The organism is Selenomonas sp. oral taxon 920 (assembly GCF_001717585.1).
Taxonomy (GTDB): domain Bacteria; phylum Bacillota; class Negativicutes; order Selenomonadales; family Selenomonadaceae; genus Centipeda.
Genome location: NZ_CP017042.1, coordinates 115,343 through 172,423, shown reverse-complemented (window position 1 = coordinate 172,423; position 57,081 = coordinate 115,343). Strand labels below are relative to the sequence as shown.

General features: G+C 57.5%; 53 protein-coding genes, 1 tRNA gene and 1 pseudogene (1 of these 55 running past the window's edge). 31 read left to right on the top strand and 24 right to left on the bottom strand.

What is annotated here, in order from left to right; translation table 11 throughout:
* Positions 1-329 precede the first annotated feature (329 nt).
* On the bottom strand, positions 330-845 hold the full coding sequence (locus BCS37_RS00750) for an SMI1/KNR4 family protein (protein WP_069179687.1): 516 nt from the start codon (positions 843-845) through the stop codon (positions 330-332).
* A 520-nt stretch (positions 846-1,365) separates the two neighbouring features.
* On the opposite strand from BCS37_RS00750, the gene BCS37_RS00745 reads away from it, so the two are divergent.
* From BCS37_RS00745 to BCS37_RS00700, 10 genes are all read left to right on the top strand, one after another.
* Complete coding sequence (locus BCS37_RS00745) at positions 1,366-2,397, top strand: FecCD family ABC transporter permease (protein ID WP_173862583.1); 1,032 nt, start codon at positions 1,366-1,368, stop codon at positions 2,395-2,397.
* The gene (locus BCS37_RS00740; RefSeq protein WP_069179686.1) at positions 2,394-3,167 is read left to right on the top strand and encodes an ABC transporter ATP-binding protein; all 774 of its coding nucleotides are present in this window, start codon (positions 2,394-2,396) and stop codon (positions 3,165-3,167) included. The genes BCS37_RS00745 and BCS37_RS00740 overlap by 4 nt, the downstream gene beginning before the upstream one ends.
* Entirely contained in the window at positions 3,164-4,198 is a 1,035-nt protein-coding gene (locus tag BCS37_RS00735; RefSeq protein WP_069179685.1) for an ABC transporter substrate-binding protein, read from the top strand. The genes BCS37_RS00740 and BCS37_RS00735 overlap by 4 nt, the downstream gene beginning before the upstream one ends.
* Before the next feature lie 14 nt (positions 4,199-4,212).
* Positions 4,213-6,132, top strand: a complete 1,920-nt coding sequence (locus BCS37_RS00730; RefSeq protein WP_069179684.1) for a TonB-dependent receptor plug domain-containing protein — start codon at positions 4,213-4,215, stop codon at positions 6,130-6,132.
* A gap of 333 nt (positions 6,133-6,465) precedes the next feature.
* Positions 6,466-7,122: a hypothetical protein gene (locus tag BCS37_RS00725; RefSeq protein WP_069179683.1), complete on the top strand. Its 657-nt coding sequence runs from the start codon at positions 6,466-6,468 to the stop codon at positions 7,120-7,122.
* A gap of 113 nt (positions 7,123-7,235) precedes the next feature.
* Entirely contained in the window at positions 7,236-7,970 is a 735-nt protein-coding gene (locus BCS37_RS00720; protein WP_069179682.1) for an NAD-dependent protein deacylase, read from the top strand.
* Between the two features lie 61 nt (positions 7,971-8,031).
* On the top strand, positions 8,032-9,213 hold the full coding sequence (locus BCS37_RS00715; RefSeq protein WP_069179681.1) for a hypothetical protein: 1,182 nt from the start codon (positions 8,032-8,034) through the stop codon (positions 9,211-9,213).
* A gap of 187 nt (positions 9,214-9,400) precedes the next feature.
* Positions 9,401-10,057, top strand: coding sequence for a hypothetical protein (locus BCS37_RS00710; RefSeq protein WP_069179680.1), 657 nt, complete (start codon positions 9,401-9,403; stop codon positions 10,055-10,057).
* 62 nt (positions 10,058-10,119) lie between these two features.
* Positions 10,120-10,752 (top strand): hypothetical protein, encoded by a 633-nt coding sequence (locus BCS37_RS00705; RefSeq protein WP_069179679.1) that lies wholly within the window; start codon positions 10,120-10,122, stop codon positions 10,750-10,752.
* A gap of 330 nt (positions 10,753-11,082) precedes the next feature.
* Positions 11,083-11,808, top strand: coding sequence for a hypothetical protein (locus BCS37_RS00700; protein ID WP_237142718.1), 726 nt, complete (start codon positions 11,083-11,085; stop codon positions 11,806-11,808).
* Here the strand turns inward: BCS37_RS00700 and BCS37_RS00695 are convergent.
* The 3 genes from BCS37_RS00695 to BCS37_RS00685 form a co-directional block, all read right to left on the bottom strand.
* Positions 11,768-12,643 (bottom strand): DMT family transporter, encoded by an 876-nt coding sequence (locus tag BCS37_RS00695; protein ID WP_069179678.1) that lies wholly within the window; start codon positions 12,641-12,643, stop codon positions 11,768-11,770. The genes BCS37_RS00700 and BCS37_RS00695 overlap by 41 nt on opposite strands.
* Positions 12,644-12,765: 122 nt before the next feature.
* Positions 12,766-12,841 (bottom strand) — tRNA-Thr (locus tag BCS37_RS00690).
* Between the two features lie 119 nt (positions 12,842-12,960).
* On the bottom strand, positions 12,961-13,485 hold the full coding sequence (locus BCS37_RS00685) for a hypothetical protein (protein WP_069179677.1): 525 nt from the start codon (positions 13,483-13,485) through the stop codon (positions 12,961-12,963).
* Between the two features lie 153 nt (positions 13,486-13,638).
* Between BCS37_RS00685 and BCS37_RS00680 the strand changes: the two genes are divergently transcribed.
* The 6 genes from BCS37_RS00680 (at position 13,639) to BCS37_RS00655 (ending at position 19,915) form a co-directional block, all read left to right on the top strand.
* Positions 13,639-14,610, top strand: a complete 972-nt coding sequence (locus BCS37_RS00680) for a hypothetical protein (protein WP_069179676.1) — start codon at positions 13,639-13,641, stop codon at positions 14,608-14,610.
* Positions 14,611-14,628: 18 nt separating this feature from the next.
* A complete protein-coding gene (locus tag BCS37_RS00675) occupies positions 14,629-15,621 on the top strand; it encodes a hypothetical protein (protein ID WP_173862582.1) in 993 nt (330 codons plus the stop codon).
* Positions 15,622-15,739: 118 nt separating this feature from the next.
* Entirely contained in the window at positions 15,740-16,663 is a 924-nt protein-coding gene (locus BCS37_RS00670; RefSeq protein ID WP_069179675.1) for a DUF3829 domain-containing protein, read from the top strand.
* Between the two features lie 160 nt (positions 16,664-16,823).
* A complete protein-coding gene (locus BCS37_RS00665; protein WP_069179674.1) occupies positions 16,824-17,948 on the top strand; it encodes a hypothetical protein in 1,125 nt (374 codons plus the stop codon).
* Positions 17,949-18,283: 335 nt separating this feature from the next.
* Positions 18,284-18,955 (top strand): CsgG/HfaB family protein, encoded by a 672-nt coding sequence (locus BCS37_RS00660; protein ID WP_069179673.1) that lies wholly within the window; start codon positions 18,284-18,286, stop codon positions 18,953-18,955.
* A 57-nt stretch (positions 18,956-19,012) separates the two neighbouring features.
* Positions 19,013-19,915 (top strand): LPP20 family lipoprotein, encoded by a 903-nt coding sequence (locus BCS37_RS00655; protein WP_069179672.1) that lies wholly within the window; start codon positions 19,013-19,015, stop codon positions 19,913-19,915.
* A 99-nt stretch (positions 19,916-20,014) separates the two neighbouring features.
* On the opposite strand, the gene BCS37_RS00650 is transcribed toward BCS37_RS00655, so the two are convergent.
* The 3 genes from BCS37_RS00650 to BCS37_RS00640 form a co-directional block, all read right to left on the bottom strand.
* Entirely contained in the window at positions 20,015-21,493 is a 1,479-nt protein-coding gene (locus BCS37_RS00650) for a restriction endonuclease subunit S (protein ID WP_069179671.1), read from the bottom strand.
* Positions 21,487-23,508 carry an N-6 DNA methylase gene (locus BCS37_RS00645; protein WP_069179670.1) on the bottom strand — a complete coding sequence of 674 codons (2,022 nt, stop codon included), beginning with the start codon at positions 23,506-23,508 and terminating at the stop codon, positions 21,487-21,489. Before BCS37_RS00645 ends, BCS37_RS00650 begins: the two co-directional genes overlap by 7 nt.
* A 334-nt stretch (positions 23,509-23,842) precedes the next feature.
* A complete protein-coding gene (locus tag BCS37_RS00640) occupies positions 23,843-24,991 on the bottom strand; it encodes a Fic family protein (protein ID WP_069179669.1) in 1,149 nt (382 codons plus the stop codon).
* Between the two features lie 187 nt (positions 24,992-25,178).
* Here BCS37_RS00640 and BCS37_RS12170 point away from each other — a divergent pair, with 187 nt between their 5' ends.
* From BCS37_RS12170 to BCS37_RS12160, 3 genes and pseudogenes are all read left to right on the top strand, one after another.
* Positions 25,179-25,442 (top strand): hypothetical protein, encoded by a 264-nt coding sequence (locus BCS37_RS12170; RefSeq protein ID WP_237142717.1) that lies wholly within the window; start codon positions 25,179-25,181, stop codon positions 25,440-25,442.
* 261 nt (positions 25,443-25,703) lie between these two features.
* Positions 25,704-26,000, top strand: a pseudogene (locus BCS37_RS12165) (ImmA/IrrE family metallo-endopeptidase); the annotation flags it as partial.
* A gap of 148 nt (positions 26,001-26,148) precedes the next feature.
* On the top strand, positions 26,149-26,580 hold the full coding sequence (locus BCS37_RS12160; protein ID WP_335678815.1) for a DUF4411 family protein: 432 nt from the start codon (positions 26,149-26,151) through the stop codon (positions 26,578-26,580).
* On the opposite strand, the gene BCS37_RS00630 is transcribed toward BCS37_RS12160, so the two are convergent.
* Both BCS37_RS00630 and dpaL read right to left on the bottom strand, forming a co-directional pair.
* The gene (locus tag BCS37_RS00630; RefSeq protein WP_069179668.1) at positions 26,537-27,109 is read right to left on the bottom strand and encodes a hypothetical protein; all 573 of its coding nucleotides are present in this window, start codon (positions 27,107-27,109) and stop codon (positions 26,537-26,539) included. The genes BCS37_RS12160 and BCS37_RS00630 overlap by 44 nt on opposite strands.
* Before the next feature lie 81 nt (positions 27,110-27,190).
* On the bottom strand, positions 27,191-28,390 hold the full coding sequence (gene dpaL, locus BCS37_RS00625; protein WP_069179667.1) for a diaminopropionate ammonia-lyase: 1,200 nt from the start codon (positions 28,388-28,390) through the stop codon (positions 27,191-27,193).
* Positions 28,391-28,693: 303 nt separating this feature from the next.
* Between dpaL and BCS37_RS00620 the strand changes: the two genes are divergently transcribed.
* The gene (locus BCS37_RS00620; protein ID WP_069179666.1) at positions 28,694-30,019 is read left to right on the top strand and encodes an S-layer homology domain-containing protein; all 1,326 of its coding nucleotides are present in this window, start codon (positions 28,694-28,696) and stop codon (positions 30,017-30,019) included.
* 70 nt (positions 30,020-30,089) lie between these two features.
* On the opposite strand, the gene BCS37_RS00615 is transcribed toward BCS37_RS00620, so the two are convergent.
* Complete coding sequence (locus BCS37_RS00615) at positions 30,090-31,718, bottom strand: malolactic enzyme (RefSeq protein ID WP_069179665.1); 1,629 nt, start codon at positions 31,716-31,718, stop codon at positions 30,090-30,092.
* A 150-nt stretch (positions 31,719-31,868) separates the two neighbouring features.
* Between BCS37_RS00615 and BCS37_RS00610 the strand changes: the two genes are divergently transcribed.
* On the top strand, positions 31,869-32,144 hold the full coding sequence (locus BCS37_RS00610; RefSeq protein WP_069179664.1) for a GNAT family N-acetyltransferase: 276 nt from the start codon (positions 31,869-31,871) through the stop codon (positions 32,142-32,144).
* Between the two features lie 75 nt (positions 32,145-32,219).
* On the opposite strand, the gene BCS37_RS00605 is transcribed toward BCS37_RS00610, so the two are convergent.
* Positions 32,220-32,654: a flavodoxin gene (locus BCS37_RS00605; protein WP_069179663.1), complete on the bottom strand. Its 435-nt coding sequence runs from the start codon at positions 32,652-32,654 to the stop codon at positions 32,220-32,222.
* Between the two features lie 159 nt (positions 32,655-32,813).
* Here BCS37_RS00605 and BCS37_RS00600 point away from each other — a divergent pair, with 159 nt between their 5' ends.
* From BCS37_RS00600 to BCS37_RS00585, 4 genes are all read left to right on the top strand, one after another.
* The gene (locus BCS37_RS00600) at positions 32,814-35,453 is read left to right on the top strand and encodes a heavy metal translocating P-type ATPase (protein ID WP_069179662.1); all 2,640 of its coding nucleotides are present in this window, start codon (positions 32,814-32,816) and stop codon (positions 35,451-35,453) included.
* Positions 35,454-35,595: 142 nt separating this feature from the next.
* Positions 35,596-36,120 carry a hypothetical protein gene (locus tag BCS37_RS00595; protein WP_069179661.1) on the top strand — a complete coding sequence of 175 codons (525 nt, stop codon included), beginning with the start codon at positions 35,596-35,598 and terminating at the stop codon, positions 36,118-36,120.
* A gap of 143 nt (positions 36,121-36,263) precedes the next feature.
* Positions 36,264-37,004, top strand: coding sequence for an AzlC family ABC transporter permease (locus tag BCS37_RS00590; RefSeq protein ID WP_069179660.1), 741 nt, complete (start codon positions 36,264-36,266; stop codon positions 37,002-37,004).
* Complete coding sequence (locus tag BCS37_RS00585; RefSeq protein ID WP_069179659.1) at positions 36,997-37,308, top strand: AzlD domain-containing protein; 312 nt, start codon at positions 36,997-36,999, stop codon at positions 37,306-37,308. Before BCS37_RS00590 ends, BCS37_RS00585 begins: the two co-directional genes overlap by 8 nt.
* A 68-nt stretch (positions 37,309-37,376) precedes the next feature.
* Here the strand turns inward: BCS37_RS00585 and BCS37_RS00580 are convergent, their stop codons facing one another.
* From BCS37_RS00580 to BCS37_RS00560, 5 genes are read right to left on the bottom strand one after another with little or no spacing between them, the layout of a single operon-like run.
* Positions 37,377-38,087 (bottom strand): CsgG/HfaB family protein, encoded by a 711-nt coding sequence (locus tag BCS37_RS00580; protein ID WP_083205746.1) that lies wholly within the window; start codon positions 38,085-38,087, stop codon positions 37,377-37,379.
* A complete protein-coding gene (locus BCS37_RS00575; RefSeq protein WP_069179657.1) occupies positions 38,084-38,932 on the bottom strand; it encodes a hypothetical protein in 849 nt (282 codons plus the stop codon). Before BCS37_RS00575 ends, BCS37_RS00580 begins: the two co-directional genes overlap by 4 nt.
* Positions 38,933-39,712 carry a hypothetical protein gene (locus tag BCS37_RS00570; RefSeq protein WP_069179656.1) on the bottom strand — a complete coding sequence of 260 codons (780 nt, stop codon included), beginning with the start codon at positions 39,710-39,712 and terminating at the stop codon, positions 38,933-38,935.
* Entirely contained in the window at positions 39,702-40,562 is an 861-nt protein-coding gene (locus tag BCS37_RS00565; RefSeq protein WP_069179655.1) for a hypothetical protein, read from the bottom strand. Before BCS37_RS00565 ends, BCS37_RS00570 begins: the two co-directional genes overlap by 11 nt.
* On the bottom strand, positions 40,559-41,236 hold the full coding sequence (locus BCS37_RS00560; RefSeq protein WP_069179654.1) for a CsgG/HfaB family protein: 678 nt from the start codon (positions 41,234-41,236) through the stop codon (positions 40,559-40,561). Before BCS37_RS00560 ends, BCS37_RS00565 begins: the two co-directional genes overlap by 4 nt.
* A gap of 193 nt (positions 41,237-41,429) precedes the next feature.
* Between BCS37_RS00560 and BCS37_RS00555 the strand changes: the two genes are divergently transcribed.
* Genes BCS37_RS00555 through BCS37_RS00540 form a run of 4 tightly spaced genes read left to right on the top strand, consistent with a single transcriptional unit; the run spans position 41,430 to position 44,866 of the window.
* Positions 41,430-42,536, top strand: coding sequence for a DUF4178 domain-containing protein (locus BCS37_RS00555; protein WP_069179653.1), 1,107 nt, complete (start codon positions 41,430-41,432; stop codon positions 42,534-42,536).
* Between the two features lie 16 nt (positions 42,537-42,552).
* Positions 42,553-42,984, top strand: a complete 432-nt coding sequence (locus BCS37_RS00550; protein ID WP_069179652.1) for a DUF350 domain-containing protein — start codon at positions 42,553-42,555, stop codon at positions 42,982-42,984.
* Between the two features lie 11 nt (positions 42,985-42,995).
* A complete protein-coding gene (locus BCS37_RS00545) occupies positions 42,996-43,559 on the top strand; it encodes a hypothetical protein (RefSeq protein ID WP_069179651.1) in 564 nt (187 codons plus the stop codon).
* A gap of 11 nt (positions 43,560-43,570) precedes the next feature.
* Positions 43,571-44,866, top strand: coding sequence for a glutathionylspermidine synthase family protein (locus BCS37_RS00540; RefSeq protein WP_069181506.1), 1,296 nt, complete (start codon positions 43,571-43,573; stop codon positions 44,864-44,866).
* Positions 44,867-45,194: 328 nt separating this feature from the next.
* On the opposite strand, the gene panF is transcribed toward BCS37_RS00540, so the two are convergent.
* Both panF and BCS37_RS00530 read right to left on the bottom strand, forming a co-directional pair.
* A complete protein-coding gene (gene panF, locus BCS37_RS00535; RefSeq protein WP_069179650.1) occupies positions 45,195-46,643 on the bottom strand; it encodes a sodium/pantothenate symporter in 1,449 nt (482 codons plus the stop codon).
* On the bottom strand, positions 46,640-46,900 hold the full coding sequence (locus BCS37_RS00530; protein WP_069179649.1) for a DUF997 family protein: 261 nt from the start codon (positions 46,898-46,900) through the stop codon (positions 46,640-46,642). Before BCS37_RS00530 ends, panF begins: the two co-directional genes overlap by 4 nt.
* 271 nt (positions 46,901-47,171) lie before the next feature.
* Here BCS37_RS00530 and BCS37_RS00525 point away from each other — a divergent pair, with 271 nt between their 5' ends.
* Both BCS37_RS00525 and BCS37_RS00520 read left to right on the top strand, forming a co-directional pair.
* Positions 47,172-49,148 carry a methyl-accepting chemotaxis protein gene (locus tag BCS37_RS00525; protein WP_069179648.1) on the top strand — a complete coding sequence of 659 codons (1,977 nt, stop codon included), beginning with the start codon at positions 47,172-47,174 and terminating at the stop codon, positions 49,146-49,148.
* A 58-nt stretch (positions 49,149-49,206) separates the two neighbouring features.
* Entirely contained in the window at positions 49,207-49,959 is a 753-nt protein-coding gene (locus tag BCS37_RS00520) for a phosphatase (RefSeq protein ID WP_069179647.1), read from the top strand.
* A 115-nt stretch (positions 49,960-50,074) separates the two neighbouring features.
* On the opposite strand, the gene BCS37_RS00515 is transcribed toward BCS37_RS00520, so the two are convergent.
* The 6 genes from BCS37_RS00515 to BCS37_RS00490 all read right to left on the bottom strand — a co-directional run.
* Positions 50,075-52,282, bottom strand: a complete 2,208-nt coding sequence (locus BCS37_RS00515) for a TonB-dependent receptor domain-containing protein (RefSeq protein ID WP_237142716.1) — start codon at positions 52,280-52,282, stop codon at positions 50,075-50,077.
* Between the two features lie 57 nt (positions 52,283-52,339).
* The gene (locus tag BCS37_RS00510) at positions 52,340-53,110 is read right to left on the bottom strand and encodes a class I SAM-dependent methyltransferase (protein WP_069179646.1); all 771 of its coding nucleotides are present in this window, start codon (positions 53,108-53,110) and stop codon (positions 52,340-52,342) included.
* A gap of 202 nt (positions 53,111-53,312) precedes the next feature.
* Entirely contained in the window at positions 53,313-53,537 is a 225-nt protein-coding gene (locus BCS37_RS00505; protein ID WP_069179645.1) for a type II toxin-antitoxin system RelB/DinJ family antitoxin, read from the bottom strand.
* Positions 53,538-53,571: 34 nt separating this feature from the next.
* Entirely contained in the window at positions 53,572-54,228 is a 657-nt protein-coding gene (locus BCS37_RS00500; RefSeq protein WP_069179644.1) for a sigma-70 family RNA polymerase sigma factor, read from the bottom strand.
* 215 nt (positions 54,229-54,443) lie between these two features.
* The gene (locus BCS37_RS00495) at positions 54,444-56,627 is read right to left on the bottom strand and encodes a putative bifunctional diguanylate cyclase/phosphodiesterase (RefSeq protein ID WP_069179643.1); all 2,184 of its coding nucleotides are present in this window, start codon (positions 56,625-56,627) and stop codon (positions 54,444-54,446) included.
* A 160-nt stretch (positions 56,628-56,787) separates the two neighbouring features.
* A protein-coding gene (locus BCS37_RS00490; protein ID WP_069179642.1) for a hypothetical protein crosses the window boundary here: on the bottom strand, positions 56,788-57,081 show its 3' portion. 459 nt of this gene lie beyond the right edge of the window; 294 of the gene's 753 nt are visible here — the last part of the coding sequence; its start codon lies off the right edge, out of view; its stop codon occupies positions 56,788-56,790.

The following is a 57,081-nucleotide window of genomic DNA, read 5'->3' as shown; positions in this document are numbered from 1 at the left end:
GACCGGTGAATGTCGGTTTACTCCCTTTGTGGGGGGGATGTGCGTGACGCTTTCCGAAAAGCTATCGCTCCTGATTGCGGCGGCAACGCTCGCATTCAACATCATATTTCTGATCTCTAAGTAGGCAGAAAGAAGAGCCGTACGTGCGGCTCACGTCGGCTCCTCTTTCAAGAAATCTAATTTCGCAGGAGTGACCGACGTAACCACACACCGGTCGTCCTTTTATGCTGTTATTATAGAAAAATATTCTACAAATGTCAAGCACGGCGCATGTTTGCGAACATATATCCCTCATGTGCGTTCGTCTGCAGGACCGTTGTTCAGATGATTTATTTCAGGGAAAACGGATACTTCTCCGGAAGCTCTTTATCCAATTTTCTCATCTCGTCCCATATGAGCTCCTCCTGCCTTGACGTATCCTGTGCATCCGTATTCAAAAAGCACTCCCATTGGGCAATCAAATCTGCGAGTTGAACGAATTTCTTAAAATCAATGTGCAGCTCTGTCAGAGGATGTTCCCATTCTCCATGGTCAAAGAAGCACATCTCCCCATTTTGCAGGTTCATCAGCCAAAGATCCCCCTGACCATCATCGGCAATCGCTATATACTGTTCCGCGAGTTCAGGGAACTCCATATAGAGTTCCTGTCCGTTGTCGCTGAAAAACAGAGCCTCTGCCGAGATTTGACAGCCTGTAAGCCGCTGTAGCGCATCGGAAACATAGGGCATGTCATTTTGTTTGTATAAGGATAGCTTCTTTTGCGCATAAAGGGACAATGTCGTGGGCTTATGCCCCCATAGACCCAGAATTTCATTCGGCCGGCGGATAAAAAACAACGGCTCCATGCACAAAACTCCCATCCGCTTATCTTCGTGCTTTCTATCGCAGGAATTATATGCTATACTCACAGCAAGCGACCGGTGAATGTCGGTTTACTCCCTTTGTGGGGGTGATGTGCGTGACGCTTTACGAAAAGCTATCGCTCCTGATTGCGGCGGCAACGCTCGCATTCAACATCATATTTCTGATTACTAGGTAAACAGAAAAAAGAACCGTACGCGCGGTTCACGTCGGCTCCTTCTTCAAGAACATAAAATTCTGTGGAGAGACCGGCGCTACCACACACCGGTCGTCCTTTTATGCTGTTATTATAGAAAAATATTCTACAAATGTCAAGCACGGCACATCCCGCTCGATGAGATGTGTCGTTTTCTTATGCCATCCTTCTCCCTAATCTGCGTGAATATATCTATTCTATAAACTGCGACAGATTTTCATTGACAGTAACCATAAAATACCGTATTCTCAACATGAATATTATTCGCGTTTAAGAACATATCGGCGTATTCACAGAAAGGATTTTCCTTGCGCATCAAAACTTTGCTCGCATCGCCGTTCGCACTCTCCATCCTGCTCGCCCTCATCGCTGTCTGTGCGGTATCGGCGGGCAGCGTCTCGGTCCCTGCGGGCGATACGCTTGCCATCATCACGGCGAAACTGACGGGCAATGTCCCCGCCGTCGATCCCGCCGTCACAGACATCATCTGGTCGCTGCGCGTGCCGCGCGTCCTGCTCGCGATGACCGCAGGGGCGGGACTTGCGCTTGCAGGTGTCGTCATGCAGGCGAGCGTACAGAACCCGCTCGCGGAGCCGTTCATCCTCGGCATCGCCTCGGGCGCGTCCGTCGGCGCAACGCTTGCCATTCTCATTGGGTCGGCAGCGATCCCGTTCGGCGTGCCCGGCTGCGCCTTCCTCGGCGCGATTCTCGCGACACTCGCCGTGCTCATGCTCGCGGGGATTCATCGGCGCGTCTCAACGGTAAAGCTTGTGCTCGCGGGCGCAGCGATCAGCGCTCTGTGCGTCGCGGCGACGAACTTCATCGTCTACATGGCGGCGGATGCGGAGGGCATGCAGTCCGCCGCGTTCTGGACGATGGGCAGCCTTGCCGACGCGAAGTGGCACAGCCTTTTCCTGCCCGTCCTCATTGTCACCGCGCTCGCCGTCTACTTTCTCTCCCAGCTGCGCACGCTCGACGTGCTGCTCCTCGGTGAGGAGCTTGCCGTAACGCTCGGCATCGACGCAAGTGCAAAGCGCCGCCTCTACATGGGACTCCTCGCACTGCTGACGGGTGTCCTTGTCGCGACCTGCGGCATCATCGGCTTCGTCGGTCTTGTCGTCCCACATCTCGTACGCGCGTTTACGGGCGCATCCCATCGACGGCTGCTGCCCGCCGCCCTTCTCGTCGGTGCGATCTTCCTCGTCGTCGCGGATCTCCTCGCGCGCACGCTGCTCCCTGCGGGCGATCTGCCCATCGGCATCATCACGGCACTCATCGGTGCACCGCTCTTCATGAAGCTGCTCTTTGGCAGCGGCGGAAATTTCGGAGGCGGGAAATGAAAAACATCCATATCGAACATCTGAAATTCCGCATCGGTGCAAAGGAGATCCTGCACGGCATTACCGCCGATCTCCCCGCCGACCGCTTCGTCGCCCTGCTCGGGCCGAACGGCTGCGGAAAGTCCACCCTGCTCAAGCATCTCTACCGCGTCCATCGCGTACAGGAGGGGCAGGTCACAATGGACGGCACGCCGATCGCAGAGATTCCCCTGCGTGCCGCGGCACAGGAGATCGGCGTCATGGGGCAGTTCCACGCCGTTGACTTCGACTTCACGGTCGAGGAGATTGCCCTCATGGGGCGTGCTCCGTACAAGGAGAGCTTCGAGGAGGACACAGAGGAGGATCTCGCGCTTGTCCGCGCGGCACTGGAACGCGTCGGCATGGCGGACGCGGCACAGCGCAGCTTCAACGAGCTCTCGGGCGGCGAGCAGCAGCGCGTCATGCTCGCGCGCTGTCTCGTACAGGAGCCGCAGCTGCTCATCCTCGACGAGCCGACGAATCATCTCGACATCAAATATCAGCTGCATATACTTGAACTGGTCAAGGGACTCGGCATCGGCGTCATTGCCGCCCTCCACGATCTGAACCTCGCTGCAATGTACGCCGATCTCCTCGTCGTGATGAAGGCGGGACGCATCGAGCGCATCGGAACGCCGCGCGAGATCATCACGGAGGAGATGCTCGCTGCGATCTACGGCGTGCGCGCAAATGTCAGCTATGATGCGGCGGGACTGCCGCTCGTCGACTACCGCACGGAGCAGACGCTATGAAGGGCACGCAGACAAAGGGCAGAATGCTTCGCCGCATCTCTCATATGCTGAGTCTCCTCCCCCTGCTCGCACTCTCCGCCCTCATCCTCTTGCTCTCCGCGACGGACGGTCGCGGCTCACACGCACCATCGGAGCAGCCCGTGGACGGCATCACCTACACGACCGCGGACAGCGAGGGACGCCCCGCCACGTTCACGCTCGCCCATCCGCCGGAGCGCGTGCTTATCTCCTATCCCGGCGCGACGGAGCTGCTGATCGACCTCAGTCTTGAGAGCCGCATTATCGGCACGATCGCGCCCTACGGCGCGGAGCCGCCCTCGTATGCGGACGCCTACACTGCGCTCCCCATTCTAGCCGCGCCCTATGTGCCGAGCCGCGAAGAGGTCGTGGCACTCCGTCCCGATCTCATCATCGGGTGGTCGCACCACTTTACCCCCGAGGCACTTGGCGATGTGTATTCATACTTTGACCGCAGCGTGGGTGCGTACATCGTACCCGCCACCGTGCGCAAGGGGCGTCCGACATTGGAGGAAACCGTCTATCCGTTTATCGCCGATATGGGACATCTCTTCGGCACGGAGGAGCGCGCAGCCGAATATACAAGAGGTTTACAAGAGCGCGTTGCCGCCGTGGAAAAACGGTCGACCGCACGCAAACGACGATACTCTGCCATGATATTGCAGTCGCATGGCAGCAGTCTCTACAGTATGTACGGCCCCGCCTACATCATCGACGACATCGCGCGCAAGGCGGGCGCGGACAACATCATCGACCGTCAGATGCGTTCGGTCGGTCCCGAGCGCGTCCTTGGCTTTGCGCCCGAGGTCATCATCTATGTGAATGCGAAGGATCGCACGGAGGAGGAGGCACGCGCAGAGCTGCGCGGCGACCCAAACCTCCAAAATATGAAAGCCGTACGGGAAAACCGCATCATCATCGTGAATTTTTCCGACGTCAACAACGGGAACGGGCGCTGTATCACGGCGCTTGAGGATATATCCGCGGGGCTGGATGCCCTCAGGGATGAATAGAAAGGACAAAAAGGATGAAGAAAAGTGTATTGAGCGGTCTCATTGCAGGGGCGCTCACCGTTGGGATGGGCTATCCCGCACATGCCGCAGAGGCAGCAGACGACAGCACGCAGACCTATGAGACCGAGGCGATCGTGGTCACGGCAAGCCGCAGCGATACCGCGATCAGCGATGTGCCGGCGGATGTCACGCTAATCTCGGAGGAGCAGATCGAGCGCGGCAACTACAAGAGCGTCTCCGATGCACTGAAGGGCGCGAATATCAACGTCGTGCAGAAGGGCTTTGCCGCCTATCCCGTGATCAACGGTGACTCACGCGTCCTCGTCATGGTAGACGGCAAGAAGGTCAACTGGGATCATCTCGTCGTCAGCGGTGACACGAACGCCGTCAACGTCGATCAGATCGCTATCGGCGATGTGGAGCGCATCGAGATCGTGCGCGGGCCGAACTCCTCTCTATACGGTGAGCGCGCCGTCTCGGGCGTCATCAACATCATCACGAAGCGTCCGACGGCAGGGAAACCGTCCGGCAGTTTCAACATGCAGCTTGGCTCGTGGGGCGAAAAGCGTGCGGGGGTGAACGTCAGCGGCGGCGATGAAAAGAACACCATCAAGGTCGGCATCGCGCATGAGCGCCGCAGGGACTTCCAATATAAGAACGCCTATGGCGAAAAGCGCACCTTTGAGAACAGTGACATCAACCGCACGGACTACAACGTCGGATTTGACCGCATCCTTGGCAATGACCGCCTGCGCCTCGAGTTCAGCCGCCACGAGGCGGACGACGGCTACGGCGTTCTTTTGAGCAATCCGCGAACCGGTGCATCCATGTATCAAGGACGCACAGACATCGTCGATACGGGCTACGGCATCACTTATATGTTCGGCTCGGAGAAGGAGGGCGAGGGCACCTTCCTGCGTTTCTATCGAAATGAAGCAACTGCGATCGGCGGATTCAATTCGCAGTACGATCACCACCTGCGCCGCAACGCCTTTGAGGGGCAAAAGCTGTGGATGCTGAACGATAAAAATATGCTCATCGGCGGCTTCCTCTGGTCGCAGGAGAAAATTCATGAGATGAGCGGCAATGTCCCGATGGATGTATCCGCCGTCACAAAGGCGCTCTTTCTCGAAGATGACTGGCAGCTCGGGCGCGGTTACTCGCTGAAGCTCGGCTCGCGCCTCGAACATCACAACGACTTCGGCACGGATGTCACCTCGCACATCAGCCTCAACAAGAAGTTCGACCGCAAAACGCACGCCTATATCTCATGGGGGCAGGCGGTCAACAATCCGTCCCTCAAGATGCGCTATGCAAGAACGCCCTTCTGGATTGGGAATCCTGATCTCAAACAGGAGAAATCCCACACCTTCACCATTGGCGCGGACAGTCAAATCACGCGCAAGTGGAACGTCTCTGCCAGCATCTACTGGAGCAAGCTAAAGAATGCGCTCAACTGGGTGAACGGAACGGGCGGTAATCCGGGTCACTACGAGAACGTCGATACGGAATACCGCCGCGGACTCGAACTCAGCACGCGCTATCGCGCCGACGATCACTGGACAATCCGCACGGCATACAGCTATGCGCATGTCGATTCCACCGATCCCGCCAAGGACTTCCTTCGGACGAATACACGCCCGAACGGCTACAATCTCGGTGTCTCCTACACGCAGGGAAAATGGGATGCGGATCTCGACCTCAACTATGTGACAGGACGCAGCACGGTACACTATACCGACTCTCGCTATCTGACGCTTGATCTCGGCGTAAATTATCATGTGACGAAGGATTTCAAGATCTACTTGAAGGGCGTCAACCTCACCGATGAATCGTATGAATCCATGGGTGCAACACCGTCTATTTGGTCGCCCCTGGGCGGCTATGCGGCACCGAGTCGCCACTTCATCCTCGGCGGGACGTATAACTTCTAACCATACGCAGCAATAAAAGAAGAGCAGACAAAATCTGTCTGCTCTTCTTTTGTGCTTCCAAGCAGCAAAAGTATGTACTATAATATTACCCAGCGGCTGATGAATGTTGGGGGGGCTCCCTTTAGGGAGGTGATGCACGTGACGCTTTTTGAAAGGCTGTCACTTTTGATTGCGGCAATAATGCTCGTAGGAACAGCGTGTCTCATCGTGGAGATGCGCCGTTTTTGATTCTGCTGCATGAGCGCATTGCATTTCGCCCCTACTTTCGGTAGAATGTATATGGTAAGGGTGCAGGAAAATAACACACATGGAAGTGTATCAGAGGAGGATTTCATGTCCATCAAAAAGATTCTCATGTCAGCCATATGCACGGTTTCCCTTCTGGTATCGACAGCATCGGCAGAAAACAAAGAGAACACAGAGCCCTGGACAGCACCGCTGGAGGCGGCAATACTTGAAGGGTTCGGCACACGATTCACAATATTACTGCCGCCGATCGAAGCCTATCGCATTGGCGTATTTTCGCCGTCCCCCGGTGACGGGTTTGGATTTATCGGGAACACATTCCCCGCCTCAGACAGCACAAGAGAACTCTACCTCGGCATCACAAGCGAGAATTTCCCAGCATCGTCTGCACATAAAACTGCCGTCGACCGTCTCAATGAAAATGTGGACCGCTTTATTGCCAACATGCCTATGCTCAAATCAAAATCCTCTCATATCTCCCAAGATATATCCCTGTCACAGGACGGACACCCTGCACGACTGATTCGAATCACACATGAAAACGAAGCCATTCGACGCGACCTTCTCTTTGTTGCTGCCGACAACAGGGAGTGGCGCATTGACATCCTCTATTATATCCTGGAACCACAACAGAGTACACGTATCGATACGATATTCTCCTCCATAAAAATTGATCGTTCAAATGCAACAGAGCCCGTGATCCACTTCGACGGATTCCAGCCGACAAAATCTTTCGAGGAATAATTCGCCCATCGCCCCCCGCGCGCATCGGATGAAAAAGCCGCCATGCGCTTTGAGGGATTTCATCCCATCAAGGATTTTGAACCATAATTCTGCAAAATAAAAGGAGGCCTCCCATGGACAAGATCGCAAGACTCAAAGAAATCCTAGAGAACAGCCGCCACGCGGTCTTTTTCGGCGGGGCGGGCATGTCAACCGAGTCGGGCATTCCCGACTTTCGCAGCGCGGGCGGAATATACAGCGAGACGCTGCATCAGGAGTTCAGTCCCGAGCAGATGGCGTCGCACAGCTTTCTCATGGCGCATCCGGAGGAGTTCTTCGACTTCTACCGGCGGCGCTTTGTCTACCTCGCAGCGGATCCGAATCCGGGGCACTATGCGCTCGCTGAGTTGGAGCGGCGCGGCATTCTCGCGGCGGTGGTGACACAGAACATCGACGGACTCCATCAGGCGGCGGGCTCACAGACGGTCTACGAGCTGCACGGCTCGATCCGCCGTGCTCACTGCATGGACTGCGGAGCACATTACGAGCTCGACTACATCCTCCACCATCGCCCCATCCCGCACTGCAGCTGCGGGGGCATGGTTCGTCCCGATGTGGTCTTATACGAGGAGAGTCTCGACAATGACACCATCGAGGGCGCGGTCACGGCGATCCGCGCGGCGGACACGCTCATCATCGGCGGCACGTCCCTCATTGTCTATCCCGCAGCGGGGCTGATCGACTACTTCCGCGGCGAACATCTCATCCTCATCAACAAGAGCGAGACGCGTGCAGACAGCCGTGCCGAGCTCGTCATCCGCGAGCCGATCGGTGATGTGCTGCATGCGGCGCTGCCGGAGGTACACTGATTCGAACACCAAGCGTACGGCGCGCGCACAGCATCATCAGACACAAAACAAGGTGGTTTCCATGTCCATCAGAAAGATTCTCGCAGTGACCGTCTGCGCTCTTCTCCTCGCTGCGGCAACGGTCTCGGCACAGGAAAAGACAGAGACCACCCCGGGGGCAGCATCTCTGCAGGCAACGACACTGGAGGGATTCGGCACATGCCTCACAATCGAGCTGCCGCCGCTCGAATACTGCCAGCTGGGACGTTTTTCGACGAAATCGGAGGGAAACGATTTTGGATTTGTCGGAAACACATTCTCGTCAGGGGATGCCCGTGATGCCCTCTACATTGGAATCTCCTGCGAAGCAAATTCCGCCTTTTCCAAGGACGGCGATACGATAAATCAGCTCTCCGACTATGCGCATAATTTTATTTCCACCATCCCCGCGTCCAATTCCGCCCCCCGCATCATCCGTGAATATTTGCTCCCACAGGACAAACATCCTGCATGGATGATCAGCCTCTCCTATAACGGGGGTGCTGCGCGGCGTGACTTTCTCTTCATTGCCGACGAGGGGAGGATCTGGCGCATCAGTATATTGTGCCACGCCCCGAGCGCACAGCAGGAAAGGCGTATCGACACAATACTGACCTCTGTCAAACTCAGCTCTGCCGAGGCGACAGTGCCTCGCGTTCACATGGACGGCATACAGCCCGTCGAGTTCACAAAGAGAGCCGCTGAGAACGGCGATGTATCTTCCCCCGCGCTCAGTACGACAACACTCCGCGACCGCGGCAGCACTCTCACAATGCAGCTGCCAAGCTCTGGGGTGCCGTTTTCCGTCGACACCTCGCGCACGGAGGGCACATTCTTCACCAGCAACCGCTTCTCACACGATGACACGCCTCTTGCCCTGTCCGCCGTGCTGATCCATACGCCCGATACGGACGCAGAGCAAACGAGCGGATCCATGGAGGAGCGCCTGAACGAACAAACGACGCTGCTGACCCAAGGCATCCTGACCTCCCCGCAGGGAAGCGAGAAAAAGATCCTCCGCGACGACGTCCAATCCCAAAACGGCTGCCCTGCACGGCAGCTGACTGTGCAGGCGCACTATCAAGGTCAAAACATCATCACCGAGATCCTGCTCATCCGCGGCAAGACAGATACATGGATCGCAGAGCTGACCTTTTATGCAGAGGACACGGTCCTGGCGGAGCTTGTCCCCGTTCTCTTATCCTCCATAAAAATCGGCGCATAGGAACCTGCCAAGAAAATCACAAATACATTTAGGCAGCCGCCCTTGACACGTTTTTCCATGATTCGACGGAAAATTCTCCACACAGCCCTTGCTGTGCGTCCCTTTTTCCACCTCATTCGGACGAAAACGTCTGTGCCAATCAACCGACGCCATTTCAGCTGCGTTTCGTTAGAGAAAGGAATCGTAAATGTTCCGACAAATAATGCTGCTATGTCTTGCGTTCCTATGTTTTTTTGTCTGCGCACCGGTGCATGCGGAAATCCAGTCATACGCCAGTGCAGAGCCGACATCGGAGGAGGTACGTCATCTCCCTGCACCGACCATCCCCGTTATGTCCGTCAAAATCGGCGAATTCCACGACCGCGGCTCTGTCCTAACGATGGACATCCCCTCGACGAATACACCGTTCGTCCAACAGCATCTTCGCAACGGCGACACCGTCTTTATCAACAATCAATTCGCGAACTACTACAAAACGCCTCTGGCGTTGGCCATGTTACTCACCCACTTCTTTCCTGCGTGCGACGCGGCCTCAAAAACGGCGGACCAATGCTTGGACGAAATAGCTGCGGGATTTCTCGACAGCATCATGACATCTGCAAAGCTGCAAGAGAAGGAACTACAGCGCAATGAATCCCTGCAGCAAAACGGTTCTCCGGTACGACGACTAACGATACGATCATTGGTAAACGGACGGGAAATCATCACAGACACCCTGTTTCTTTCCTTCAAAGACGACATATGGAGCATCCAGCTGATGTACGACACCAGTGATCCGATCATCCCCTACCACGCAGACAGTCTTCTATCTACCGTAACGATCAGCAAAAGCGAAGAAAAATAATATCCACATCCGCGTGCTGTTCCTATCGGAGGCAGTACGCATATGCAAAGGAGGTCGTTCCCATGTTCAGCCGAAAATTTCTTGTACACATTCTGATCCTCATGCTCTTTCTGCTTGCCGGAACGGCACACGCAGAGGTCGCGCTCAATCCGCTGCTGCTCGAGCTGCGCACGTCAACGTTCACGGACCTCGGTGATGCACTGGAGCTCGTGCTCCCGCCCGGCGAGTTCAAATCGGAGCGGAAGGAGACCGGTCAGCAGGTCTTTTCCTGCGAGCGCTTCCAAGGTGCATACAAAGATCGCACCCTGACGCTGCGGGTCACGCACATTCCCTTCGCCAACCCGACCGGCACCGCTCAGTATGATTCGACGAGCCCCAAACAGCTGAAAAAGAGCGCTGCCCGCTACACCAAGGAGCATGCGCGTCCCACAGGCACGCAGGCCACACGCGACGAGGCACTCACCATCGACGGCCGCCTGGCAAGACGTCTGACGCAAGTCCACACCGAAGGCGATGCATCGCAGACGATCTACGACACGCTGATCATCCTCACGGACCGCGGTGAGTGGAACATCGAGGCCGTCTACACATCCGCGCCGAGCGAGAAAGAACTCGGTGAGAGCATCGACACCATCCTCACATCCGCTTCGCCCGGGAGGGTCTCTATCTTCAGCGCACCGCGCACATCGAAGTAAACAGGAGCTTCCACCGCCGCAGTCTCAGCGCTCATGCCGCCGTGCTGATCCATGGCATTCTGACCTCCCCGCAGGGAAGCGAGAAAAATTCTCCGCGACGAATTCCAACATCAAAGCGGCTGTCCTGCACGGCGGCTGACCGTGCGGGCTCTCCATCATGGCCAAAACATCATCACTGAGATCCTGCTCATCCGCGGCAAGACAGATACATGGATCACCGAAAGGGAAGCACGTGTCCAGTTGCCCACCTCATTTGGACGAAAAAGTCTGCGCCAATCAACCGCCTTCATTTCAGCCGTGGTTCCCGGGGCACACGAAAGGAAGCCTGTTATGTCCATCAAAACAATCTATGCACTGACCATCTGCGCCGTACTCCTGTTCATGCCGACCGTCTCGGCAGAAATGAAGCCCGATATTGATACAGCAGGATTACGGATAGAGCAGGATACGGACTCCATATTATTAGCAACATCAGCAGAAGATGGTGCTGCGTTGCGTTCTCTGCTCCGTGTAAAAGAAACAAAATTTCACCACAACGACGCTGTCCTGACGATGAATCTTCCGCAATACACGCAGCCATTCTCCTACCATCCCAGCTACACAAGCCCCACTACTTTTATCAACCCTTCCTTTCAAAATGACGGTGCTCCTCTGCCGCTCGTTGTAACGGTCTCCCATTTCCTGCCGTCTTCTGCAGAACGGGAATCCACCATCGAACAGCGATTTAACGCGACAATTGCAGGCTTTAGGGACAGTGTGACAGCTCCGGAAAAGGCGCGTGTCTGGGAGGTGCGCCGTAACGAATCACTGATACAAAGCGGCAATCCGGCACATCGGTTCAGCATGTATATGCGGAAAAACGGACGGGACGTAATCGCAGACGGACTTTTTCTCTCTGATAAAGACAATATCTGGCTCGTCCAGTTGGTCTATGACGCGCACGACAATACGATTGCCGATCACGGAGATGACCTCCTAGCCTCTGCAAAAATCAGCACCGACATAAAAGAACCCCCTACCTCCGCCGCACATTCTGCAGCAGAATCCCGCCCATGATGAGCACGAGGGCGAGGAACGCCGCGCTGCTCATCTCCTCACCAAGCGTTATGGCAGAGACGACGAGCGAGAGGAGTGGCACGAAGTAGGCGAGGTTGGCGACCATAGCCGAGTTCCGCGCCCCCTGTAATGCCATCGCCCACCAGAGATAGCCCACGGCATCAATGAATACGCCGAGCCACAAGAGACCAAGCCACTGTGTCCACGAGAGCGTGACCCACACCTCCGTGAGAAGTGTCACGGGCAGGGAGCAAAACGCCGTCGTTCCCCATGCCATAATCATCATCACCGTCTGGTCGATGTTCCGCCGCTTGTTCAGCACGCAGAAAAGACCGTAACAAAGCGCCGCCAGGATGCAGGCGGCGGCACCGAACAGCCCATTCCCCTCGGCAATGCCCTCCCCGCCGAGGGTGAGTACCACCACGCCGGAGAACGAGAGGAGCAGCGCAGCGGCGATGCGCACCGTGATCCGCTCCCCGAGAAGGAGTGCCGCAAAGATGACGATCATCATCGGCCAGAGGAAGTTGAGAATGCAGGCCTCCTGCGAGGTCAGCTGCGTCAGACCATAGTAGTAAAGCCCCGAATAGAGGAAAAGCCCGAGGAAGCCCAGCCCCACCATCGCCGCATAGCTGCGTATGTCATAGGTGCGAAACACGCGCCCACCGTCGCGCACCAGCTGCATCCCGACCAGGAACAAGCTTGCGGCGAAACTGCTCAGAAAGAGCGCCTCATACGTTGGAATCGTCGAGAGGAGACTCTTTACCAGCGCCGCCGTTGTCGACCAGATCACGACCGCACTGACCGCATAGAAATAGACACGTCCCTGCCCCTGCATTGCAAAACTCCTCCGTCCGCCGACTCCGCTTGACCTCTGCCTCCTACATCCCTGCACGCGCCTGTTTCCTGCACACAGATACAGAAAAGACTTCCGAACACTCGGAAGTCTTTTATTTCAAATGGAGCTGATTATAGGACTTGAACCTACGACCTGCTCATTACGAATGAGCTGCTCTACCAACTGAGCTAAATCAGCATACCGCCTCATAAGCGATAGTGGAATTATACCCGAGGGCGGCGTTCCTGTCAACCCCATTAAAAATATTTTTTCATATGGAAAGCCCGATCTCCGCATGATGACAGAGCACAGCGCACTCACGGAATCCGCGTATAGAAATCGTCCTTGTAGACCATCTCATCGCGCTTCAGAAACTGGTTGTAAAAGGGCTTGCTGCCATAAAACTTCATATGATAGGCAAGGTAGAATGCGATCTCGCCCGCCGGCATAGAGACACCGTTTTCCGCCCACGAGCCGGTCGGCGGGATAAAGCGCCAGTTGTCGTTTTCCACAGGGCCCACATACATCTGGCGCAAATCCCAGTTGTAGAAGAACCGCATCGTGCGCACATTCGTGATCGTCCCCCTGCCGCCCGCATAGAAGTCGCGCTCGTCTCCAATCGCACTGACCGCCGTGACGACATTCACCGCAATGATGTACTGAGGCGGCTCATACTTCTGCACCACGAGCGACGTACGGTCAACGTAGTAGCCCATCCCCATGTGCCCGTCACAGAGGATGAGGTCGCGGTTTCCGTTCAAATACGTTGGATAGTTCGCAAACGCGACCGATGACGCCGCGAACACGAACAGCCCGAGGAGCAGTACTGCAATCCGTTTCATTATATACACCTCCACAAACTCTCTCACTCTTTTAACAATTCTATTTTCATTCGCAAACTCCTTCTTTCTTCTCTATAAATTCAACGTCTGCCTAATCCTTTTTTCACTGTACTTTAATCACATTTTGGAACAATACGGACGGGAGTGAATGCAATGTTAAAACAAATCCTGCGCGCAGCTCTCTGCGCGCTGATGCTCGCCGTCGTCCCCGGCGGTGCATATGCCGCGCCCGAGATCATCGAGGCGGACGGCGTCTATATGATGGGCGACAACGACACGCCGAAAAGTGCCCGTGATGCGGCACGAAACGAAGCAATGCGTGCGGCGACGGAGCAGGCAGGTGTCTACATCGAGAGTACGAGCGAGGTGCAGGGCTGGGCACTGACGCGCGATGAGATCCGCACGGTCGCCGCCGCCATCCTGCGCGTCCTGCACGAGGAGGTAACGCCCGAGCTCGTTGGGGGTGCATGGCGCTACCGGGTTCACCTCGTCTGCGCGGTGGATGCGGAGGGGATCGACCTCAGAGCGCTCGCCCAGAACAAGGCTGAGATCGCGCGTCTCCAGAAGGAGCGCGACGAGCTGAAGCAGCAAAACGATGCCCTCCTCGCACGCTATGAGCGGGCAGATGCTGCGGAGAAATCTGCGATCGGCGCACAGCTTGCAGAGACATACAAGCAGAATGCCATCTTCGACGATACGGCGGCAATGATCCTGCGCGGCGAGACCGACCACGCCATTGCCGATCTCTCGCTGCTCCTCCAAGACCCGAGCGTCACGGGTGATGTACGCGCCTACGCGTACGTGCTGCGCGGCCGCGCTTACTACGATCAGCACAGCAGTGCGCTCGCCCTCGCGGACTTCACGGCGGCGGAGCGCACACCGCACACGAACAGTACCTATCCCATCTGGCGTCTCTACGAGTACCGCGGCATGATCCACTACGCTGCAGGAGACTACGAGGACGCGGTGAACGATCTCATGAGTGCGTGGGACGCCTCGGACAAGACGGACAACGACCTCTGGATGCGGCTGCGCCGCGCCGAACGAAAGGCGGAGCAGGAGCGCCGCCATGCCGTGCGCGGTGACGGCGGTGCGCGGAGCTGGGGCGTTGTCATCGTCCCATAGATGCGGGGAGGACACACGATGCACATACGAGTCTATACAGCACTCCTTGCCGCGCTGCTCGTCCTTCCGCTTTTTGGACAGACAGCAAATGCCGCCCCACAGATCATCACTGCCGAGGGCGTCGCCATCATGGGCGAGAGCGACATGCCGAAGGACGTGCGTGCAGCCGCGCGGCGCGAGGCGATGCGTGCGGCAACGGAGCAGGCGGGGGTCTACGTCGAAAGTTCTGCCGAAACGCAGGACTTCACCCTGACGAAGGACGAGGTGCGCACGATTGCGGGCTCCATCCTCCACATCATCAAGGAGGAGGCAATTCCCGAGGTTGTCAACGGAACATGGCGGTACCGCGTCCGTCTCACATGCGAGGTAGACACCTCCGAAGTTGATGTCGCTGCCCTCGCGGAGAAAAAGGCAGAGATTGCACGCCTTCAAAAGGAGCGCGACACGCTGGAGGCGCAGAACAACGCCCTGCGTCTGCGCGATGTGCAGCGGCAAAAGGCAGCCGAGGCGGCACGCGGCACGCGGCTCGCGGACGCCCTCCCCTATACGGCGATCTTTGACGAGACACTGCGCCTCATCCGAAGCGGACAGGCAAGGGAAGGAGCACTCGAGGTCACACGCCTCATCGGCGACCCGCGCGTCACAGGCGATGCGCTCGCCTATGCCTACTGTCTGCGCGGCATCGCCTACTACGAGATGGGCGAGGACAAGACCGCCATCCAGAACCTGCGCAGCGCGGATGAGATCTCGCGCTCGAACGAGCTCTATCCGCTCTGGCGCGGCGATCAGTACTACGCGCTCATCTGTGAACGACAGAAACGCTGGAAGGAGGCCGCAAAGTTCTTTCGCCTCGCGTGGGAGGCATCGGACAAGACAGACAAGCAGCTTGCGGAGCAGCTTGAGCGCGCCGAAGAGCGTGTTGGAAAGAAGCGCGGCGGCATCGGCTCGTTTCTCGGCGGCATTGTGAACGGCGTGCTCAGTGTCGCGGGCGCTCTCGTCGGCATTGGCTAACTGCTGTATGTCCACTGCCCATGTTCTGGCGGCGGACTGCAGTTACGATATACATTCCCGTTCATTGTGCCGGAGTGGCATATATCACATCCGGCCCTGCTATCAAAGGAGGATTTTCATGTACCAACCTATGCGCCGTGCACTCTCCGTCCTCGTGGTCGGCGGACTTCTCTGCGCGCCTGCCGCGCTCCTGTCTGGCTGCTTTGGCGGCAGCGACATGAAGGGGGAGGATGCCGCTTCGGCTGTCACGAGCATACTCGCCGGCAACACGACCGAGGACAAGATTGATGCCATCTCGCCCTACCTCGACGCGACCAACAACTACAATCACGTCATTGTCACGTTCGATTTCGCGATCTCCCCCTCGCTCGAAAAGATGCGCAGCGGTGAACGGCAGACGAGCATCTCTCTCCCGCATTTCGCCGCTCTGAAAAAGGATCTTGAGGAAGCGCGCGCCAACCCGAAGTCGGCGGGCGTCTTCCAGGACATCGACGCGGAGGCGGATGAAGTACTGAAGATCCTGAATGACCTCGCACCGCTCGCGGAAAAGATGGAGAGCTACTACTCCTCGAAGGGCTACCTGACGGACGACTATGCCGCCGCTGCGCAGATGACTGCACAGTACCTCCCGCTCTATGACAAGTTCGAGCCCGCCTATGACAAGTTCGACGCCGTTGTCACGGCACGCTTCAAGGAAGTGCGCCTCGCCCAGCTCGAGGATATGCGAAAAGAGGGCCGCACGAACGCTGCCAACTTCCTCGAGCTCTCGATCAAGACGCGCGATCTCGCGGATATGCTCGACAATGAGAACATCGACAAGGCTGCCGCCGAGGCGAAGATCACCGAAATCAACGAACTCGCGGCAAAGCTGCCGGATATCCCCGCTCTCGCTTCCTACAAGCCGAATCTCAACCGTTTCATCGGCTCGTTCCGCAGCTACGTCGCCGGTACGGAGGATCCCAACGATGTCATCGACAACTTCAACAGCGTCGTTCGCTCCTCCCAGAACCTCGATCTCGGCGAGCTCGACAAGAAGAAATAACAGACCGTCCTCATCGAACAAAAGTGCCGCAGCTCCGTGCTGCGGCACTTTTTATAGTTCATCCGCAATAGCCCCCTATACGTGCACAGAAATTTATGGTATGATAAAAATGCAGAAAACACGTGCATTCCTTTGACAAACGAAAGGAGATTCACACGTTATGAAGAAGTTATTCATCGCGCTCTGCCTTGCTCTGGCAATGGTTCAGACCGCATTTGCCCAGACCGTCACCGTCGACGGTGTCGGCGTTGACCGCGATGCAGCGATGCGTGACGCGGCACGCATGGCAGTCGAGCAGGTTGCCGGCATGTATATCAACTCCAACACAGTGGTGTCGAACACCTCCGTGGAGATGGACGAGATCCTCTCCCATGCGCAGGGCTACGTCCAGAACATTCAGGTCATCAACGAGTCCATGAACGGCGGCGAGTACCGCATCCGCGCGAGCGTCGACGTGAACACCGACCCGAACTCCGCGTTCATGAAGCGGCTTGATGCCGTCATGCGCCTCCAGGATCCGCGCATCGGCGTCGTCATCCTCTCCGACGATTCGGATCTCGACAACAACTACAACGGTCTCCCCGGTCATGACACGATCCTCGAGACCGCACTTAACGAGCGTCTGCTCGAGGTCGGCTTCAAGCACGTCGTCGACGTGAACCTCGTCTCGCAGCTGCAGGACTCTGCGGTTCTGAATGCCGTCTACCGCGGTGACAGCGGCCTCCCATACAGCGGTGATGCCTCCGCACGCCCGATTGACTACCTCGTCATCGGCCGCAGCCACGCAGAGGGCTACGATATCAAGCTCCCGAACAACCATGGCGGCTACATCACGTCGCCCATGTCCTCGGCGCGTACCCATCTCGACCTCAAGATCATCTCCTTCGGCACGGGCACCATCATCGGCACCTACTCCGTCGACGGTCAGGGCGTCGAGAACAGTGAAAACCTCGCACGCCGCAAGTCGCGTCAGACGGCAGCCGTCAAGGCAGCGGAGAAGCTCGAGCAGCAGTTCCTGAAGGCTGCGGCAAGCGCCTTCTCAGGCATCCAGCTCACCGTCCGTGCGAATGACTTCTCCCTCGTTGAGCAGCTCGTACGGGAGCTGAAAGAACTGCGCGGCGTGCAGGACGTCTACGTGCGCGGCACGAATGCAGGCAAGACGACCATCGACATCGCCTCCTCACAGCAGCCGTTCACCATCCTCCAAATGCTCCAGCGCAGCACCAATCTCTCCATCTTCATCGAGAGTACCAGCGCCAACGAGATCAACATCACCATCCGCTAATCACGCACCAACGAACTGCCGCACGAGTTCATTTTCGCGCGGCAGTTTGTTCATTATTTTTCAAAAATTTTTCAGCACATTCATCCCACAGAACTGAAACATCCTTGTCATACGTGCAATTACGCCAAACTATTCAGGAAATAGGACTTTTTCACCTGTCATATACTACAGTTTTCATCTCTTTTAATTTGTGATAAAATAACAAGCGACATCAAATATGTCAGCACTCATGCACCCGCGGCGGGCTCCATTCGTGTTTTCTGCATAGTCCCCACCATTCGCCCGCCCGTGCGGTGCGCGCAAGGAGCATGAGATCAGACGTAAGGAGGAATTCTATGTTTAGAAAAATGATGGGCGTACTTGTCCTTCTCGGAGGGTTGATGATGGGTTCCGTCTGTCAGGCAGGTCTGTACGACAACCCCACGGTCGCAATCATGCCCTTCCAGAACAAGGTGCCCGACAAATGGGAGGGCTTCGGGGACCGCGCAGGCATCGCAAACGAAGCGCTCACTGCCCTCATCTGTGATCGCCCCGATGTGTTCCAAGTCGTCGAGCGTATCGAGCTCCAGGGGCTCGTGGACGAGCAGAGTCTCGGCATGACCGGTCTCGTGAGTGCTGACACCGCAGTCGAGGCCGGCAACCTCAGCGGTGCAGAGTACAAGATCTTCGGTGCACTCACAAATCTCTCGGCGAAGGAGGACTCCTTCGGGCTCGCCGGCCTCACGGGCGGACTGGTCGGCAGCCAGGCAAGTGTCGTGGCAAATGTCACGATCCGCGTCGTTGAGGTCTCGACAGGACGCATCGTCCTCGTCGGACAGGGCAAGGGCAGCTCGAACCGCGTATCGGGCGGCATGTCCGCAGAGGGCGGTGCGTTCATGCTCGGTTCCGCGAGCGTCACCGAAGAGATGGCGTTCAACGCCGTCGTAAAGGCGACCAAGGATGCCGTGAACGGAAAAGAGGGCATCTTTACGAAGATGGGTGTCAACAACAAGGGCAAGAAAAAGTAAGAAAGCAACGGAATCGCTGAAGATATCAGTGCTTTCCGCTCCAAAGGAGAGACGACTATGAAGAATCTGAAGAAAAAAGCTCTCATCAGCGCCCTCGCAGGCGTATTTGCGTTCGGAGGCGGCTTCTATATGGCGCCGAATTCCGACATCCCCACGCTGACCCTAATGCAGGCAGCCGAGGCAGCCGCACAGTGGGAACAGGGCACGATCACGGCAGAGGGCTTCGGCACACCGCCGATGGGTACCTACGGCTCCAAGGCAAGCATCATGGCACGCCGTGCCGCCATCGTTGACGCACAGCGCAACCTCGCCGAGCAGGTGAGCGGCGTACAGGTTGATGCCGAGACGACCGTTGAGAACTACGTCATCAGCAGCGACCTCGTAAAGACCAAGGTCAGCGCGCTCATCAAGGGTGCCGTCGTCGTCGAGGAGCAGATGATGCCGGACGGTGCGTACCGCGTCGTCATGTCCATGCCGATGTACGGTACGCAGGGTCTTGCCTCCGCGATCATGCCCGCCATCCGTGACAACACGCCGCCCACGCCGCCTCCGCCGGTCATCTCCGCCACCATTACGGCTGAGATTACGACGCAGGTCCAGACGAGAGGCGTCGGCTATACGGGCGTCATCGTGGATGCGGGCGGCATGGGCCTCAAGCCCAGCTTCTCGCCCGTCATCTATGACACGAACGGCAGAGCCATCTACGGTGTCAGCAACATCAACTACGATCAGGCGATCTCGCAGGGTATGGTCGGCTACTCCAGCAGCGTCTCCTCCGCACAGGCACTCCCGCGTGCCGGACGCAGCCCGCTCGTCGTGAAGGCGGTGCAGGTGCGCGGCGGCAATAACTCCACGAACCCCGTCAACGTCGTCGTCTCCGTTGACGACGGTGACCGCATCCTCGCGGCGAATGCGCAGAGCCAGATGCTCATGAACGGCTCCGTCGTGTTTGTGCGCTAACAGCGGCAAGCGATACAAAGAATAACCAAAAACCCCCGAGGGACAAATCCTCGGGGTTTTTGTGTTAGGCAACGATCTCTACAGCCCTGTTCATCTTTCCTATTTTGCAAAGATAATTTGCTCATTTAACATCTTCAGCGCGTCTTGTTCCAGACAATATGCTTCGTATCGTTTCTCGTTGGCTGCAAGCGCGAGATCATTGATCTTCTTCTGCGCTGCACAATCTTTTAGCAGTGGAACTGCAATGCTGCGGACATGATGATCGTCAACCTCATCGACAACAGAGCCATAGGTGAATCGCCGGATGAGCGGTTGGGCGTAATCTGAGGCGAGGAAAATATACAGATATCCTGCCATATCGCGCCCCACTGGGACAATACGGATAATATGATCCGAGGGAATATAATGTTCCCAATGTCTTGGGACAAGAGAAACCTTGCCGATTGTGCCACTACGCGTCAAGAGAATGGTATTCTCATGTACTTCAAGTTTTTTGAGAATTTGTTCATGCTTTCTGCCGGATATATATTTCTTTGCCGCAGGGTCAAGCTCATAGAGCTGTTTCCCTCCGATCAACACGCGCCCATGCCTCTCATCAACATATACGCGCTTGAATCTGCCCGGCAGGATGACCTCCCGACTGATGCGGGGATCGCCGATCGTCGTGACTTCGGCGGCGTTTTGCCTCAGATACTCCATGACGGCATCCACGACAGGCACATGATAGGAAGCTTCCAGACGACCTGCCAGTCTACTCAGCGGCACGCTGAACGTATCGACTTCTGTAGCCTTTTCGTAGAAACTCGGCGCAATGTCATCCATGGGAGGAAGGTTCAACGCCTTCACCAGCAGGGCGGTCGCCTCATCGATCAAATCGTTGGAGGCATCCCGTAGTGCATACGACTGCTCAATGAGATGGTGAATCGTGTTCTTCAGCATCGCAGGTGCATCCGGGATGGGGATGGTAGCGAGATGTTCGGGCTCAATATGCGTAATGACCGCACCGTAGCCATTCCTCGTTAGAATTTTATTTCCAACACTTGTCTTAAAAAAAGCATAAACAAATCCCAGGTCATAACGTTCTTTGAACTGCACCCGTATGACATCATCAGAATATACTTTTCCCTGTGTTGTTTTTGACACCAAAGAAACCGTTCCAATCGTTCCGGAGCGAGTAAGAAGAAGTGTATTCGGCTTTAGTTCCAATTCTTTTATATCACATTTTGTGATAGCCGAAATATATTTTTCAGCTTTTGGATAGACATCCGTCATTTGGGATGGAAGAAAGAAGGCCTTCCCATTGGTTCGATCGCAGTAAACACGCTTAAATCTTCCTGGATAATATGCAGATTTAATAAGACCGAAATCACCACCAAGTATGCCGGCACCATATTTCCCGTTTAAGACATACATCCGTGCCTGCATTGCTTCCACATCGAATACGCTTGCCTCAAGCCGATTCCCCCGCGCAATGACATCGCTTAGAGCAACGGAGCTATACTTGACGGGGCTTTCATGGGCAACGATTTTCTCCTCGTCATGTTCCTCTATCCTGTGGGCGAGATTCGAGGTTACCATCCGATTCCCTCCTCCTGCTTCCACCGCGCAAAAATTGCAGGAACAAGCACAGTCTGATCGTCCCGCACTTTTACTCTTTGCTCATGCGAAACCGTATGCTCTCCCGTGCTCGTTGTTGCATGGACAAGCACGCTGTTCGTATCCGGGATGAGGATTTCGTTCCCGTCCTTATCTCTCACAAACAGAGGATTGCCGCGTTTGTCATGTCCGACCTTTTCCACCATGGTCATAAATATGTTGTAGTCGGCGATGATACCGCTCTTTTCCTCTTTGTCCTTCTCCTCCTGCTTCTTCTTTTGCAGGATGAGGACAGATGTCTGCGTTCCGTTCTTCGGCTGGAAGGTGTCCGCATGGAGATCAACGCTTGCGATAATGCGATGATTTTGGATGAGCCATTCACGGATATAGCCAAGACCCGGTGCGCCAAGGATGGAGTCGGGAAGCACGATGCCCATGCGTCCGCCCGGAACGAGGAACTGTGTGCAGCGTTCGATGAAGAGAATCTCCGGCGGCACGGAGGATTGGAGACGTTCTGTTTTCTCCCATCCGCCGGTTTCTTTGTCACACACCCAAACGTGGGCAAGGTCAAACTGTTCGAGGATGTGTTTATCCTTGATCGGGAGTTTGATCCCGAAGGGCGGGTTCGTAACAATCACATTGAAGTATGCTATGGTGTCATGATTGCGGAGCGCATTCTTGTCAATGCCGAGTGCGACGGCGAGCCGCGCACGGAAGTCTGCCGTCCATTCATGCGGCGGAAGGAGTGAGTTCGTTTGCAGGATATTTCCGCTGCCGTCGTTGTTCATGACCATATTCATCTTTGTGGCTTTGACGAGATCCGGATTCAGGTCGAAACCAAAGTAGTCACTCGCTGCCATTTCGGCAATTTTATCCTGGTATGCCCGAACGGTATCCATGTCCCATTGGGAGCGCTTGGTCTTTAATGACAACTCCATCTGCTGTTCCAACTGCGCTATGACGTGCGTCATCGCGGTGACGAGAAAGCCACCCGTACCGCAGGAGCTGTCGAGGACACGTTCGCCGATTTGTGGGTGAATCATTTCAACGGTCATCTTCATGACGTTGCGTGGCGTGAAAAACTCGCCGCGATCACCGCGCAGATTGGCTCCCACGATCTCTTCGTAGGCTTTTCCCTTGATGTCAATTTGGGTATTGAGTAGGCTGTACCGCTGGAGTTCACTGACGATATAGGCGAGGCTGCGCGGACTGAGTTTTACCTCGTCGTTCACATCGAATATCTTCCCATGCCGTTTCTTCACACGCTCAAATATTTTACGAATGCGCTTCTGTACGGTCAGCTGTCCGTCCGGATTGGAACGCTCCTCGGAGGTCGTGTAAAACTCCAAGGGGCTCGGGATGTTCCGCTCATCCTCTATTTTGCAGAATATGACTTTGAGCAGCTCAAAAAATGCCGGTTGTTTCTGGAATCCATCGTTGACATATATGTGGTTGTGGCAGGTCTTGAAAACAAAAAGGAGGTTGTCGTCATAGGCATTCTTCAGCCCTGTCCGACTCGGACGATTGACCTCGTCCAAATTGCCGTCCGCCGCAGGAATGTCATTGTATTCCATAAAGGAGATGTTCCCTGCCTCATCAACGACTTTGCGAAAGACATACTTTTGGACACTGTTGGTCCACATGCCCCAATCGCAGTTGGGGCACACGGACATGTACGACTGGAGCTGTGCTATGCCATCTTTCGTATTTCGCGCATCGACGGTTTCTTTTTTACACTCGATAATCAGTTTCACATTTGCCTGCGTCTTTTCGTCATCCTCCTTTTCCCAGATGACAATATCTGCACGTGGCTTGTTTGCGCCGACGTGTAAGGTGTATTCGATTTTGATTTGCCCCGGTCTGTACTTATGTTCGTTCACAAGACGTTTTTCGATTGTCTGTCGGACATATTCTTCGGGCGTATCGTTGCGTTGTTTCCCGTCAATGTAGTCACAGATTTTCCCATCGGGGATGACGATAACTTTCTTCTCAGCCATTGATATGTTCTCCGTTTCATGCACCCTCATAGGAGTCGCCGATGATTTGTGCAAATTTTTGTCCTGTCAGGGAATTAAATCGGTCGCATAGCGGGGCTCTGTGAAGGATTTATTGACGCAGACAGGGCGAAAAAATGCGCCATGATGGCGGTGCTGAATTTATCCGTGCTTTTGATACCATTTGAAACATCCAAAAAGGGGATGTATGGCATAAATAAATATTCTCGTCCGTTACCAAAAATCCTGCATATCATTGCTTTGATGTATCATAAAAACCATGACAGAAGTGTATGCCTCTTCACACCGTTTAAGCTGATCGAATCGCGCTGACAGATCACGTATCCCCCCGCAAAATCTCCAAGTACTCTGCATACGAATAAATCCGTGTTTTGCCGACCTGCGCCTGCTGCTCCAAGATCCCCTTTTCGATCAGTACCGCAACGGCACGTGAGACGGCGTTATAGGATGTTCCCAGTGCCTCGGCGGTCTTTTTCACTTCGATCATGGGATGTGCTTCGAGGTAGGAAAAGAGTTTCGTCAGGGTGGTACGCTGCTTTTTATTCGTCCCATCCGTGAGCACGCCCACATTCTTTTCATGAAGCGCGTGCAGGCAGTCGATCGCCGCTACAGCATCCGCTGCTGACACCGCAACCGCACGCAGAAAGAACAGGATCCACTGCTCATAATTCCCAGTGCGCCGCACCTCCGTCATACGATCATAGTATTCGATACGGTTTTGCTTCAGGAAATAGGAGATGTAGAGTGCAGGCGTGCTCAGGAGATTTTGCTCCATCAGGAATAGCGTAATCAACAGCCGTCCGATGCGTCCATTCCCATCAAGAAAGGGGTGAATCGTCTCGAACTGATAGTGAACGAGTGCCGTACGAATCAGTGGATCGAGTGTGTCCTCTGCGTTCATATACGTCTCAAGTGCGGACATCGCCGCATTCATATCCTCTACATTCGGCGGAATATAGCGTGCGTTCTTCAGCGTGCTGCCCGCCCCGCCGATCCAGTTCTGTGTGCGCCGAAACTCGCCGGGATATTTCTCCTGCCCGCGCACTCCCTCCATCAGAACACCATGCATCTCACGAATCAGACGACTGCAGAGCGGCAGCTCTCTGCGGCGGCGCAGTGCGAACTCCGTTGCTCGGATGTAGTTCACGACATCCGCAACATCCCGATTGACATTTACATCCACGAGCGGGTCGAGCACATCCTCAAGTGTCGCCTGTGTCCCCTCAATCTGGGAGGAGAGCAGTGCTTCCTTACGAACGTACATGGAGACAAACAGCTCCATATTTGGAATACGCGCCGCAAGCCCCTCAAGCAATGCGAGCTGACGATGCGCCGCAACCAGGAGTTCCACCCCCTCCGCATCAAGCACGACGGACGGGTTGGGCGGCAAGGAACTTGGAACAAAGGAAGAATAGGCAAACTCTCCTGTCAGATTCTGTCGCTCGTATCCTGCACGCGTGTTCATACCGCTCCCCTCCCATACAAACGGAAATTTCTATGCCCATTATACCTTTTGTATTTCCGTTTTTCAACAAAAACGGAAATACAGGCCTGATAAACTCTGCATTTCGGCAGCCGGTAGGTTGTTTTCTATAGAACTCACTCCATAAATATGCTATCATGAAAGAAACAGCCAGAAGGAGGTGGTTCGAATGGCAACCGTCACGGTACCGATTCATGCGCCCGTGATCGACTGGATCATGCAGAATGTCCATGAAGATCAGGTCGCTCCCGATGTACTCGACCAGCTGAACGCATGGAAGACCGGAGAAAAGCAGCCGACACTGAAACAGCTGGAAGCGATGAGCAGGAAGACGCGTATTCCATTCGGCTATTTCCTTCTACAGACACCGCCTGACGAGGATATCGCACTTGCCGAATACCGCACCGTAGGAAGTAAAAAATGCAGAAGATAATTTCAATCGCCTCCGTAACACACTCGCACAGCATGGGTTTCTCATCTTTACGGGTGGAAAGATCGGAGCAAATACACATCGTCCACTCGATGTGAAGGAATTTCGTGCGTTTACCCTGATTGATACCCATGCGCCGCTCATCTTTGTAAACACAACAGACACAGCAAACGGACGCCTCTTCTCTCTCCTACACGAAACGTTCATGTATGGCTCGGCAAAAACAGCCTCTTCAACAACCCCGAATGGTCGGATGAACACGTAAGTCTGCTCGAACAGAAGTGCAATGCCGTTGCAACAGAACTGCTCGTCCCTGCAGCAGATTTTTCCGAAGTATGGGAGTCGTCCATTCCTGTTAAAGATATGATAGAACGGGCCGCACGTCATTTCCGATGCAGTGAAGCCGTAATTCTGCGGCGCGCCTATGAGATGAAAAGAATACCACGAGATGTATATGCGCGTATGCTCGCTCTGCAAAAGGAGCGTTGGGAGCGTGCAAAGGCACAAAAAAAAGAAAAGCAGTGGCGGAGATTTCTACAACACTCTGCTCTCAAACCTTGATCATCGTTTCCTCGCCGCCCTTGAACGGAGTGTGATTCAAGGAAACACACAGGATACAGATGCCTACCGGCTGACAGCAACAAATCGCAGAACCTACAGAGGTGCACTTGAGCGGATGGGAGGCGTCTGAGTTGAGCAAAAATACCTCATCGATGCCAATAGTCTGATATGCCCTGCCCGTGCATACTATCCGTTTGATTTCGCCCCATCTTTTTGGCAGCAGTTACGGCCCAAAATTTCACTGGATAAAATAGCCGTTCTGGATAAGGTACGGGAGGTTCTAAAGCGAACAGCCGAGCTTTCCGCATGGATAAGCGACCTTCCAAACGAGTGTATTTTGTCGACGCAGGATACGCAAATTCTTCAAAAATACAGCGCTGTTCCGAGCTTATTCAGCAAAGCGATTAATACACCGAATCCGCGCTTCGTCTCTGGTCGCGAGAAAATATTGGTGTGCGCAAAAAACAGGAAGATAAAATACTATAGCATTATACAACCCCCTCTGCACGTTTATCGTACAGAGGGGGTTGCACGTTTTATATGCGATTCATCATCTCGCTGTCCAAGGTTTCTTGTTTGAGTTCAGCCTCGCACGAAGCAAGTACCTGAGCAGAGTAGTAGTAAAAGCTATAGAAGAGTTCCGCGGGGAAAACATCATCGTCCTCCCAGCGCAGTTCGTCCTCCTCCTCGTCGTAGACCTCCGACCAGAGGTATTCCTCCCGAAGCAGATCGGAGAAGTGAGGTAAGGACGCGGCATGCTCTATCGAATCACCCATACGGATGCATTCGGCAATCAGCAGGAAGTGCTCCAAGAGCCGCTCCGCAATCCTGCGTGCGATTTCATTGTCTGTCTGCGCGGCAAGTGCGCACCGAAAGATCCGCACGAGAAAGACGAGCGCAAACGGCGTTGCGTGCCAAAACGTGCCCTGATGCTCCGTGTTGATGGTCAGTTCGCAGAGGGCATCCTCCGCCGCAGCAAGGTCGTCCATGGTCTCCAACACAGCAAAGTACCGAGGAAACTCCGCTGCACGCCCATAGGGTGTCGTTAGTCGGTGCCACGGCACATCATTCACAGTCAGTGCCGCAATATAGCGTTCATTTTCCGTCATTCGGATCCCTCCGATCATGGCGCCCCTTCGGGGTGCAATGCGGTTCTCCATGCACTGCCGCAGCGGACAGCCGGGCATCGCTCAATAGCTCGGATACAGCCCGTCCCACACCACACGGCGGTAGTTCGCGCGGTCGGTGTCGCCCTCGGTGGAGATGCAGAGGATGCGGGAGTCCTTGCCGAGACCGATGGCATCGCGCAGGTAGTCGAGGCTGCGGTTCTGCATGAGCTCGGCGACAAGCCCCGTGGTGACCGCGCCGCTCTCGCCTGAAACGACGCGCGGGTCGTCGTCCAATGGATTGCCGAGGATACGCATGCCCTTCGCCGCGACCCACTCGGGGACGGAGACAAAGTGATCGGCGTGATCCCGCAGAATCTCCCATGCGATCGGGTTCGGCTCGCCGCAGGAAAGACCCGCCATGATCGAGCTAATCTCCCCCGTCACGATATGCGGCTTCCCATCGTTTGCCGCAGCGGTCCGATAGATACAGTCCGCACGGTTCGGCTCGACAATGGTGATGACGGGACGCTTCGCCCCGTAATGCGCCGCAAAGTAGCCTGCGATTGCCCCCGGCAGCGAGCCGACGCCTGCCTGCAAAAAGATATGCGTTGGCACCTCATCGTACTGCTCCACCGCCTCATGCGCGAGGGTTGTATAGCCCTGCATGATCCAGAGCGGACGCTCGGTGTAGCCCTCGAACGCCGTGTCCTGCACGAGCACCCAGCCCTTCTCCTTCGCAAGATTCGCCGCATGGCGCACCGTGTCGTCATAGTTGTAGGTGGTGAACGATGCCTCCGCGCCGAGTCCGCGGATATTTGCAAGGCGCTCCGTCGAGCTCCCCTTGGGCATAAAGACATGGGCAAAAAGCCCGAACAGCTTCGCCGCCCACGCGATTCCGCGCCCATGATTGCCGTCCGTCGCCGTGACGAGTGTGACCTTGCGCAGCCGGTCACGGTACTCCGACTTCGTGAGGTTCTCATAGGTCATCTCGCTCTCTGCGAGCCCGAGATATTGCGCGAGATAACGTGCAACCGCATAACTTGTCCCAAGCCCCTTGAACGCATTCAGCCCGAACCGCCCGCTCTCATCCTTCACCGCGAGCCGCGAAAGGCCAAGCACCGCCGAGAGGCGCCGGAGATCGGCGAGCGGTGTCGGCTCATACGTCGGCAGACTCCGATGAAACGTTGCCGCGCGTGCCGTCGCACCCGAACCAAACGCGGAGACATCCGAGAGTTCGCCGTCCGTATGCGCGAGATGCACAGCCTTGATACTTTCGTTCATATTACCCTTCCTCTCAATTTACCATGGTCGTCCGTTGATTTCCTTCATTATAGCACAGTTCATCTCCGCTTGTAAGAACAACAAATGATATTCCTGTCTATTTTCTTCCCATTTTTCTGAAATTTCTGCTTGACAAATTTTCTCATATACTTATATAATAAGAAGCAATCTCATTGTTTTGCGGGAATAGGGCGCACGATGGCCGCAGACACAATACCCCATTGGAAACACAGGCAACCCGCTCCCTCCCGCAGGTGTAAGAAGGCACGGAGTTACTCCGCGCGTTCAGAAGGAGGCATTCTCATGAAGAAAACTCTGGTATCCGCGCTCAGTGCGGCACTCGTCATCGGTGCGGCATCGACGACATTCGCGGCGGCGAACCCGTTCAGCGATGTCCCACGCGACCACTGGGCATACGATGCGGTGTCGCAGCTCGCCAGTGACGGCATCATCGAGGGCTACGGCGACGGCACGTATCGCGGTGATCGGAACATCACGCGCTATGAGATGGCGCAGATGACGGCAAAGGCAATGGCAAAGGGCGATATGTCCGCCTCGGATCGCGCACTCGTCGACCGTCTGGCTGCGGAGTTCGCGGATGAGCTCAACAACCTCGGCGTACGCGTGTCGAATCTCGAGAAGCACGCGGATATGGTGAAGTGGAACGGAAAACTCCAGTACACCTACGAGCGCACGAGCGGCGAGTTCATGAACAAGTACATGGGCGGCACAAAGACAAACAACGAGCTGCTCTTCCGTCTCGAGCCGACAGCAGAGGTGAACGATCACTGGTCGGTCAAGGCACGTCTGGATGCCAAGACCAAGATGGACAAAGATGCAGGCGAGGATGACAGCGACAGGGTAACCCTTAAACGCGCCTATGCAGAGGGCAAGTACGGTTCGACTGTGATCCAGCTCGGTAAGTTCCCTATCTTTACGGAGCAAGGGATGCTGTTCGATGACAATATCTCGGGTGCAGCCCTGACATTCGGCAAGGACAAGCAGGTCTCGGGCACGATCTACGCAGGACGCTACAACCTCCTCAATGCCGCATGGGGCGACGAAGTCGAAGACGCTGTCAAAAGCGGCTACAAAGGGGCTACAGCCGCCAGCATTCAGGGCGCGACTCTGAACTGGGATCCCTCGGAAAAATTCCACCTCGGTTTGGACTATATGCGCGCAGGCAACAAGGCGCTCATTCATGACGTCATCGGGATGAAGAACCCGCTCTCGATGTATGGCGCAGGCATCACCTACCGTCCCACGCAGACAGTCTACCTTTCGGGCGGCTACTGGAAGAACAACAGCAACGAAACGGCAGAGATCAAGAAGGAGCACCTGAAGTCCTACAACATTGAGCTTGGCTACAAAGGGGCAGATGAGGCAGACCCCGGCTCATTCGGCATCTACGCCGCCTATCGCTACGTCGGCGGCGCAGGAACGTTTGCACCGACCTTCGACGGTGCGATGTGGAATACGAAGGGCTGGGAGTTCGGCGGTCAGTACACCCTGCGGAAGAATATCGTCGGCTCTCTCATTTACTTCCACGGCAAGCAGATCTTCTCGGCAGAACCCGAGGGCAAGACCGGCATGAACAAATTCTTCGGCCGCGTTGAGTTCTTCTTCTGATCTTTACGGCATCGGAACGGCAAAATCCCCCTGCATCCATATTTGGGATGCAGGGGGATTTCTCAATGCGTCAGTATTCCGCCTTCCAGACCATTTCCTCGACAGCGGCCTTTACATCCGCGACCGCGCGTCGGTTCAGTCCCTGCTTCACGGCACACTCCGCGACGGCGACAGCGACAGCGGCAGAGAACTCGGTGAGACGCGTGACGGGCGGGATGACGGCAGCGCCCTTTTTCTCAGGCGTAAGGAATGCGCCGAGTGAATGCGCCGCAGCCGAGATCATCTCATCGGTCACGAGCTTCGCGTCGACCGCCATGCTGCCGAGGCCGAGTCCCGGATAGATCAGTGCGTTGTTCGCCTGCCCGATCTCGTAGGTCGTGCCCCGGTAGGAGACCGGATCACGCGGAACGCCGGTCGCAACCATCGCACGCCCATCCGACCAGCGGATGAGGTCCTCCGCCGTCGCCTCGGCAAGCTCCGTCGGATTGCTCAGTGGGAAGATGATCGGACGATCACACCACGATGCCATCGCTCGCACAATCGTCTCTGTGAACGCGCCCGGCATTGTCGACGTTCCGACAAGGATGGTCGGCTTTACCGCCATCACGGCAGCCGTAAGCGTCGTGAGGGAATCCGCATGGTCGAACTCGCTGCGTTTTCGCGCGAACGGCTTTTGCTCCGGCGTCAGGTCGCCCATGTCGTCAAAGAGGAGTCCCTGCTTGTCCACGAGGTAGAAATGCCCGCGCGCCTCCTCCTCGCTGAGGCCCTGCTCGGCCATCTCGCGGCAGATGCGGCTTGTGATGCCCGCACCCGCCGTGCCCGCGCCGAAGCACATGTATCTCTGCTCTGTGAGCCTCTGCCCCGTGATCTTCATCGCGCCAAGGAGCCCTGCGAGCGTGATGATGCCCGTCCCCTGGCAGTCGTCGTTGAAGACGGGATAGGTCTTTTGGTACCGGCGCAGGATCGGTGCCGCGTTCGAGCGTCCAAAGTCCTCGAAGTGGAGATAGAGACGGGGGAAAAGCCGCTCTGCCGTCTGCACAAAGGCATCGATGAAGTCGTCGTATGCCTTGCCCCGCACGCGTTCGTGGCGATTGCCGAGGTAGAGCGGATCCTGCAGGAGGCTCGCGCGGTTCGTCCCGCAGTCGAGCATGACCGGCAGTACCGACGCGGGATCAATCCCCGCCGCCGCGGTATAGACCATCAGCTTCCCGACGGCGATATCGGCACCGTTCGTCCCCCAGTCGCCGATGCCGAGAATGCCCTCTGCGTCCGTTGCAACGATGAGACGGATCTCCCGGTCGCCCGCCGCCTGCCGCAGCGTCGTCTCGACCTCCTCCGGATGATCGATCGAGAGATACGCCGTCTCCTGCGGATTGATAAACTGCTCGCTGTACTGCTCGATGCTCTCAGCGATCACGGGATCGTAGACGATCGGCATGAGCTCTGCGATATGCTGACGGAACACATAGTAGAACAGACGGCGGTTGCGGTTGAACACATCCATCAGGAAGCGGCGCTTCTCGATCCCCGAGCTCTTGCGTTCCATCTGCTGATAGATGCGCTGCGCCTGCTCCGCAATCGTGTCAACATGCGGCGGCAGGAGGCCCGTAAGTCCAAACTGTACGCGCTCGTCGGCACTGAACGCCGTCCCCTTGTTTTGGAACGGATCGCTCAGCAGAGCATACCCTTTCTTGTCCATATTTTCTCCTTTCGCTGACAAAATTTACCTGCATTCGGTATTCGAGAAAAGCCCTCCGATTTCCTGCTGTGCACAATTTATAATCTGCTGCCGCATACTGGACAGGCACATTCCTCATGCGTTACAATACGGGACAAAGGAGGAATCACCATGCAGATCGTATTTGAACCCGAACATTTCCGCAGCGCGGCCTATGACGGCGAAACACGCGTCGGCGTTGCGGAATTCGACGTGCAGGACGGACGTTGGAGAATCACCCATACAGAGGTCGATCCCGTCTACGGCGGTCAGGGGATCGCACGCAAACTAATCGAGGCGCTCATTGAGGCGGCACGCAGCAGCGGGGCAAAGATCGTTCCCGTCTGCTCCTACGCGGAGAAGATGATGCGCGGCAAGGAGGAATACACCGACGTGCTTGCAGACTGAGCGGAATCCATTCGACAAAAAACGAGACTACTGCATAACCGTGCAGCAGTCTCGTTTTTTCAGCGTTTATTCTTTTCAGCCGACCGCCTTTGCCATCGCCTCACCGAGTGTCGTGCATGCAGCGAGCGCATCATCATCGGGTTCGTTCTCACAGGTCACACCGTCCGCGACCATCGTTGCCCCTGCATCCTTCGTGCGGTTCGTCCACGTCTCCATAAACGCACCGCCGCCCCAGCCGTACGAGCCGAACAGTCCGACCTTCACGCCCTTCAGCTGGCTCTCCGCCTCGGCGAAGAACGGCTCAAACTCGCCCTCATCGAGCTCCTCCACGCCACAGGCAGGGCAGCCCATCAGGATGCCATCGTAATCCGCGATCCGATCGGCAGAGAAATCGCCGACACGGATGAGTTCGCCCTCTGCACTGCCCTTCGTGACCCCTTCCATGACCGCATTCGCCATTGCCTCCGTATTCCCCGATCCACTCCAAAACACAACAGCAATCTTTGCCATGTCAAAATCCTCCTTTGGACTACGTTTATATGATAAACAAATGATAGCATTTCTCATGATTTCATGCAATGATTTTTGAATTTTTTTCTCATTATGATTTATACTTGACAGAAATGTTATACTGTAACAAAAAGGCTTCCATATATAGAAGGAATCTCTATGCAAAAAGAAACATTCAACGTAACGGGCATGACCTGCTCGGCGTGTTCGGCGCGGGTGGAACGCGCCGTAAAGAAGATGGAGGGAACGGCGGCTGTCTCCGTCAATCTCCTCACGAATACCATGACACTTGCCTACGACGCAGCCGTCACAAGCCCCGCCGCGATCATCGCCGTGGTCGAGGACGCGGGGTACGGCGCGAGCGTGAAGGGCGCGCTCGCCGCGCAGGGCACTGCGGAACGCGGGGCGGCCGAAGTGCCCACAGGCACGGATGCAGCAGAGAAGGAAACGCGTGCCATGCGCCGCCGTCTCCTCATCTCCATTCTCTTCCTCCTGCCGACGATGTATATCGCGATGAGCCCGATGCTTTCAATGTGGGGCGTTCCCTACGCGGCAGGATTCAAGGAAATTTTCTGGGGCGCGGAGAATGCACTGACGTTCGCCCTCGCACAGTTTATCCTCATCCTGCCGATCATGTATGTGAATCGTCTATACTATGTCAATGGATTCCGCAATCTCCTGCACGGTGCGCCGAATATGGATACGCTCGTCGGGATCGGCTCGATGGCATCCGCGCTGTTCGGTGTGTTCGCGATGTTCCGCATGAGCTGGGGGTTGGGGCACGGCGATCTCGCGCTCGCGGCGGAGTACAGTACGAACCTCTATTTCGAGTCGGCGGGTATGATCGTGACGCTTATTACGGTCGGTAAATACCTCGAAGCGCGGGCAAAGGGGCAGACGACGGGCGCACTCCGCGCCCTTATGCAGCTTGCGCCCGAGGAAGCGACGGTCGTGCGCGGCGGCGTGGAGCAGGTCGTGCCTGTGGCGACGCTCGTCCTCGGCGATACGGTCATCGTGCGTCCCGGCGCACGTATCCCCGTGGACGGAACGGTGACGGACGGTGCGACGAGCATCGACGAATCCGCCGTGACGGGCGAATCCATGCCCGTTCCGAAAACGGCGGGCGACACCGTGACATCGGGCACGCTGAACGTCGAGGGGACGATTCGCTTCACCGCAACGCGCGTCGGTGAGGATACGACGATCCGTCAGCTCATCCGTCTGGTGGACGATGCGAGCGGGTCAAAGGCACCGATCGCACGCCTTGCCGACCGCGTCTCGGCGGTCTTTGTCCCCGTCGTGATTGTGATTGCCCTCACGGCGGGCGCGATCTGGCTCATGATGGGTGCGACGGTGGAGTTCGCATTTTCCATCACGATCTCGATTCTCGTCATCTCCTGCCCCTGTGCACTCGGGCTTGCAACCCCCGTTGCGATCATGGTCGGTACGGGGCGCGGCGCGGCGCACGGCATCCTTATCAAGTCGGGCGAGGCATTGGAGACGGCGGGGAACATCAGCGCGGTGCTGATGGACAAGACGGGCACGCTCACCGAGGGTCGCCCGCAGCTCGTCAGCATCCGTCCCGTCGGGATGGATGCCGACGCGCTTGCCGCACTGGCGGCCGCGCTTGAGCAGGGCAGCGAGCACCCGATTGCAGCGGCGATTACGGCCTATGCTGCGGAAAAGGGGCTGACCGTCCCCGCCGCTGCGGATTTCGCGGCGGTGTTCGGCAAGGGTGTGCGTGCGCGTGTGGCGGGCGTGGACTGTGCGGCGGGCAATGCGGCTCTCCTCGCAGAGCTCGGCATCCCGCTCACGGACGCGGTTGAGACGGCGCGGGCGGAGATGGCAGAGCGCGGAGAGACGGCACTCATTGTCGTGCGTGCGGGGCGCGTCGTCGGCCTTCTCGGTGTGCGCGATGCGGAGAAGCCGACGAGTGCGGCGGCGGTCGCGCAGATGAAGGCGATGAACCTCACACCCGTCATGCTGACGGGTGACGACGAGCGCACGGCACGGGCGATTGCCGCACGACTCGGCATCACGGAGGTGATTGCGGGCGTTCTCCCTGCGGACAAACGCGCCCATGTGGAGCGTCTGCAGCGCGAGGGACACCGCGTTGCCATGATCGGTGACGGCGTGAACGACGCGCCCGCACTTGTGCAGGCGGATCTCGGCATCGCCATCGGCGCGGGCACGGATGTCGCCATCGACAGCGCAGACGCGGTGCTCGTGCGGAGCGATCTCCTCGATGCCGTGAGTGCCATCCGTCTGTCGCGCAGTGTCATGCGGAACATCAAGCAAAACCTCTTTTGGGCATTTTTCTACAATGTCATCGGCATCCCGCTCGCGGCGGGTGTGCTCTATCCCGCCTTTGGCATCAAGCTCTCGCCCATGATCGGTGCGGCGGCGATGAGCCTGTCGAGCGTCTGCGTCGTGCTGAACGCCCTGCGTCTGCGCCTGTTCACCATCGTGCACGAGCCTGCGGCGGAAACGGAGCACACGCGCCATGAGATAACGGTAAGCCCCATCGCACCCGCGATGGATGACATACATGAAGAAACGGCGGACACTGCCGCCGCACAGAGAAAGGAAGATTTTACCATGGAAAAGACCATTCACGTCAAGGGCATGACCTGCCCCCACTGCGTCAAGCACGTCACGAAAGCCCTCAGCGGCATGGACGGCGTCTCGGATGTCGTCGTCGACCTCGAAGCGGGTACAGCGACCTTCAGCGCCGCGCGCGAGATTCCAAACAATGAGCTCGCCGCTGTTCTCGATGATGCGGGTTACGAACTTAGCTGAGACTCCGAACATAGGAAAACGGTCATGCGGGAACGCTCCTGCATGACCGTTTATTTGCGGCAAAAACAGGAAAATCTCTCGGTGCGTCGAATATACCAAATGATAATAATTTTTTGAAAGAATACAGAAAGGTGTGTCTCCGATGAAAAAACTTCTCCTCCCCCTCATCTGTGCCATGCTCCTCGCCCTCTGCGGCGGACGCACAGCGCAGGCATTTGCCGCGATGCCGCTCATTGACAACGTAAGCCCTGCCGAATATGTAGAATTTGTCAATACGTTTTTGGAAAACCCGACCTTTATGGGTGCCCCGACATATGATTCGGGTGCATCCCGTCTCGCAGGTCACGATGTCTATACGTCACGCACGCAAAATGGCACCATTGTGCAGCTGCATGCAGAGGGAGAGAACATTTCCTATCTGAACATCACGTTCAACGAGGACAATGACGACGCAGTCCACGATGTCTCAAGTCTGAGTGTAGCGACCTACATCGCATGCGACATGAGTGAGTCCGAAATCGATGCGATCATTGATATGGAGAGCGTGCAGGAGGGCAACACCTTTACCGACAGCATCTACTGCTCTGCCGCACAGCGCATGATTACATCGCGCACGGTTCTGGATGGCACGAAAAGCACCGTCGTGCTCTCCGCCTCGCCAAACTGATCTGTCCGACACGAATGCTCCCATGTTGAACATCCGCATGGGAGTTTTTGTATGGGCTGCTGCAAAGTATACCGCACATATTTGATTTACAAAATGACAGATTTATCCTACAATAAGAAAATCATATTTGTGAGGTGGTTCGTATGATCGAAGAACAGCTCGGCACATCACGGCGCGCGGTGTTCATAGAGGGTATGCACGACGGTGTGCCGATTGCGCTCGGGTATTTCGTGGTGGCGTTCACGCTGGGGATTCTCGCCAAGACGGCGGGGCTGACCCCGTGGCAGGGTTTCGTAACAAGCGCGGTCAACATCGCCTCGGCGGGCGAGTATGCAGGGTTTACGGTGATCGCAGCGCAGGCGCCCTATCTCGAGATCGCCGTGCTGACGCTTGTCGCGAACGCACGCTACTTCCTCATGGCGGCGGCACTCACGCAGCGGTTTGCACCCGAGACGCCGCTCCTGCACCGCCTTGCCGTGAGTTTCGGTGTGACGGACGAGATCTTCGGCATCACGGTCGCACGCGGCGGCATGCTGAACCCGTACTACAATTACGGTGCGATGGCGATCTCCGTGCCCGCGTGGGCGGCGGGTACATCGGCGGGCATCCTCGCAGGCGGCATTCTCCCCGCCGCCGTCGTCTCGGCGCTCTCGGTCGCGCTCTACGGGATGTTCGTCTGGGTCGTCCTCCCCGCTGCGAAGAAGAGCCGCCCGATCGGCGGCATGGTGCTCGCGAGCTGCGTGCTCTCGCTCATTGCGACGTACGCGCCCGTGACGGGTGAGCTCTCCGGCGGAACGCGCACGATCCTCCTCACGCTCCTGGTTGCGGGAATCGGTGCGGCGCTCTTCCCCGTCGATGAGGAACAGGAGGGGGCTCATGACTGATATCTGGCTCTACATTGCCGTCATGAGTGCGGTAACGGTCACGATCCGCCTCACACCTGCGCTCCTCCTGCGAAGCGCCATCAAGAACCGCTTTGTCCGCTCCTTCCTCTTCTACGTCCCCTATGTGACCCTCGCTGTCATGACCTTCCCCGCCATCGCCCTGGCAACGCGCACCCCGCTCGCGGGCGCAGCCGCGTTTGTCTTTGCCCTCTACCTCGCGTGGCACGGCGCAAGCCTCTTCCGCTGCGCGGCAGGCGCAAGCGTCATTGTGCTGATCGTGGAGGAGATCGTATTTTCGCTGTAAATGTTTTCTTGCCCATATAAAAAGTTCGGATGCTGCTGCACCCGAACTTTTTTGTGGGAAAGTATGCCCTATTTGGTCCGATCCTTACCGTCGATGTTCGTGAGGAGCCGCCGAACGGCATCGCTCGCCGCCGCGCGGAGCGCCTTGTCGAGATTCTCGGTGGAGACATTCTCTCCGCCCCACATGACGTTGTCAAAGCCAAGGCCCACGCTCTGCACGCCGCCGCTCGCGTACGATGCGATGGCGCTCGCACTCTGCAGGTCGATCTCATTGACGGTGGTGGTGGAGTCCCCCTCGCCCTTTGCCGCCATGACGATGGCGCCCGTACGGACATCCACGATGCGCAGGCTGATGTGCGCAGTCATCGTGTGCTGCTCCTGCCCGATCAGGAGGAAGCCGCTGCTGCGGTGCGAATCGCCGAGGCTGAGAATATTGCCGCGCACGACGTAGTCCGCATCAAAGAGTTTTGCCGTCTCCATCGCAGCTTCGTTCTCTGTGAGGCCCGCAAGCGACAGCCCCAGCTCAGCAAGACGGTCGGCAACGATCTCAGGGTCGCAGTCGTAGAGTGTGTAGCTGCTCTCCTTCCGCAGCACCGCCGTAACATACTCGCTCGCTGCCCTGCCTGCATCGTAGACGCTGGCATCCCCATACGCGCCGATGGGCATGACTGCCACCTTTGCCCCCGCCGGGATCTTCGCAAGCGCACTCGCCGCCGATGTCGGCAGGAGGATGCAGAGGGCGAGGAGGAGAAGGCGCAGCACTGCGCTGCACGTCCTCATCGGAAGAGTTTGCCCGCGTCCATATCCGCGAGCATTGCCTGACAGATCTTGGTTGAGGACTTCTCGATGACCTTTTCGTAGGTCTTTGCACTCGGGTTGTCTGTGCCGGAGTGGATGCCCGCGAGCCAGAGCTTGGACGTGGTCGCCTTCTCAAAGACGCGCTGCGACCAGACGACCTCGCCCGTCGCCGCCTTGATTACGCGCACGTCGGTGAGGAGCCCAAAGCCGCCGTCGGTCTTGTTGGAGGCGTTGCTGATCGCAGAGCCGAGGAGGCTGCCGAACGGCCCCGCGAGGCTCAGAAGGTTCCCGGCGATGTTCATGGTGGTCTGGAAATTCAGATCCTCCCACTGTCCGACACCGATGCTCTGGACGGTACACTGGATGAGGTAGTCCGCGCCCTGCTCCTTGCCGATGCGTGCAGTGACTGCGGGCGTGAGGATCTGCCCGACCTGTGCGGTCGCGAGATCCTGCGCGGCTCCGTCACCAAAGGAGGGGCTCTCAAAGACGGCGTTGTAGTCGCCGCCCTCGATTGCCGCCTTGCCCGCGAGCACGGCGGGGTAGTTATCGTCCGCCATGAGCTGTTCGAGATTGCCGCTGACATAGTTCGTCTCGCGCAGGTTGAACCGCCCGCTCTCGAGGAGCTTCACCATGAGATTCTCCGAGAGGCGCTGGCTCGTATCAAGACCTGCGAAACGCGTGTTGTCCGTGAACTCCATCAGGACGCAGGTCGGCTTTGTCGCAGTCACGGCGGCTGCGGGCGACTCGGCGGCAAAGCAGTGTCCCGTGAGTGCGCCCGCAGCAATCAATGCGGCAAGCAGACTTTTTTTCAGATGCAGACGACGCATTTATTTCACCTCTTTCAAGCCCTGGGGCAGACTCAGATACGCGGCATCGGGCACGGCATCAAAGCGGTCAATGCGCAGGATGCACTTGCGTGCGTGCACCTTGCCGCCCTCTGTGCGGTAGGTGATGGAGGCAATGCGCGAGAGGCGCGTACCGTCGAAGTAGAACCGCACCGCCTCGAGCTCGTCCGCATCCTGCCGACGGTAGTCCTCATAACTCGTGCCGCCAGTGAGTGTGCCCGCACCGACCGCCTCGTAGCGCGGTGCGCCCTGCGGCTTCCGCTCGGGCGGCAGGAGAATGGAGAGGAGGCGCGTGACATCCGCATCGCCGAAGCGCTCGCCGTAGATGAGGCGATCCTCGACCGCCTCACGCTTGCCCTGTACTTTGCCCTTGCCGTAGTTGCCGTAGTAGACGGGCTTTTTCTTCTCGAGATCGCGCGTAAAGAGGAACTCCCTGCCGTCCTTCGTGAGGAGACTCTTAGCATAGTCGTCGTAGGAACGCTCCTCGTATTTGTCCGCGCCGCTGAGGACGAGCACGCCGCGATAGGCGCGGCTGACGTACTCGGGTGCGGCTGCCATGTCTTCCTTCGCCCACATGGAGAGCGTGATCTTGTCGCTGTTGTGCAGTCGCTCGGGCGGCGTGAGGTTCTCGTAGAGGATGGTACAGCTGCGGTTCTCCATCATTGTGCGGTAGGCGTCAAGCTTCGCGGCTGCCGCAGGCGAAATCGAGGCGACGGTCAGTGCCGCCCCCATGAGGAGTGCTGCGATGATCTTACTTTGCATCTGCCTTGCCTCCAATCGTAGCAACGCGCGCAGGGCTGCCGAGCAGGTCATTCATCCCGCCCGTCCCTGCGGCGTAGACAGGAATCTCAAATTTCGGCGCAAAGACATCGACGGGAATCTGCCCGCTGATGCCCTCGATCTCGATGCTGCTGAGTTCGGTGGTCTCTGCCGTGCCGTTCTTCTCCATGACGAGAAGCTTCTGAATGCGTGCGAGCTGTCCGCCGCTGTAGAGCGCATGATAGACAAGGTATCCTGCAGGCGTGCCCGCCTGTGTGCGAATCGAGCTCTTGTAGACATCGGCGGTGTAGGTCTTTCCGCCGACGGTGAGCTCCTTTGAGGTCTCGTACGCGGGGGCCGTCACGCTCGGCGCACGGCGGGCAAATTGCTCGTCGGCAAAGAAGATGCGCAGCTCCTCCGGAAGCGCGAGATCGTCCGGCACGTCCAGCCAGTTCTCCTCGGGGTTCAGTGCAGGACTCGTGAGCATATCTGCCGGCAGGACACGTGCAAAGGGCTTGCTGCCATCGTAGTCGAACTGGTAGTAGCTGCCGTCCTTATACATCGCCTTGTATTGAATGGCGTTTGCCTTCTTGCCGCCCTCGCGTCCCGTCTGTGCGAGACGGCTGCCGGCCTGCGCGATGAGGCGCTGCGGCTCGCCGTCGCGGACATAGGCCACGCAGAACGTGCCCGAGGCGAGCCGCGTACGGATCTCCGCCGCGGCTGCCTGCTCCCCTGCACCCACGACGCTCTCGCCCGCAGCCGCAGGGGCCGCAGCTGCATACACCTCTGCCGGAGCGGGCAGGGTCAGCAGCGCCGCGCATCCCACGAGCGCGAGAATCTTGCTTGCGTTCATTTTCTTCCTCCCTTGTTCTCTCCGTAGCCGAGCTGCGTGAGAAGCCCGTCCTTTCCGTAGACGGCATCCTGGATTGCCTTTTCGATGGCATTATACGCCTGCTCAGGGCTGACAAATGCCGTACCGAGAGAGATGAAGCCCTGATGCGTACCAACGGCTGTGTTCGTGCTCGTGGAGGCACCGTCCCCCTGCGCGGCAAGAACGATGCGCCCCGTCGCCACTTCGACCATCTTGAGCGAGACATGGGCAAAGACGCGGTGCTGATCGTTGCGCACCTGAGCGTCATGCTCGTAGGAGACAGCGGCGATATGATTCTCCTTCGTCGTCAGCCCCGTGACGCTCCCGTAGATCTTGTATTCCGCCCCCTTCAGCTGACCGACGCCGGGAGCATCCTCCGTCACGCCGGCGAGTCCCATGCTCTGCTCATCGAGGAGATCCTGCAGATACTCGCGGTCAACAACGGTGAATACATCGTAGCGCGAGCTGAGCGTCTTGACCAAGTCCTCCATCGCTTTCCCCGAGTAGTCACCGAAGCTGTCCCAACCGACATCCGGGGCCTTGTTCTTGAACGACATGACGGCGACCACGGGATGATCGTGCAGCCCCGCGTGGCAGACGGGGCTCATGCCCATGCCGAGGACGAGTGCGCAGATGAGCGCGATTTTCCGAAACATACAATTCCTCCTTTGTATGGAAGCGCTTTTTCCGAACTATTTTACCATGAATTGCACGCACATCACAAGCATTTCTTTAATGTTTTTTAAAGAAACGCTTGTGAATTTAGTCCCACAATCTTTTTCGCCCGCATTTCCTTATCTTCTTGTAAAAAAACTAAGCTATAGTAAAATAATAAAGGGAGGTGCGTGCATGGATTTCGACTGTTGGACGGGGCTGCGAATCGAGGGGAAATCCTATATCGTCGCAGAGAAGATCCACTACAAGGAGAAAACATCCGACGATGTATGGACGGAGTACGGTCTTATCACGACGGAGAGCAATGCCCGCACATGGCTGAGTATCTCGGACGGCGGACTGTCGTGCAGTCTCTCCACCGCTGCTGTGGGGAGCAAGCCGCCGCGCGGCTACTATCTGCACGACTCCGGCACGCAGGTTGTGACGGGCGTGTGGGGTGATACGGATGCCTCGGTCGGCGATGAGGCGAAGTACGAACAGTACGAAAGCGCGGACGGGACTGCAACATTCTTTGTCGAGAACTGGAGCGGCACGAAAAGCTGCTCTGCGGGGCGAAAGATAGCCGCTACTGACATCGCTGCCGATGAGACGAGCACCGTCGCACGTCTGCGCAATCTTACGTTTTCCATGAAACAGGTGCTTTCCAAAGCCGCTGGATATGTCGCTATCGTTTTTGGGGTCTTCTGTGTCCTCAGCCTCTTCGACGGTGTAACCGACCTCGATGCGCGCAGCTGGCACAATTTCCGCAGCTTCGTCGGCGTGCCCTACGCCCTGCATGAGCGCCTCTCGGATGCGCCCTACTATACAGAGGAGCAGGATGAGGGCGCTGCACGCATCTATACGGCGCAGATGGATGCGGGCACGATCGCCCTCGACCTCATCGAGGGACTCGACGGTGAGGTACAGGATGTGACGCTCGATACTGTGGACGCAGAGGTCGCACTTGTCCTGCGCGCACGGATGGAGATCGCGCATATTGTGCCCGCGCCCGATGGCACGACACGCATCGTTCTGAGCGATGTGCGCGCCCCTTCCGCGCCTATCCCCATTCCGCCGCCCGCAGAGACCTACCGTGACCGGGATGCAGTGCTGCTCCGCTACGCCGCGCTGGTTCGCTCAGGCAATGAGCGTGGGCGGACGGCAGTGGTGGCAGAGGATGAGGCGGCGTCGCCCATTCCCACGCCTACCCCAACTGCTGCACCCGTGACCCCAGCGCCTACAGAGAGCGTGCCGCACGCGACGGATGGTGCGCTGCGCCGCAATCTTCATCTTGCCAACTGACGATAGGAGAACACTCATGATCTACCTGCCCGATCTCATGCTCACCGTATTCTACGCCGCATTCGGCATCCTGCTTATGATCCTCGCCAACATCGTGATTGACTTCTTCATCCCCGGCGACTTCGCCGAGGAGATTCGGCGAGGCAACCGCGCGGTCGCGTGGCTCTCTGCAGGCTCGTTCATCGGCATCGGCGAGATCCTGCGCGCCGTCATCATATCCCCCGCGTCCGATGCAATGGCATTGGACTTTGTGCAGGGCGTTGTCGCGAGCGTCGTCTACGCTGCTGCCGGCATCCTCTTCTTTATCATCGGCTTCTTTGTCATCAACGCCTGGCACCGCAAATATAAGCTTGCCGCCGAGATCCGGCGCGGCAATACGGCGGCAGGCATCTTCGTGTTCGGCATCTTCGTCGGACTGTCGCTTGTCATCAGCGGCGCGGTGCACTGAGGAGGCTCTGCATGGAAAACATGGGGCGCAAGGCCGCCATCCTCGCCGCTGCATTTGCCTCGGTCGGAGCACTCGGTGCAGCGTATGTCTATCGTCACGACATTGCATTTTCCATCGCCGAGGCTGTACATCCCGAGTGGAATGCAGGCGAGGCGCGGCTTGCCGATTCCTGTGACCGCCGCTATACCCTGCTCAACAACGGTGACGGGACGGAGACGGCGCTCTACGATGACAGCACCGCCGTCACCTTCCGTCACAACGGCGCGGGCGATCTCGTCTGGCTCTTCGGCACGGCGAGCCTCCTCGCGCCCCTCGCACCGAACTATTTCGCATTTCACGGATTTTCCTACGCGGGCGGCACGATGGACCTCGCGCACATGACCTACCGCGCAAACACGCCGCTCTCGCCGCTTCCCGAAAAATATACCGTATCCGGCACAGGCGCACATACACATGTGGTAAATCACGGCTATGCGGGGCGCAGATACAACGAAAAGAAAAGCGGGAAGTCGGGCGAAGTGAGCCGCAGATCCGGCTTTGGGCAGGCGGGCATCCGCTCCTCGGGAGGATCATAACGGTGAATCGCATGACCAAAGAAAGCTACATCGACGCACTTGATCCGACGATCTTCACCTACATCCAATACGGTGACTATGCCGACCGCTACCCGACGCATACCGTGCAGACATTTCCGCAGGAGTTCTACGACGAGATGCGCGCGGCATCGACAGGCCTGTTCCGCGTCTTCTGCAAGGCCGCGCAGGTGCTGCAAAATGCGCCCGACGATTTCGCGCGCGCGATGGATCTGCCGCGTGAGCTGGTCCCCTATCTGCGCGTACCGAATGCGTTCGGGCTTCCGACATGGCTCTCGCGCTTCGACTTTGTCCTCGATGCGAAAGGGCGTATCCGCATGGTCGAGATCAATGCGGATACGCCCTGTTTTATTGTGGAATCGTTCTATGCAAACGGCGTCGCGGCAGAGTATCACGGCCGGCGCAACCCGAACGCAGGGATGCAGGCACAGCTGCGGGATTTCCTCGCGCGCATCCACAGCCGTCTCGCCGCCCCCGTCGCCAATCTCGGCTGCCGTACACTCACGCACCGTCCCTTCGTGTTCAGCTGCTTTGACGACTACCCCGAGGATCTGGCAACGACGCTGTTTCTCCTGCATCTGATGCAGGAAGGCACGCCGCACGGCGATATCCGCTTCCTCTCGTTCTATGAGATGGAGCTTGACGCGCACGGCATTCCGCTTGCAGACAATTTATATACATCTGCGCTCTATCGACTGCACCCGATGGAGATTCTGATCGACGAGCGAACGGCAGACGGGGAACCGCTCGGAACAATGTTTCTGGATCTGTATAAGGCAGGGAAATTCGCGCTGATGAATCCGCCCGAGGCGATCCTCCTGCAGAACAAGTCCTTCATGGCGCTCGTCTATGCGCTCGCGCGGACGGGACAGTTCTTTACACCCGCTGAGTGTGCACTCGTGGAGGGCTATCTCGTGCCATCGTACTTCGAGGAGGATTTCGATGCGCTCCGTGACGGCACATACATCCGCAAGGAGATCTGGGGGCGCGAGGGGAAGAATGTCCGCCTGGTTGAGAAGTGCGGGGAACGCGCGGCGACAGTGCATGAGAAGCGGCCCGACAACGCGGACGAGATCATCTGCCGCACAAGCCGCGCTGCGATGTATCAGGACTTCGTCCGTCAGCCCCGCTTCGTCCATACGGTCGACTCGGGTACAATCGAGGGCTTTCTGACGCTCTCGTGCTTCATGCTCTTTGACACGCCCTCCGCTGTCGGCGCACGCTTCTCCCCCGCCGAGATCGCGGGCACGGAGGCGTACTTTCTGCCGCTTGTGGTTGAGGAGTCATAGACGAACAAAAAGACGAAAAAGGCTGTGCGTCTCTTCCGTCTTTCGAAACTTTGTGCTATACTAACAATAGGTGACTGATGAGGTTCGGCCTCCCTCGTGGGAGGTGATGCGTGTGACACTTTATGAAAAGCTGTCGCTTCTGGTTGCAGTGTTGACACTCCTAACCAGCATCATTTTCAATCTGCTTCAATTGTAGGCAGAAAAAAGAACCGTCCGCGGTTCACGTCGGCTCCTTCTTCAAGAATATTTCAATTCTAGGGAGAGACCGACGTACCCACTCGTCAGTCACTCTTTCGTGTCTTTATTATACTCACACTGAAAAACCTTGTCAAGCCTCTCTGCGCCGCTCCCACCAACACCCCGCGAGGAAGAGGACCAAGGAGGCGGTGATGCCGACAGCGATCGGATGCAGCCCGAGGGGCTTAAATCCCGCCGCCATCGCCGTGCAGTAGATGAGCGTGCCGCCGCCCATCGCGGCGAGTGCGCCCGTGCGCCGCGCCCATGTGGTGAAGAGACCAAAGACAAGGACCCAGAAGAATGCCGTCTCGAGCCCCCCGAACGCGAACATATTGATGAGCCAGATGAGCGACGGCGGCGCAATCGCAAGGACGAACACGATGATGCCGAGTGCGGCGGTCACGCCCATGGAGAGACGGCGCAGCGTCTGCTCGGGAACGAATCTGCCGCGCTGCTGCTGATGGTGGAGGTAGACATCCTTTACCACCGCCGACGAGGCGACAATGAGCACGCCGGAGATCGTCGAGATCGACGCCGCGAGCGGGCCGATGATCGCAAATCCGAGCAGTTCGGGCGGCATCACCTGCGCCATCAGCTGCGGAATGACGCTGTCCACGCCCCCGAGCGTCTTCGCATCCACGCCGAGCACGCCGCGCCCGAGCACCCCCACGAGATTCACGGCAATATTCATAAAGGCAATGACAACCGTGCCAATGATCATGGCGCGGTGCATATCGCGGCTGCTCCGGTAGCTGATCCCGCGCACCACCGACTGCGGCAGCGCAATCGTGAGCGCGCCCACAAGCAGCCACTGCGAGATGTAGAGCGAGACGGGCATGCGCCCCGCCGCCGTCGGTGTCAGCATCTCGGGATGTACACTGCGCAGTTCAGTGAGGATCGCCGCGAGCCCTCCCCCCGCCTCGAGCACGTAGTAAAAGAGCAGGACGATGCCGAGCATCATGACAATCGCACAGCAGGTATCCGTCAATGCAACAGCACGAAATCCGCCTATCGACGTATAAACAACAACTACGATTCCGAAGAGCACCAGTCCGAGTTCATAGCTGTAGCCCGTGACGGCGGCAAAGAGCTGTGCCCCGCCGACAAACTGCGCGACCATCGACGCGGCAAAGAAAATCACAATGGCAAATGCCGCGAGCGCTGCGAGCGCGTCCGAGCGATAGCGGCAGCGGATGATATCGACAATCGTGACGGCGTGAATGCGCCGCGCGAGCCGAGCAACCTTCTTGCCGAAGATGCCGAGCACGAGGAAGATCGTCATGGTCTGAATGACTGCCATATAGATCCAGCCGAAGCCGATCTCGTACGCCATGCCGGGCCCGCCGACAAAGGAACTGACGGAACTGTACGTCGCAACCATTGTCATTGCGAGCACGAATGCGCCGAGCGACTGCCCGCCGACGAAGTACCCCGCGAGGAATCCGCCCGCGTGGCTCTGCCGCCGCACATAGACACCGAGTGCCAGCATCGCCGCCATGAAGCCGAGAAGCGGCAAGAGCACCATGAGATTGCCGCTCATCGCGCCGCCCCCTCTCCGCGTTCATCGAGGGGAACGTCCTCCGCCGTGCACGCGAGGTACACGGCGAGCACCGCCCCCACGATCAGTACGCCGACCGTCGACGTGACTGCCCAGAGCGGGAAGCCCGCGATCGTCACATCGACCTCTGCGAGCCCGAAGCCAAGCGCCGTCCAAAGCACGGCGAAGAGAACACCTGCCGCAGCGGTACGCCTCGCCTCACGGGCGATGGCGTCCGCCGCCTTGCTTTCATCCTGCATGATGAACCTCCTATACCATTTTCACCGTCGGAGGTCAATGATTCTCCGCGGCATCATCGGAACCGCCGCACCAGCGCACTGTTCCTCTGCAAATACCGCCCCATCCTACCACATCTTCCCACGCGATGCAATCATAGTTTTTCAAAATTTTCTTTATTATAGGCAGGTTTCTTTATATTTTTGATATCGCGCAACAAAATTCCTTGATTCCTATCTTAAAAAAGTATAATATTATAGTTAACAAAAAAAACTATGAAAGGAAGATCGGAATTTGGGTATTAAACAAAAGCTGCTCCTGATGGGAACGCTCATGGCGCTGCTCGTTGCAGCGATCTGCGGCATCGGCTACTACAAGGCACAGACCGCACTTGAGGAGAGCGTATCAGGAGAGATCAACGCCGCGCTGCACGTCGAGTCAGAGAAGATGGACGCATGGATGTCGCGCAAGGTGCAGCGTACAGAGAGTGCTGCAAATCTGGTGTCCGCACTCGACGGTAATCCCATCGAGATGAACCCGTCGATCATGAGCCTTGCCGCAGGGGACAAGGAACTGATCGACCTTGCTTACGGTGCGGAAGACGCGCGCTTCATCAGCTACTCGGACGGCAACCTCACGGGCGAGTTCAACCCGCTCGACCGCCCGTGGTATCGGGATGCCAAAGCGGCGGGCAAGACCATCATTACCCCTGTCTATCAGGATGCCATCTCCAAGAAGACCGTTGTCTCCATCGCGGCCCCATATCAGGGTGCGGACGGCGCATTCCGCGGTGTCGTTGTCTCCGATATCGCACTCGATGCGCTTTCTGACCGTGTCAAGGAAGTGAAATTCCACGGTGAGGGCGCGGGCATTGTTGTCGAGCAGGACGGTCTCATCATCGCCTCCACCGAAGGCATGGCAATGCACAAGGTCGAGGAGAATCCCGTGCTCAAAGCACATTTCTCTGAAATGCTGCAGAAAAAGCAGGGCTACTTCGCCATGGAGAAGGACGGCGAGGAGCAGATCATCGCCTACGCAACTGTCCCGTCCACAGGCTGGATCGTCGCCATCGCCGTCCCCGAGCGCATCGCCTTTGCACAGCTTGCAAGTCTCAAAGTGACCTACGCAGGGTTGACGGCCCTCGGCATCCTGCTCGTTGCGGGCATCATCTTTGCCCTCCTTCGCTTCGCCGCGACCATCACGGGTGCGACCGAGCGCCTCATGCATCATGTCGACGCACTCGCACGGGGCGACCTCAGTCAGTCGGATCTCCCTGTCACCTCCAGGGATGAGCTCGGACAGCTCGCCGCGAACTTCAACACGATGATGAAAAACATCCGCGATGTCATCCGACAGGTCGCGGGTACGGCAGAACAGCTTGCCGCCGCCTCCGAACAGCTCACCGCAGGCGCACATCAGATGGCAGAGTCCGCCACCGAGATCGCGGGGACGGTCGCAAACGTCGCCGAGGGCACGGATGCACAGCTTGAGAGCCTCGCTGAGGCAAAGAAGAACATCGGCATCGTCTCGGGTGACATCGAGAACGTCACCTCCAAGGCAGGGCGTGTTGCGGACGGCTCCGTCCGTACGGCAGACGCTGCGGCGAAAGGCGAGAGCCTCATGAACGACGCCATGGCAAAGATGAACGGCATCGAGCAGAGCGTTCTGTGCTCTGCTGAGGTCGTCGAGAAGCTCGGCGAGAGTTCCAAGCAGATCGGCGAGATCGTCGAGACCATCTCCGCCATCGCCGAGCAGACCAACCTCCTCGCCCTCAACGCCGCCATCGAGGCAGCGCGTGCAGGGGAGACGGGGCGCGGCTTCGCCGTCGTCGCCGAGGAGGTCCGAAAGCTCGCCGAGCAGTCCCGCGAGGCAGCAGATCAGATCAAGGAGCGCATCGCGGGCGTCCAGAGCGACACGGCACAGGCAGTCACCGCCATGCAGAGCGGTACGAGCGAAGTGCAGGCGGGTACGGCTGCCATCCGCGAGGTCGGTACACAGTTCGAGAGCATCATGCACATGGTCGGGGAGATCAAGGAGCAGATAGCAGACATCAACAGCTCCATGCAGACCGTCACAAGCGGCACACAGCAGATCGTCCAGTCCGCGACCATGGTCAACGAGATCACGGAGAAAACAGCAGATCACATGCAGAACATCTCCTCCTCGTCCCAGTCGCAGTCCGCATCGAGCGAGGAGATCGCCTCGGCATCCCAGTCGCTTGCCATGCTCGCGACCGACCTCCAGAACACTACGAACAAGTTCAAACTCTAAGCGCATACAGAAACGCCCCGCAGCCTGTGCTGCGGGGCGTTTTTAGAAAGGAATTTTCATGACCGACATCATCGATATCCACACGCACAGCATCGCCAGTATGCACGCCTACAGCACGATCCGTGAGATCGCGATGATGGCAAAGGAGAAGGGGCTCGCCCTCGTCGGCATCTCCGACCATGCGCCCGCACTGCCCGGCACCTTCCACGAGATGTACTTTCGCAACTTCAAGGTCATCCGCCCCGCCGCCTACGGCATCGACATCATCATGGGCGCGGAGCTGAACGTCATGGACTACGATGGCCGCGTCGATCTGCCCGAACGTGTCCTGCAAAAGATGCACTACGCCATCGCGAGCCTGCATGACATCGTGATTGCACCCGGCACGCAGGAGGAGAATACGCGCGCCCTCCTCGGTGCGATGGCAAATCCCTACGTCACGGTCATCGGACACCCCGACAACCCCGCCTATCCCGTGGACTTCGATGCGCTTGCCCGTGCAGCCGCCGCAGAGCACGTCCTCATCGAGGCAAACAACGCCTCGCACAACCCGGACGGCCCGCGCAAGGGCTCGGAACTCCTCGCACGGGATCTTCTCGCCGCCTGCCGCCGTCACGGCGCACACATCCTCATCGGCAGCGACGCACACATCGACATTGATGTCGGCGAGCACAGCCATACGCACGCCATTCTGGAGGACATCGAGTTCCCAGAGGAACTCGTGCTGAACAGCGATCCCGCCCGCCTCAAGGCATGGATTGCAGAGCGTCATGCACGAAATAGCGTACACGGCTTAAACTATTTTTCCTAATTGTTTTCTTTTTATATGTATTTATATATATTTATCGTTATTTATTTTATTAATATAAAGAAGCTGCCTCCGCCGATTTATTTTCGGTGGAGGCAGCTTCTTTTTTATTCGATCATCAGAAATCGTATGTCAGACCAAGCCAGTAGCTGCGGCGGGAGATATAGGAGCCGCCCGCGATGCCGTCTGCGTCGATCTCGTCATAGTAGTCACCGTACTTCGTGCCGTCCGCCGCCATCGATGTCTGATCAAAGTTGCGGTTCAGCAGATTGTTGACGGCAAACTGTACGGAGAGCCCGTCACGCAGCTTGTGCGTCACACCCATGTTGAGGACGGTGAACGGACGATAGTGCGAGGCGATCCCCGCTGCCTGCTTCGAGCGGTACATCCCGCTGCGGTACTGCGCACTGAGCCAGACATCCGTTGCATCCGTCGGCATCCAGTCAAGTTTGAGGTTGACCGCCTGCTTCGGTGTGGAGCGCAGCGGCTGACCGACATTCTTGCCGCTCTTTATCTGACTGGTGAGCAGCGTCCAGTTCAGCCCCGCCGTCACCTTTGGCGCGATCGCGAACTTCGTCCCGACTTCTATGCCGTGGATGCGTGCCTTGCCTACGTTCTCGTAGGTGCGGACGGCACCGATGCCCGCGACATTCACCGCATCACTGAGGTCGATCTTGTTCTTGAAATCCGTGTGGAAGAACGTCACGTGGGCATCCGTATCGTGCTCGTTGTGGTAGTAGAACCCGATTTCCTCCGTCGTCGACTTCTCCGGCTTCAGTCCCGTATTGCCGCGATAGATCTCGCCCGTGATATTGAGGTGGATGTCCACGGGCGCAGACTGGAGCATCGTCGGAGCCTTGTAGCCCGTCGCAATGCCGCCCTTCACCGTGAAATTGCGGTTCGGCATATAGATGAGGTAGCCGCGCGGGCTGAGATTGTCGTCGTAGTCCTCGGGATGATCGTAGCGCAGACCATAGGTAAAGACGAGCTTCTTCGTGAGCGCCCACGTATCCTCGCCGTAGAGTGCCCAGCTCGAACGCGAGAGACTGCCGTTGTCGTTTGAGCTGCGCTGACGCATCATATTGGCAAACATCGGCGGAGCCCAGCCCGTCGGCGCAATCGTCCGCTTCAGATGGTAGTCCACGCCCTCGCGCTGCCAGCGTGCCCCCACCGCGAGTGTGTGATCGTCGCCGAGCGGCGTGACATACTTCGTATCGAACGTCACAAAGTCATTCTTTACGTTGTTGCGGATCTGTGAGCGGATCGGAATGCGCAGCGGCAGGATATTCGGCTTTGCCGTCCCCGTCATATCTGCATCGAGGTGCATCTCGTTGCGCAGGAAGGACAGGGTATTCGTCCACGTTCCCTCCTTGCCGACCTTGTTCTCCGCGCCGAGCACGATCTTCATGCGGTCGAACCGCTGCGCCACATCGCCGTCGAGCTTCGTCTCCACATGTGCGTTCGGCGGCGCAGGCGGGGAGGGCGGCTTCATTTTGCCGCGCTGGGCAAAATCACCGTCGCGCATGTTCTGCCCGCGGTCGATGTCGAGATAGTAACTGTGCCCTGCGGCGGGCGTATAGGTCACGCGTGTCCCGAGATTCCAGTTGTCGTAGTCGCGCTTCTCCTTGTCCACACCGAATGCCGACGGGCCGCGTTTCAGATAGCTGCCGCGCATCTGCATCCCGACCTTGTCGCGCGTAATGGGCCCCGCCACGTTGAAGTTGTATTTCATCGTGTTCGACTTGTCGTCCGTCGTCTCAAGGATGCTGCCGACGGAGACAGAGCCGTGGAACTCGTCCGTCACCTTCTTTGTGATGATGTTGATGACACCGCCCATCGCATCCGAGCCGTAGAGCGTCGACATTGGGCCGCGCACCACCTCGATGCGCTCGATCTGGCTCGGTGCGGGCAGGCTCGTGTTCGCGAGCTGGTTGAAGCTGCGCATCATCCCGCCTGCGATGCCCGGTCCCACCTGCGCCACCCCATCCACGAGGATGAGCGTATAGCCGTCGTCCATCCCGCGAATCGAGACCGCAGGCGTATCGAACCGCCCCGTCGCGCCGAACGTGTCGACCCCCTCCACCATATCAAGCACCTGACGGAGATCTGTATAGCCGCGCCGCGCGATCTCATCCGCCTTGATGACCGAGATACTCGCGGGCGCAAAGCGCACATCCTCCTCAAAGCCCGATGCCGTCACCACAACGGGAGCTGTCTCATAGCCCTCTTTCTGCGCCTGCGTATCCTCTGCATAGACGGCGTGTGCCGTGCCCGAAAGTGTGAGCGCGACCGCCGCCGCAAGAGCCCTCTGCTTTGTCATTCGCATACGATTCCTCCTCATCTGTCCGACACATAGACGCCTTCGTTCGCTCTCCTGATCCACCTATTTTTTGCTGACGACGACGATGTACGAGAACTCCTTGTTGTGGTCAAAGAAGAAGTTGAACATCTTGCGGAAGCGGTCGAGGTTCTCCGTCCGCAGCCCGTTGCGGATGATCTTCATCGCACCGTCGAATCCCTCGTCTCGCACGAGCCCCGCAGGGTCGAGCAGCGTCATATCGCCCGTCTGCACCTCGATGGCAAAGCCCGCGTCGCGGAAGAGCTTCTCCCAGAGTGCATGCGGGAGCGGATCGACGTTCACATTGATCGCACGGGAGATGCCCGCACGCAGCTCCGCCGCCTCCGCCTCATCCGTCACGCGCAGCGCGACATCGTGCGTGAGGAGCACGCCGCCCGGCTTCAGCACGCGGAAGTACTCGGCAATCGCCTTTGCCTTGTTCTCACGCGGCAGCATCGTGAGCATCGCCTCGTTGATGACGACATCAAACGTCGCGTCGGGGAAGGGCAGCGCGAGCGCATTTCCCTCCACCACGTCGATCACATCGTTCAGCCCGTGCGCCGCGATGTTCGCACGCGCCTTCTCCAGTGCCTTCGGGTTCATGTCGAGCCCCGTGATGCGGCAGCCGTGCGTCTCCGCAAGGGCGACCATCGTCGTTCCCATGTTGCACGCGACCTCGAGTACGCGCGTATCTGCGGTAAAGTCAACGTGGCCGAGCAGCCACTCCGTCGCCTCGCGCCCACCCGGACGCAGCCGCGTCTTGCCCAAACGTGCAAGGAACTCATGTCCCGGTTCATTCTTCTTCTCTTCTGCCATGGAAAGGCCTCCCATCTATATGATTGAAAACATCTATCAGTAATGTGTTCAGTATAGATGAGAATTCTTCCCAACTCTGTTGCAAAAGTCACATCCCCTCTAAAAAATCGCAAAAAAATAAGTGCAAATGTCAGAGGTAATTACTCTCCAACACTTACACTTTTATCGTACTAAATAAGGGGGCATCGCCCCCTTCTGCGGTTCAGTTTTCCTCTTCGCTCCACGCCGTATCCGTGAACAGCGTGAGCGACTCGCCCGGCAGTGCACGCTGCGCCGAGATCTCAAACGGAACACGCTGCTCACGCACGCAGGCGATCGCGAACATATTGATCGCCGTGGACATATTCATGCCGACTGCGCCGCAGAAGTTCTCAAAGCTCTTCTTCAGTTCAGCGTCCATGCGAATGCTAATGCTGGTCTGTGCCATGTAGGACATCTCCTTTACGAATCCATTACCTTTACTAAGAATAGCATATTTCGCACGGAGTTGCAACCCCCGCAGCCGCACGCAGCTTGCGCAGCAGATTCGCCTTGCTCTTGGAGACGGCGCTCGCCGATGTGCCGAGCTGTGCTGCAATCCGCCGCAGCGTCAGATCGCGGAAGTAGTGCAGTGTGAGGATCTCCTTCTCGCGCTCCGTCAGGCGATGCATCACATCCCGCAGGAGTCCGCGCACGAAGAGCCGCAGATCGCAGCGCTCCGCCGCATCCTCCACACCGCCGCAGCGCTCCCACACATCGCGCCCCTCTGCACTCTGCTCGGGGTGACACGTCCGCTCCCAGAGCCGCCGCTCGCGGCGAAACTCCGTATAGAGCGCGTGGTGAACACGTCCCTTCACAAAGCCCGCAAACGGTGCGCCGTGCTTCGGGTCGTAGTCATGCAGCGCCTCGATGAACGCGAGTACCGCGATATTCTCCGCATCTGCCGCGAGTGCCGCATTTCGGAGATACGAGGCACGTGACTCGCTGACGATCAGCCCCCGATACCGCGCGTGCATCTCCGCCGCCGCACTCGCTTCTCCGCGCACCGCACGCGCGATCAGCACATCCTCCTCCGCCTTCGTGAGCGGCGCGTACTCTCCGCGGCCGCACACCGGCATCTCTTTCGTTCGTTCCTTCATGTTGTACGCCTCCTTCAAACATTTGTTTCGTCAAAAGAAGTATAACAAAAAGAAACATATGATGCAAAATGCGTATCACACGGATGGATACAAAAAGAGCACTCGATCGCTCAAGTGCTCATTGGGGGTTCTGTTTTATCAGCGTTTGCTAGGTTTTGCACAGGCATTCATGACGCCTCAGGCGGCTCGCTGCGGTGAGGGAAGGCTGATATCCCCTACTCCTCATCCTCCGCAAGCGCCGCCGTCACCGCGGTGATGATATTCTCATTGATCGTCTGCACGCACGAGATCACATAGTCACGCTGCCCGAGCCGGAACGGCACGAGATGGTGCAGCCGCAGTGCACGCCCGTCCTCCGGCAGCTGCTTGTGAAACAGTACCGCAACCTCCTCGCGCCCCGTCTTATCCTCAAGAACGGCGCACAGATGCTTCTCGCTGTAGAATTTCTTGAACAGCTTTTGCTCGGGCGGGAAAATCTTCTCCTCGGCATAGAGCGCGATAATCTCCTCGAAATGCCCATATGCCTGCGTATAGTTCGGCTCATAGACATCGCGGTAGAGCTGCATCACCTTGCGCGAGGCGAGATCGAAGAGATCCACACGGTCATAGAGCGCCACGATCTGGTTCAGCGCCTCCTGCATCGAGCCCGCCTCGGGAGAAAAGCGCGAGATATTCACCGTCGCCATCAGGAACACGGCGCGCGTATCGTCCACATCGCGCGTCACGAGACGCAGCCGCACCGAGTTGAACGAGTTGCGCGTGATAAAGTCCGTATAGACCTCACGCCCCGTGCGGTCGGCCTCCTCCATCATGCGCATGATCATGCGCTCATTCTGCCGCTTGCGCCGCTCGTAATGCGGTGTATGTGCACTGTCCTCATCCAACTCGATGCTCTGGAGGAACATCTTGAACATCTTGCTTTGATAGAGATAGCGAAACTCCCCATCGCATTCCTCCAGCAGCGCAAGAGAGAGCGCATCCCCGATCTCGGGCGAACCGCGCCGTTCAAGCGGCGCACTTGAGAGCACGTTGATCGCACCGATCTCCGTATAGTAGCTGCCGAGGCGCAGCGGCTCCACCTTTACCTGTGCTGTCTCCCCATGGCAGTAGGCAGCCGCCTTGTCGAACGGCATCGGCGGACTGAACAGATACCCCTGCACCTTTTCGCAGCCGATCTCACGGAGGAACGCAAACTGTTCCTCCGTCTCCACGCCCTCTGCGAGCGTGTGCATCCCAAGCTCCTTTGCCGTATTGACAATCGTGCGAATGACGATCGCAGCCTTCGGATTCGTCTCGAATGAGCGCAGGAAATTCATGTCGATCTTCAGCACGTCAAAGACATAGTCCTTGAGATTGTTCAGCGAGGAGTAACCGCTGCCGAAGTCGTCCATCCAGACCTCGTAGCCTGCCGCGCGGAACCGTGCGATCTCCCCCTGCAGGAACTTCTCATCATCGCTCTGTGCGCCCTCCGTCACCTCGATGTTGAGCATCGACCGCGCCACGTTGTAGCGCAGACGGACATCCTCGACCGCCTGCACCATATCCATCAGGCGAAAATCCGCGCGTGAGAGATTCACCGACACGCGCAGCAGTTCCCAGTCCGGGATATCGCGGCGGATCTGCACCATGTCCTGACAGACACGCTCGATGATGTAGAGGTCGAGCTGCGGCGAGAGATGCGCGTCCTCGAGCACGGGCACGAACACCCCCGGCGAGATCATCCCATGCACAGGGTCGCGCCACCGCGCGAGCGCCTCGAACCCACAGATCTCACGTGTCATCACACGGATCTCCGGCTGATAGTAGACCTCGATGCAGCCATCGATCATCGCCTCTTGGAACGAGCGGATGATGTGACTGCGGAAATTGATTTCCTCCTCCATCGCGGGGTCGAACTCCGCCCACGTCAGATCGTACGTATTCTTGATGCTGTTGCACGCGATCTTCGCGCGGTCCATGATGAGCGCGACATCCGTTACGCCCTGCGGCGGACAGTATATCCCCGCCTTTACCTCCATCGGCAGTCCCATATCATAGACGCGCACACGCTCATGGATGAACTGGATGCAGTCGCCGGCATTCCCGCTCTGCGTTGCCACCGCAAAGTGGTCGTCGTTAAGCCGCGCGACGAGGTCCCCCTCAAAGATCTCGCGCAGGAGATCCGCCACGTACCGCAGGAGCCGATTGCCCTGCTGGAAGCCGTAGCGCTGATTGAAGCTCTTGAAATTCTCGATGTCGAAATATAGGAACGTCAGCGGCTCCGCCAACGGGTCCTGCAGGTGCACGGACGCGAGGCGCATAAACTGCATCATATTGAGAAGCCCCGTCACCTGACACAGGTCACGTTCCCCGTATTGTTCCGCCAAATGAGCCCCTCCCTTTCCACTTACTGAGTTCATTTAGGGAAGTACCGATAAAATGAAGCCTGTCGATGTGTAGATTGTTGCGCCCGAACAAGGCGAAAAACCGAACGCAGCGCAGCCGTCTGCATAGGGTTTTCCGCAGAAGTGCGGACAAACGATGCATCAAGAGACGAAAGCTGAATTTATCAGGTTTTCCTTAGAGCGAAATACGGGCGTACTCCTCTACCATGTCGCGCGCGCTCATGCCGCTTGTCCCGCTGAGAATGCCGCCCCGCTTGCCGGGCTGCTTCACCCGCGCCGTGATCGCCTCGAAGAGTGAATCCTCAATCGAGCCGGGCACGAGGTGTTCCCAGTTGTTCGGATCATAGGGCCGCTCCTTCACTGCGTTCTCGGGACGTCCCGTGACCTCCAGCTCCGAGATGAACATGATCTCACGCTGCGACGGACTGATGTAGTAGTGCTCGAGGAAATACTTTGCCGGACGGATCTT

What these genes read in the sequence shown, in the direction of transcription:
- BCS37_RS00750 (WP_069179687.1), bottom strand. Translation starts at nt 845, where the DNA reads ATGGAGCCGTTGTTTTTTATCCGCCGGCCGAATGAAATTCTGGGTCTA.
- BCS37_RS00740 (WP_069179686.1), top strand. Translation starts at nt 2,394, where the DNA reads ATGAAAAACATCCATATCGAACATCTGAAATTCCGCATCGGTGCAAAG.
- BCS37_RS00735 (WP_069179685.1), top strand. Translation starts at nt 3,164, where the DNA reads ATGAAGGGCACGCAGACAAAGGGCAGAATGCTTCGCCGCATCTCTCAT.
- BCS37_RS00730 (WP_069179684.1), top strand. Translation starts at nt 4,213, where the DNA reads ATGAAGAAAAGTGTATTGAGCGGTCTCATTGCAGGGGCGCTCACCGTT.
- BCS37_RS00725 (WP_069179683.1), top strand. Translation starts at nt 6,466, where the DNA reads ATGTCCATCAAAAAGATTCTCATGTCAGCCATATGCACGGTTTCCCTT.
- BCS37_RS00720 (WP_069179682.1), top strand. Translation starts at nt 7,236, where the DNA reads ATGGACAAGATCGCAAGACTCAAAGAAATCCTAGAGAACAGCCGCCAC.
- BCS37_RS00715 (WP_069179681.1), top strand. Translation starts at nt 8,032, where the DNA reads ATGTCCATCAGAAAGATTCTCGCAGTGACCGTCTGCGCTCTTCTCCTC.
- BCS37_RS00710 (WP_069179680.1), top strand. Translation starts at nt 9,401, where the DNA reads ATGTTCCGACAAATAATGCTGCTATGTCTTGCGTTCCTATGTTTTTTT.
- BCS37_RS00705 (WP_069179679.1), top strand. Translation starts at nt 10,120, where the DNA reads ATGTTCAGCCGAAAATTTCTTGTACACATTCTGATCCTCATGCTCTTT.
- BCS37_RS00700 (WP_237142718.1), top strand. Translation starts at nt 11,083, where the DNA reads ATGTCCATCAAAACAATCTATGCACTGACCATCTGCGCCGTACTCCTG.
- BCS37_RS00695 (WP_069179678.1), bottom strand. Translation starts at nt 12,643, where the DNA reads ATGCAGGGGCAGGGACGTGTCTATTTCTATGCGGTCAGTGCGGTCGTG.
- BCS37_RS00685 (WP_069179677.1), bottom strand. Translation starts at nt 13,485, where the DNA reads ATGAAACGGATTGCAGTACTGCTCCTCGGGCTGTTCGTGTTCGCGGCG.
- BCS37_RS00680 (WP_069179676.1), top strand. Translation starts at nt 13,639, where the DNA reads ATGTTAAAACAAATCCTGCGCGCAGCTCTCTGCGCGCTGATGCTCGCC.
- BCS37_RS00675 (WP_173862582.1), top strand. Translation starts at nt 14,629, where the DNA reads ATGCACATACGAGTCTATACAGCACTCCTTGCCGCGCTGCTCGTCCTT.
- BCS37_RS00670 (WP_069179675.1), top strand. Translation starts at nt 15,740, where the DNA reads ATGTACCAACCTATGCGCCGTGCACTCTCCGTCCTCGTGGTCGGCGGA.
- BCS37_RS00665 (WP_069179674.1), top strand. Translation starts at nt 16,824, where the DNA reads ATGAAGAAGTTATTCATCGCGCTCTGCCTTGCTCTGGCAATGGTTCAG.
- BCS37_RS00660 (WP_069179673.1), top strand. Translation starts at nt 18,284, where the DNA reads ATGTTTAGAAAAATGATGGGCGTACTTGTCCTTCTCGGAGGGTTGATG.
- BCS37_RS00655 (WP_069179672.1), top strand. Translation starts at nt 19,013, where the DNA reads ATGAAGAATCTGAAGAAAAAAGCTCTCATCAGCGCCCTCGCAGGCGTA.
- BCS37_RS00650 (WP_069179671.1), bottom strand. Translation starts at nt 21,493, where the DNA reads ATGGTAACCTCGAATCTCGCCCACAGGATAGAGGAACATGACGAGGAG.
- BCS37_RS00645 (WP_069179670.1), bottom strand. Translation starts at nt 23,508, where the DNA reads ATGGCTGAGAAGAAAGTTATCGTCATCCCCGATGGGAAAATCTGTGAC.
- BCS37_RS00640 (WP_069179669.1), bottom strand. Translation starts at nt 24,991, where the DNA reads ATGAACACGCGTGCAGGATACGAGCGACAGAATCTGACAGGAGAGTTT.
- BCS37_RS12170 (WP_237142717.1), top strand. Translation starts at nt 25,179, where the DNA reads ATGGCAACCGTCACGGTACCGATTCATGCGCCCGTGATCGACTGGATC.
- BCS37_RS00630 (WP_069179668.1), bottom strand. Translation starts at nt 27,109, where the DNA reads ATGACGGAAAATGAACGCTATATTGCGGCACTGACTGTGAATGATGTG.
- dpaL (WP_069179667.1), bottom strand. Translation starts at nt 28,390, where the DNA reads ATGAACGAAAGTATCAAGGCTGTGCATCTCGCGCATACGGACGGCGAA.
- BCS37_RS00620 (WP_069179666.1), top strand. Translation starts at nt 28,694, where the DNA reads ATGAAGAAAACTCTGGTATCCGCGCTCAGTGCGGCACTCGTCATCGGT.
- BCS37_RS00615 (WP_069179665.1), bottom strand. Translation starts at nt 31,718, where the DNA reads ATGGACAAGAAAGGGTATGCTCTGCTGAGCGATCCGTTCCAAAACAAG.
- BCS37_RS00610 (WP_069179664.1), top strand. Translation starts at nt 31,869, where the DNA reads ATGCAGATCGTATTTGAACCCGAACATTTCCGCAGCGCGGCCTATGAC.
- BCS37_RS00605 (WP_069179663.1), bottom strand. Translation starts at nt 32,654, where the DNA reads ATGGCAAAGATTGCTGTTGTGTTTTGGAGTGGATCGGGGAATACGGAG.
- BCS37_RS00600 (WP_069179662.1), top strand. Translation starts at nt 32,814, where the DNA reads ATGCAAAAAGAAACATTCAACGTAACGGGCATGACCTGCTCGGCGTGT.
- BCS37_RS00595 (WP_069179661.1), top strand. Translation starts at nt 35,596, where the DNA reads ATGAAAAAACTTCTCCTCCCCCTCATCTGTGCCATGCTCCTCGCCCTC.
- BCS37_RS00590 (WP_069179660.1), top strand. Translation starts at nt 36,264, where the DNA reads ATGATCGAAGAACAGCTCGGCACATCACGGCGCGCGGTGTTCATAGAG.
- BCS37_RS00585 (WP_069179659.1), top strand. Translation starts at nt 36,997, where the DNA reads ATGACTGATATCTGGCTCTACATTGCCGTCATGAGTGCGGTAACGGTC.
- BCS37_RS00580 (WP_083205746.1), bottom strand. Translation starts at nt 38,087, where the DNA reads ATGAGGACGTGCAGCGCAGTGCTGCGCCTTCTCCTCCTCGCCCTCTGC.
- BCS37_RS00575 (WP_069179657.1), bottom strand. Translation starts at nt 38,932, where the DNA reads ATGCGTCGTCTGCATCTGAAAAAAAGTCTGCTTGCCGCATTGATTGCT.
- BCS37_RS00570 (WP_069179656.1), bottom strand. Translation starts at nt 39,712, where the DNA reads ATGCAAAGTAAGATCATCGCAGCACTCCTCATGGGGGCGGCACTGACC.
- BCS37_RS00565 (WP_069179655.1), bottom strand. Translation starts at nt 40,562, where the DNA reads ATGAACGCAAGCAAGATTCTCGCGCTCGTGGGATGCGCGGCGCTGCTG.
- BCS37_RS00560 (WP_069179654.1), bottom strand. Translation starts at nt 41,236, where the DNA reads ATGTTTCGGAAAATCGCGCTCATCTGCGCACTCGTCCTCGGCATGGGC.
- BCS37_RS00555 (WP_069179653.1), top strand. Translation starts at nt 41,430, where the DNA reads ATGGATTTCGACTGTTGGACGGGGCTGCGAATCGAGGGGAAATCCTAT.
- BCS37_RS00550 (WP_069179652.1), top strand. Translation starts at nt 42,553, where the DNA reads ATGATCTACCTGCCCGATCTCATGCTCACCGTATTCTACGCCGCATTC.
- BCS37_RS00545 (WP_069179651.1), top strand. Translation starts at nt 42,996, where the DNA reads ATGGAAAACATGGGGCGCAAGGCCGCCATCCTCGCCGCTGCATTTGCC.
- BCS37_RS00540 (WP_069181506.1), top strand. Translation starts at nt 43,571, where the DNA reads ATGACCAAAGAAAGCTACATCGACGCACTTGATCCGACGATCTTCACC.
- panF (WP_069179650.1), bottom strand. Translation starts at nt 46,643, where the DNA reads ATGAGCGGCAATCTCATGGTGCTCTTGCCGCTTCTCGGCTTCATGGCG.
- BCS37_RS00530 (WP_069179649.1), bottom strand. Translation starts at nt 46,900, where the DNA reads ATGCAGGATGAAAGCAAGGCGGCGGACGCCATCGCCCGTGAGGCGAGG.
- BCS37_RS00520 (WP_069179647.1), top strand. Translation starts at nt 49,207, where the DNA reads ATGACCGACATCATCGATATCCACACGCACAGCATCGCCAGTATGCAC.
- BCS37_RS00515 (WP_237142716.1), bottom strand. Translation starts at nt 52,282, where the DNA reads ATGCGAATGACAAAGCAGAGGGCTCTTGCGGCGGCGGTCGCGCTCACA.
- BCS37_RS00510 (WP_069179646.1), bottom strand. Translation starts at nt 53,110, where the DNA reads ATGGCAGAAGAGAAGAAGAATGAACCGGGACATGAGTTCCTTGCACGT.
- BCS37_RS00505 (WP_069179645.1), bottom strand. Translation starts at nt 53,537, where the DNA reads ATGGCACAGACCAGCATTAGCATTCGCATGGACGCTGAACTGAAGAAG.
- BCS37_RS00500 (WP_069179644.1), bottom strand. Translation starts at nt 54,228, where the DNA reads ATGAAGGAACGAACGAAAGAGATGCCGGTGTGCGGCCGCGGAGAGTAC.
- BCS37_RS00495 (WP_069179643.1), bottom strand. Translation starts at nt 56,627, where the DNA reads ATGAACTCAGTAAGTGGAAAGGGAGGGGCTCATTTGGCGGAACAATAC.